We start from the raw sequence: 57,671 nt of genomic DNA, 5'->3' as shown, positions 1-57,671 counted from the left end.
AAACGGTGCGGCTATGTCTCTAGGTCGTACTTCTACGTTCCTAGACATCTTCATCGAACGTGATATCGCGGCTGGTAAGCTAACTGAAGAACAAGCTCAGGAAATGATCGACCACTTCGTAATGAAACTACGTATGGTTCGTTTCCTACGTACTCCTGAGTACGATGATCTATTCTCTGGCGACCCTATCTGGGCAACTGAGTCTATGGGTGGTATGGGTCTTGACGGTCGTACGCTAGTTACTCGTACAAACTTCCGTTTCCTAAACTCACTATACACTATGGGTCCTTCTCCAGAGCCAAACATCACTGTTCTTTGGTCTGAGCAACTACCTGAAGGCTTCAAGAAGTTCTGTGCGAAAGTATCTATCGATACTTCTTCTATTCAGTACGAAAATGACGACCTAATGCGTCCAGACATGAACTCTGACGACTACGCGATCGCATGTTGTGTATCTCCAATGGTTGTTGGTAAGCAAATGCAGTTCTTCGGTGCTCGTGCGAACCTTGCGAAAACAATGCTTTACACCATCAACGGTGGTGTGGATGAGAAGCTAAAAATCCAAGTTGGCCCGCAAATGCCTAAGATCGAAGGCGATGTTCTTAACTACGATGAACTGTGGGAGAAAATGGACCACTTCATGGATTGGCTAGCGAAACAATATGTGACTGCACTAAACGCTATCCACTTCATGCACGATAAGTACAGCTACGAAGCGGCGCTAATGGCTCTACACGACCGTGACGTTAAGCGTACTATGGCTTGTGGTATTGCTGGTCTATCTGTTGCAGCTGACTCACTATCTGCAATTAAATACGCAAAAGTTAAGCCAATTCGTGACGAAGACGGTCTAGCAATCGACTTCGAAATCGAAGGCGATTACCCTAAATTCGGTAACAACGACCCACGCGTTGATGACATTGCATGTGAACTTGTTTCTGTATTTATGGGCAAAATCCGTAAGCTTAAGACTTACCGTGATGCAATCCCTACTCAGTCAATTCTTACTATCACTTCAAACGTGGTTTACGGTAAGAAAACTGGTAACACGCCTGACGGTCGTCGTGCTGGTGCTCCATTTGCTCCAGGTGCAAACCCAATGCACGGTCGTGACGAGAAAGGTGCTGTAGCATCACTAACTTCAGTTGCTAAACTGCCGTTTGCTGACGCACAAGATGGTATCTCTTACACATTCTCTATCGTACCTAACGCACTAGGTAAAGATGAGGGTTCACAACGCGCTAACCTTGCTGGTCTGATGGATGGTTACTTCCACCACGAAGCGGGTATCGAAGGTGGCCAACACCTAAACGTGAACGTTCTTAACCGTGAAACTCTAGAAGACGCAGTTAAGCACCCAGAGAAATACCCTCAGCTAACAATCCGTGTATCTGGTTACGCTGTTCGCTTCAACTCTCTAACTGCAGAGCAACAAGCTGACGTAATCGCACGTACATTCACTGAGTCTCTATAAGACTATAGCGAAATAACGTTCTAGTAATACAACAAAGGCTGATGCTAAGTAGCATCAGCCTTTTTTTATTTCTTGAATGAAAGTTGTGATATCGCGAAAGACTTTTGCCCGCATTCTTACGTATGATGCGAAAAAAGTTAGCAAATAAAGTCTATGAGATTTAGTAAATTAATTATTCTTACCCTTCTTTCTCCAGTTGCAATAGCATCCACTAAGTCTACGGTTTCTTTTACCATCGACAACGATGGTATTTTTGGCGTCGATCAAGACTATACGAATGGTGTTTTCCTTTCTTACGCGACAGACCAACTGACACAAGAAAGCCAATGGAAATGGCTGAGTCTAGCTAACTCAGAGCACGCCAATATCGATAAAATAGAGTTGGTTCTTGGCCACAAAATGTGGACTCCAAGCGACATTGAAGCCGATTATCCACTAATCAATGATCGCCCATATGCCGGTTACCTACACACCGAAATCAACTACCTTTCCCTAACGAGTGACAAAGCTGTACGGTACAATTTCACCATAGGAGCTACGGGTGAAAGTTCGCTATCAGAAAAGGCGCAAGAAATCGTTCACGGCATAACAGGATCGACGGACCCTCAAGGTTGGGATTACCAGATTGAAGATAAAGTGGCGTTCAGCCTTGGTTACCGCGTATTTAACAAATTGATGCGCAGCGAAGAACAAAAAACACAATGGGAGATCACCAACATTAACGACATCAATGCGGGTAACTTCCGTAGTGATGTCTCTCAAGGCGTCATGTTTCGTTGGGGTACAAACCTAGCGAATAGCATCGGAGCCGCCAATATCAGTGTCGAAAGCCCTTTCTCAGCAAGTATGATCGCTCAGAACACGTCGAGTTGGTTCTTGTTCACCGGGTTTGAAGGTCGTTACCGCTTTAATGACATGACTATCGAAGGAGATCGTCCTGGCATTCCTGAACCGTCAGCGCCATACGACGTCACACTGCAAAATTGGCAAGCAAGTGCCGTCGCGGGAGTATCTTGGTACAACCAAAATTACGGTGCAAGCATCACCTTTACAATTAAAACACCGGATTATGAAGAAGCCCAAACCGATGTTTATGGGACAGGCTCGTTCTCCGTGTTCGCCTTTTTCTAAAAACTGGATTATCCCAGCATCGAAGTCAATCTAGATACACGGCAAGTTCTCGGGGTAGGTATTAACCACCTCGTGTTCAAGCGTTTATGCAGATTGGCTCCATCTATTTTCTTTCTTCAAATAACCTTGCCTTTAGTACCGACAAAGCTGTTTTAACCCTGCTTTTTGTAATAAAATAACAGCTAGAATTTACTAGTAATGAGAGCAAAAGATGTCAACAGCTGGTCGTATTCACTCATTTGAGTCATGTGGTACCGTAGACGGACCTGGTATTCGATTTATCGTCTTCTTGCAAGGTTGTTTAATGCGCTGTAAGTATTGCCATAACCGCGATACTTGGGACACGCATGATGGCAAAGAAGTCACGGTTGAAGAAATCATTTCCGAAGCGAAAAGTTACCGCCACTTCATGAATGCATCAGGTGGTGGCGTTACTTGTTCTGGCGGCGAAGCGATGCTTCAACCGGAATTCGTACGTGATTTTTTCCGCGCAGCTAAAACCGAAGGCATTCATACATGTCTAGATACTAACGGTTATGTTCGTAAGCACACTGATGTTATCGATGAAGTACTGGATGCAACAGACTTAGTCATGCTTGACATCAAACACATGAAAGACGAAGTGCACCAAGATCTCATCGGTGTATCCAACCGACGCACATTGGACTTTGCTCGTTACTTGCAAAAAATCGGAAAGAAAACATGGATTCGCTATGTCGTCGTGCCTGGTTACACAGATGACCCAGAAGCAGCACACATGCTTGGTGAATTTATTAAAGACATGGATAACATCGAAAAGGTCGAGTTACTTCCTTACCACAAATTAGGGGCTCATAAGTGGGAAGCGTTAGGCTTAGAATACCCACTCGAAGGCGTAAACCCGCCACCGAAAGAAACCATGGATGAAATTCAATCCATTCTTGCTCAATACAACGATAACGTAAAATACTAAGTGAACCGCAAGACTAACCTCTTTAAAATACCAGCTTATTGCTGGTATTTTTTTGATTATATCTAAGCCTTATCAGTGAGTTTCTCTGCGGTCATTTAGGTATAAAAAGAACGATAGAAATGATTGCGTCATGTTCGCATAGGAAGGAAGTAACATGGATTTGTTTAACTTAGGCTCTCTTGTTGTCTCAATTTGGATAGTAGTAGTCTACTGCCTACCAGATTGGAAAAAAGTCGTTTGGCCCAAACTGGAAAAAGAAAAAGGATTTCAGCACCTCGTTTTTGCAACGCTCTTCTTTTTCAGTATTTTATGGGCCGCTCAAGCAGGTGTAAAAGAAGGATTACAGATTCATTTTCTTGCACTAACAACGCTGACGATGATGTATGGTTGGCGCATGGCATTTATACTCAGCATTCCCGCTATGTTGGTCAACCACCTACTACATGATGTGTCCTTGCTACTCTTACCCACGTCGTTAGTTCTATCTGCCCTAATTCCGATTTTCATTAGTTACTTAGTGTTTCTTCTGAGTTACCACTACTTGCCACGAAACATTTTTGTTTTCATCTTCGTTGCTGGATTTTTCAATGGCGCGATAACAGGAAGTCTGCACCTCATCATTAACTCTTTTTATCACCTATCAGTTGGTCACTACGATTGGGAAACCATTCAACATAACTACTTTGTTTTTGTGCCGTTGCTCGCCTTTCCAGAAGGTCTATTAAATGGTATGGCACTGGCGGTTTTAACCGTATTCAAGCCAGAGTGGCTGAGAGTATTTTCAGACCGAGACTACATATACAATCATTACCATAAATAAGTGTTTTCAAACTGGTCAAAAGTGACAGTTCTTGCCATTTTTTAGTATTAAATATGTGTTGAGATCATGTTTCACTCATGTCTTAAGCGTTAACCTAAGCACATTAAAAATGTATTAGATATCTAGTGAGGTCACCATGGAAATGTCAAACGCTCAACGTTTGATTCTATCAAACCAATACAACCTTATGTCTCAACTTGATCCAAGTAATGCGGCCAAATACAAACGCTTACAAACGATCGTTGAACGTGGTTATGAACTACAAATGCGAGAGTTGAACAAAGATTTCGGCTGCCTCTCAGAAGCAGAATGTCGTGAGATCATCGACGTTATGGAGATGTATCATGCGATGCAAGAATCTTACAACATGCTAGACGATGAAGACCGCAGCAACGTAGATCAGCGCCGCTTGAAGTTCTTGGGATTTGATATCGCTTCAGAAGCGCAACAAGTACATTACGTACGTTTTCTCATCGATTCTGAAGGTTTGTACCCTCAGTTTGACAAGGCAGATCATCACTTTAACAGCCAAATGCCGATGCTAGATAAATACCGCCGTATGCTGCAAACTTGGCGTAACTGCCCTCGTCAGTATCATTTATGTGAAAACGAACTAGCGCAAATCTTCAGCGCATAAAATGGTCGTCTAAGAATGAGGAGAGCGCCCGCTCTCCTTGTTATTTACCCTGTCACAAACTTATCTAAGACTTTGCTCTCTTCCTACCTCTTTCACTTACCTTGCTCAATGTAGAACAACGAATCACTGAGACTCTTCTGTCTTTGCCAAATATTTGATTTCTATTGCACCTATTCACGACATAAATTCGTCCTTAATAAAAGAGTGATTCAAATGTCACTTTTACAATAAATTCATAATTGTTAAGCAAAATTGCAAATCCCCGACTAGGCTTAAGTAGAGAAAGGCTGTGATTGAAAAATTCATATCCACCGCTCACCGTTGTAACGAAAAAACCGTCCATAAAGCAAAGTCTTTGGTGTCGCCAATCTTACATTCTGTACGAACCAAATGTGATAACAGGACGTATATTCAAACAACAACGAGCATAACTGTTGGTGGAAAGCCTGAATCAACGTTCGTCGGTAGACTGACTATTAAAGGGGAAAGCGACATGAGTATTTTCGACCACTATCAATCAAGATATGAAGCTGCAAAAGATGAAGAGATGTCGTTACAGGAGTTTTTAGCCCTGTGTAAAGATGACAAAAGCGCTTATGCTAATGCAGCAGAACGCCTACTGATGGCGATTGGTGAACCAGAGATAATCGATACGGCAAAGGATCCGAGACTAAGCCGAATCTTCTCGAATCGTGTTATCTCTCGTTATGAAACCTTTAAAGACTTTTATGGCATGGAAGATGCCATAGAACAAATTGTGTCTTACCTAAAACATGCGGCGCAAGGCCTAGAAGAGCGTAAGCAGATTCTTTACTTACTCGGCCCTGTAGGTGGCGGTAAGTCTTCGCTTGCAGAAAAGCTTAAGGCTCTGATGGAACAGATGCCTATTTATGTTCTTACTGCTAACGGCGAACGCAGCCCAGTGAATGACCATCCATTCTGCCTATTCAAAGCCACAGAAGATGGCGATATTTTGAAAAAAGAATATGGCATTGAGCACCGTTATCTTCGCTCGATCATGTCTCCTTGGGCCGCTAAACGTCTTCACGAGTTTGGTGGTGATATCACCAAATTTAAAGTAGTGAAAGTACGCCCTTCTATCCTTGACCAAATCGGTATTGCCAAAACTGAACCAGGCGATGAAAACAACCAAGATATCTCATCATTGGTTGGTAAAGTCGATATTCGTAAGCTTGAACACTATTCGCAAGACGATCCAGACGCTTACAGCTACTCCGGTGCGCTGTGTAAAGCAAACCAAGGTTTAATGGAATTCGTTGAGATGTTCAAAGCACCAATCAAAGTGCTTCACCCGCTGTTAACAGCAACGCAAGAAGGCAACTTCAACGGTACAGAAGGCCTTTCTGCGATTCCATTCGACGGTATGATTCTGGCTCACTCAAACGAATCTGAGTGGCAGACCTTCCGTAACAACAAGAACAATGAAGCGTTCTTGGACCGTGTTTATATTGTGAAAGTACCTTACTGTCTACGTGTTTCAGAAGAAGTCAAAATCTACCAAAAACTTCTTGAAAACAGTGAGTTGTCTCAAGCCCCTTGTTCACCAAGCACGCTCGAGACTCTGGCACAATTCAGTATTCTTTCTAGACTTAAAGAGCCTGAGAACTCGTCCATCTTCTCTAAGATGCGCGTATACGACGGTGAAACGCTGAAAGATACGGATCCAAAGGCAAAAAGCTATCAAGAGTATCGTGATTATGCTGGTGTCGATGAAGGCATGAACGGTCTTTCAACACGTTTTGCCTTTAAGATTTTGTCACGCGTATTTAACTTCGACCAAACCGAAGTGGCAGCCAACCCTGTACATCTATTCTATGTGATTGAACAACAGGTTGAGCGCGAACAGTTCCCTGCTGAAACAGCAGAGAAATATCTCGAGTTCTTAAAAGGCTACCTAGTACCTCGATACGTTGAATTTATCGGTAAAGAGATTCAGACCGCTTATCTTGAGTCTTACTCTGAGTACGGCCAAAACATCTTCGACCGATATGTCACCTATGCAGACTTCTGGATTCAAGACCAAGAGTACCGAGATCCAGAAACCGGTCAGCTATTTGATCGCTCTTCACTGAATGCAGAGCTAGAAAAGATCGAAAAAACAGCTGGTATTTCTAACCCGAAAGATTTCCGAAACGAAATCGTTAACTTTGTGCTTCGTGCGAAAGCGAATAACAATGGTCAAAACCCGGTTTGGACCAGCTACGAAAAACTGCGCACAGTAATCGAGAAGAAAATGTTCTCCAATACCGAAGAGCTACTTCCGGTTATCTCATTTAATGCGAAAACCTCTTCTGAAGATCAGAAGAAGCACGACGACTTTGTCGCTCGCATGATGGAAAAAGGCTATACCGAGAAACAGGTTCGCCTACTTTCTGAGTGGTACCTACGAGTACGTAAGTCATCCTAACCCAGTATTGAGTTAGGTCGCTTGTGAAACATGAAGAGGGCTATTTCATGGCGCAATTTATAGACCGAAGGCTCAATGGCAAGAACAAGAGCGCTGTTAATCGACAGCGCTTCTTGAAGCGCCACAAAGAGCAAATAAAAGAGTCGGTAGCAGACGCAGTGAATCGACGCTCGATTACGAATACGGAAACGGGCGAAGACGTCTCTATCCCTCACAAAGACATCAATGAGCCTATATTTCATCAAGGCAAAGGTGGTGTTCGCGAACGAGTTCATCCCGGTAACGATCAATTCATTACTGGTGATAAAATTGAGCGTCCCAAAGGTGGCGGTCAAGGTAGCGGCTCTGGAGAAGGGAACGCCAGTCCAGATGGAGAAGGCCAAGACGAATTTGTATTCCAAATATCAAAAGATGAGTACCTCGATATTTTGTTCGAAGATCTCGAGCTGCCTAATCTAGAAAAAAACCAAATTGCCAAAATCACTGAATGGAAAACACACCGTGCAGGCTTTCAAACTGCCGGTATCCCTTCCAATATCGCCGTAGTACGTTCTCTGCAACAATCTCTTGCGCGCCGTACTGCAATGACTGCTGGTAAGAAACGACTTCTTAAAGAGTTAGAAGACGAACTTGCTCGCATCAAAAATATTGAACCTGCTCAGCAGTTTGAAGAGAACCGCTTGAAGGCTGAAATTGAAGAACTGCGCAAGAAAATCGAAAGCGTGCCGTTCATCGATACCTTCGACTTACGCTTCAAGAACTATGAGAAACGCCCGGTACCATCAAGCCAAGCGGTCATGTTCTGTCTAATGGACGTATCCGGTTCGATGGACCAGGCAACGAAAGACATCGCAAAACGCTTCTATGTTCTTTTGTACTTGTTCTTAACTCGTACCTACGAGAATGTCGAAGTCGTCTTTATCCGCCACCATACCCAAGCGAAGGAAGTGGACGAGCACGAATTTTTCTATTCACAAGAAACCGGGGGTACCATTGTATCTAGCGCGCTCAAGTTAATGGATGAAATAGTAAAAGAGCGATACCCGATTGGTCAGTGGAACATATATGCAGCTCAAGCATCCGACGGTGACAACTGGGCAGATGATTCGCCAAGATGCCGGGATCTGTTAGTGAACAAATTACTTCCAAACTGTCAGTACTACTCTTACATAGAGATCACACGGCGCTCGCACCAAACTCTATGGCATGAGTACGAAAAACTCACTGAAGAGTTTCCTAATTTCGCAATGAAAAACATTCGCTCTGTGGAGGATATTTTCCCAGTCTTTCGTGAACTATTCCAAAAAGAAACGGCGTAAGGAGGCTAGCGATGAATACCGCAACGAGAAACCTCTCAGGAGAGGCGCCTAAGAAGCGTAACAGTAAAGTGTTGCCAGATGGACCAGATTGGACATTTGAGCTGTTAGAGCGATACCACAAAGAAATTAAGCGTGTCGCGGAGCATTATCGCCTAGACACTTACCCTAACCAAATAGAAGTGATTACTTCAGAACAGATGATGGATGCCTACTCAAGTATCGGCATGCCAATCAATTACAACCACTGGTCATTTGGTAAAAAATTCATTCAAACAGAGCAGAACTATAAACATGGTCAAATGGGGTTAGCCTACGAGATTGTGATTAACTCCGACCCTTGTATTGCTTATTTGATGGAAGAAAATACGGTAACAATGCAAGCACTCGTTATAGCGCACGCGTGTTACGGCCATAACTCTTTTTTCAAAGGTAATTACCTATTCCAAACGTGGACTGACGCCAGCTCTATTATCGACTATCTGCTGTTCGCCAAAAAGTATTTAGCCGAGTGTGAAGAACGATATGGCGTAAAAGAAGTGGAAAAACTGCTCGACTCTTGTCACGCGTTAATGAACTTTGGTGTAGACCGCTACAAGCGTCCAGAGAAAATCTCAATTACAGAGGAAAAAGCAAGACAAGAAGAACGCGAAGCATACCTACAATCTCAAGTTAATGAGCTTTGGCGCACGGTACCAACAGCCAAGACGAAAGAGGAAGACATTAAAGAGCGATTCCCAAGCGAGCCTCAGGAAAACTTGCTCTACTTCTTCGAAAAACATGCGCCGTTGCTAGAGCCGTGGCAACGTGAAGTTGTTCGGATCGTCCGTAAGATCAGTCAGTATTTTTATCCGCAAAAACAAACGCAAGTCATGAATGAGGGCTGGGCAACGTTCTGGCACTATACCATACTCAACCATCTTTATGATGAGGGCTTGGTGTCTGAAAAGTTCATTCTAGAGTTCTTACATAGCCACACCAGTGTCGTGGCTCAGCCGCCTTATAACAGTCCTTACTTTAATGGCATTAACCCCTACGCGTTAGGCTTTGCCATGTTCCGAGATATTAAGCGTATCTGCGAAGAACCAACTGATGAGGACAAGGAGTGGTTTCCAGACCTAGCAGGAACCGACTGGTTAGATGCAGTGCATTTCGCGATGCATAATTTCAAAGATGAAAGCTTTATTAGCCAATACCTTTCTCCGAAATTAATGCGTGATTTCAAGCTGTTTGCGATCAACGATGATGATCATAAGAACTTTATTGAAGTCGCTGCTATACACGATGAGATGGGTTATAAACGCATTAGAGAAACCTTAGCCGCTCAGTATAACTTATCTAATCTTGAGCCAAACATTCAGGTGTTCAATGTCGATGTCCGTGGTGATCGATCGCTTACGTTGCAGTACGTTCCTCACAACCGCATCCCACTTGATGATAGTTACGAAGAAGTTCTAAAGCACGTGTATCGATTATGGGGCTTTGATGTCATTCTCCAAGAAGTGAAAGACACCGGTCACCGGGAGGTGTTAGCGACCTGCCCTAAACGGAACCAATACGACACTAACATTTAACTAATACCGCGATACAAGTAAAACAAAAAGGCTCCTAATTCAGGAGCCTTGTTTATTCTTAAATCTATATGAGCATTTGTTACGCTTGCTTCTCAACAATCGCGCGCACGGCTTCTAGGTCTTCGGGCGTATCAACCCCTGCCGCTGGTGCTTCTTTCGCTACCGCCACATGAATTTTTTCACCGTACCAAAGCACTCGCAGTTGCTCAAGACACTCAATCTGCTCTAATGCACTTGGTGCCCAGTTGACATACGTATTAATGAAACCAGCTCGATAAGCATAAATACCAATATGACGCATTAATGGGTTGGCAATAGTTTTGTCTTGTTTAGCAAAGTTATCGCGATCCCAAGGGATGGTTGCTCGACTAAAGTACAACGCATAGCCTTGCTCATCTGCGACAACTTTAACAGCGTTCGGGTTGAACACTTCCTCTTCCGAGTCTATCTCTACAGCTAACGTCGCCATCGGGGCTTCACACCCTGATAAGTTATCAGCAACCTGACGAATGATGGACGGCGGAATCAAAGGCTCATCCCCTTGCACATTAACAATAATGTGGTCTGACGGAATAGCCATCTTTTCAACAACTTCTGCAAGACGCTCCGTACCTGATTCGTGGTGGGGAGAGGTCATACAAACTTTACCACCAAATGACGAAACCGCTTTCGCAACACGCTCGTCATCAGTTGCAACGATGACATCTTCCGCACCCGCTTGTAGCGCTTGTTCATAAACCCACTGAACCATAGCCTTACCACCAATATCCGCTAGCGGTTTACCAGGCAAACGGCTCGATGCATAGCGCGAAGGGATGACAACCGTAAAAGACATTAGCGTACCTCATCCATGCTCATAGTGCGAGCTTCAGGCTCTAGCAGAACTGGAATACCCTCTTTGATCGGGTAAGCAAGGCGATCCAATTTGCAGATCAACTCTTGATTATCTTTATCGTACGTCAGCTTACCTTTGCAAACAGGGCAAGCTACAATCTCAAGTAGACGGTGATCCATAAGCCGCTTTAACCTCTTTTATTCTATTTAAAATTTGCTCTGCATCGTTTGATTCAAACTGGGCAGATACAGGCAGATACCACCAATTATCTTGCGCATAATGGCTGCACTTGACGGCATCTTTCTCGGTCATAATCACATTGGCACCTTGTTGAGCCAATGCTTCTAATTCTTGTTGGTTAAAGTCTTGATGGTCAGCAAAACCTTTTGTGACTTTAACATCTGCGTTCATCGAGTTTAGTGTATGAAAAAATCGTGGTGGATGCCCAATCCCTGCAAATGCCACTAGCTCTTTTAACTCAGAAACTTCAACAAGTTGCTTAGTCTTGAGGTTAATGGCTTTAGATGGCGCTAAAGTCATTGCGATTTCGCCCGTATGTGTTTGACCGCCATTGGTGATGATAAAATCGACTTCAGCAAGACGCTCGACCCCTTCACGAAGTGGGCCAAGCGGAATGAGGCTTTCATTCCCAAACCGGCGGTTCCCATCCACAATCACTAACTCAATATCACGGCCTAACGCATAATGTTGCAACCCATCGTCCGTAATAATGATATCCACACCTGACTCGAGCAGTGCTTTCACTGCATTTACACGCACCGGGTCTACCGCAACAGGTGCTCCTGTGCGGCGATGAATCAACTTAGGTTCATCACCACAATGTTTCGCAGGCGTATCTTCTTTTAGCACTAACGGATAGGCAGGAGCCTTTGCCCCATAACCACGAGAAACAACCCCCGGCTTAAAGCCCATTTGCTGTAGTTGCTCAACAAGCCACACAACAACTGGTGTTTTACCATTGCCACCAGCAGTGATATTGCCAACCACAACAACAGGTATAGGCGCATTATAAGCTTGCTTGCGGCCAGTTTGGTATTGCTTTCGCTTTGACTTGCTTATCGCTCCAAATAATAAACTCAGTGGCCACAAAAGCGGCCACAAGAGATATTTTATTGGATGGTTTTCAAACCAGATTTTTTCAATCACCGCGCTTATTCACCAAACTGAATACGGTGCAATTGTGCATACGCACCATTTTTATCAATAAGCTCAGCGTGGTTGCCACGTTCAATGATGGCACCATCATCAACCACAAGAATTTCATCGGCTTTCTCGATTGTGGATAAGCGGTGCGCTATTACAAGTACCGTTTTGTCTTTTTGCAGCTCATCAAGTGCAGCTTGAATAGCTCGCTCGGATTCGGTATCCAAAGCCGAAGTTGCCTCATCAAGAATCAGCACTGGAGCATCACGCAATAGAGCTCGCGCAATCGCAACACGTTGGCGTTGACCACCAGACAAGCTAGCACCATTTTCACCAATCATTGTATCAAGTCCATCATCCATTTTGCCGATGAACTCCATCGCATGCGCGAGTGTTGCCGCTTTCTCGATATCACTGCGCTCATATTGGCCATCCGTTGCGTACGCAATATTGTTTGCTATCGTGTCATTAAACAAATGAACATTTTGCGATACTAGTGCAAATTGCTGACGTAAATTCTTTAGCTCGTAATCACGAATATCATGCCCATCTAATGTGATAGAGCCACTGTCAACATCATAGAAGCGGTTGAACAAGTTCGCGATGGTACTTTTACCTGAGCCAGAACGGCCAACTAGCGCCACCGTTTTTCCTCTTGGAATATCGAAGCTGACATTTTCCAATGCTGGTTTTTCTGCACCAGTGTAAGTAAAGCTTACGTTTTTAACTGAAACATCGCCATTTGCGCGTTCAACTGTCAACTTACCTTCGTTTTTCTCAGGCTCGAGGTCAATTAACGCGAAGAGCGTTTGGCTCGCGGCCATACCACGTTGGAACTGAGAAGTAACGTTAGTCAGCGCTTTAAGTGGGCGCATCAGACCAAACATTGCAGAGAAGACAACAGTAAATGTACCTGGAGTCAGTTGCTCTTTAATCGAATCAATACTTGCTAAATAAAGAACGGCAACAATTGCAAGTGATGCAATCATTTGGATGATAGGGTTAGCCGCCGCTTGAGCCGTCACCAACTTCATGCTTTGTTGACGCATTTGGTTGCTGACTTTTTCAAATCGTTTACGTTCGATGTCTTGGCCGCCATAGCTCAACACAACTTTATGGCCTTTCAGCATCTGCTCTGCTGATGCAGTTACGTTACCCATCATGGTCTGCATATTTTTGGATATTTTTCTAAAACGTTTAGAAACAACACCAATACCCCATGCCACAACGGGAGCAACAGCAAACAGCACTAGCGACAATTGCCAGCTGTTGTAAAACATCAAGACTAACAGACCAATGATACTTGCGCCTTCACGCACAATGCTCACCAACGCTTGGCTAGTTGCCGCTGATACTTGCTCTGAGTCGTAGGTTATACGCGACAATAAATTGCCCGTCTTTTCCTTATCAAAGTAAGACACTGGCATATGCATAAAGTGATTGAACACCATGCGACGGACTTGCATAACTACGTTGCCAGATACCCAGCTCAAACAGTAGGTGGAGACAAATCCACTTATGCCACGGATGAACATCATGGCAAAAATAATCAATGGAAGCGTGCGTAAAAAATCAGATTCAGCGTTCCCAAAACCTTCATCGAGTAGTGGTTTTAGCAGGGAAATCATATAGGTATCTGATATGGCATTAATAACTAATGCAATGACTGCAACGACAAGACCTGACTTATAAAGGCGAATAAATTGCCATAGACGCTTAAACGTCTGCCAAGTCGTTTCATCAGTATTTATCGACATAGAAGTGCTTTATTTTCTTACATTAAGACTCTCATTCTACTCCCTTACGCAGCATCTGCCTATACCAAGGCTCAAATGTATCGCTACGTTTGGTTTCTGAGCGCCAATTATCACGGTGAATAAAGAAGCTTACCTGACCACCCTCACCAGTATCAAGCCAAGTAATGCCAAGCTTTCGGTATGAAGCAACGACATTTTCCGCTGGCATTCCCCATCGATTGTTTTTTGCTAAAGAAGCAACTGCCACACTCGGGCTCACCGCCTCAATAAATCGAGGATTCGATGAACTTTTACTCCCGTGGTGAGGGACTAGCATCACATCGCTTTGTAACTTTCCAGGTTCTCTAAGCAAAATCCACTCGCTAATGGCCTCAATATCACCAGTAAAAAGCATACTAAAGTTAGAAATAGGGTCAGTAAGTCGTAATACACAGGAGTGCGGATTATACGCACGTTGAACAAGTGCAGGAGGCCAGAGCACTTCCATGTTTAATCCTTGCCATTTCCATTGGTCGCCTCTAGTGCAAGGCTCATATTCGATAAAGAATTGACTACTAAGTTTACGCTGTGGAGAAAAGGCATCTTCAATGAAAAAGCGGCCGCCTGCGTGATCATTATCGGAATGGCTTAGAATCAGTGTATCTATGCTTTCATAACCTCGTTGATGCAAAACCGGAGTGACGACCTGCTCTGCGATACTGCCGCTTTGCCATGCTTTACCAGTGTCATACAGCAACACCTTGTCGTCTTTTTCTACAACCACTGCAAGGCCATGACCTACATCTAATACATCGATACGCCAATGCGGTTCATACTCCGCTGCAAACTTGATACTAATAACGATGCCGAGTAACAAATACCATGCGTACTGAGACATGAACCGTTGAAATATTAAGCAAACCACTATCACCATAACCAGCATTGTCATTTCCATGCTAATGGGTTGCCAAGAACCTACTGCGTACTGTATTGACGTGCTCAATGGCTGTAATGACCAGTCCACCAAATGCCACAGAGGCTTCGCTATCATTTCAAGAAACAAAGATGAGAACAGGGCTAGAAACATCAAAGGTACAACGATAAATCCGAACCAAGGAATAAATACCAAGTTGTAGGCTATTGAGGACAAACTAAAACCGGAGAAGAAATGGCCACTAACAGGTACGATTAAAGCGCTCAACATCAATTGAGTAAGCAATAACGCTTTTAATCGCGCTTTCCAACCTCCCCTTTGATGTCGAATCAAATTAATTGCGAACAATACCGCACAAACGGAGAGGTACGATAACCAAAAGCTCATACTGTAGGATGCAAAAGGTTGGACAAGCAGTTGTAGAGATACTGCAAGCAAAAGAACTCGCCAAGAAGTCCAGTGCACCAGAGTATACTTCAGGAGAACGTAAACAACGCATACCGACACTGCTCGCGTAGTAGGCAGAGAGAAATCCGCTAACCAAGCGTAGGCAACAGCGAAGATCAGCCCATATAAGCTAGGTAACAACTGGTATTGGGGTAATAGATAACGAACGCTACCGCCCACGACTAGCCCAAAAGTAAACGCCATACCAATATGTAAACCAGAAATGGAGACCAAATGCAGTAAACCACTGTCCCTGAGCGCTTGCCAATCTTCCTTAGACAACCAAGAACGATCAGCAAAAACTAACGCACTTATTAACGAGCAATGATGAAGGGAAGACACATCATCAGCGACATCGGCAATAATGGATTGACGCAGAGATACATTAGAACGAACAATCCACTGAGCGTCTTTGTTAACAACCGATCGGGCGATAATATTTTTACCCATCGCGTGCTTTTCAGCATCAAAGCCAGCTTCGTTGCGTAGACCTGTAATCGGCTTTAACGTGATGGATGTCGTAAACTCACTGTTAACATCGAGTGGAAAAGGCGTAATAAGACGGATTTTAGGTTTAAGAAAAGGTAACAGAGTTTGAGAATTTACCGCTTCTATAGCGACAATACCTTCATAACCGTGACTTATTTGCGTAAAAGGGCTGTCAACTTTACCAATTATGGTAATATTCTCCCCTGCTTGAAAAAGGGCTTGTCTCTGAGACTCCAATACATTGCCGTGGACGATGACAACCATAAAGCCCGCAATTGCGCCTATGCTAATTAAGCCACGACGTAATTTGATTATTGAGCCAGTGGTTATTATTCCCAGCAGCAACCAACGCCAATCTGGTATTGTCGGCCACCAAGCCGACGAGATTACGCTCGCTACAAATAACGCCAAGGTCCAACTTTTTTCTGAGAGAGTCATGCTGTCCTATGCCTAGAAAGCTGATAAAACGCTTCATGCCAGATCATGAATTGATCAAACGCCAAAAAGCATTGAAGGTCTTCGGCAATGTGTTGTACAACCCGAACTTGTGGTGCTTAAACCGCCGCTCGGCATCAGGTGCTTTTGCTGTCGGGTTATTTATGGCTTTTGTTCCGCTGCCGAGCCAAATGATCATGGCCGCTGGCTTGGCCATTATGTTGGGTGTCAATCTGCCCCTCTCCGTCGCTTTGGTATGGATCAGCAACCCTATCACTATGCCTGTGCTATTTTACTTTGCGTACAAGCTAGGTGCTCTAGTGATGCGGCTTCCCCCGCAACCTTTTCACTTTGAACTATCGTGGGAATTCATCATGCAGCAAATGAGCACCATTGGACCTCCATTTCTATTGGGCTGCGCAATTTGTGGGGTTGTATCCGCGATTATTGGCTACTTCGGAATTCGAGGGCTTTGGCGCTACTCAGTGGTACGGAGCTGGCAAAAACGCAAAATAAGATAAGACCTTACCGCGTAAAAATCAGCATTTGAGCTATCAGTTGAGGGGCATCTAACAGTTAGAATGAAACGCGATGTTACTCAAGTCGGATAAATACAAAAAAGGACCGAATTCGGTCCTTTTTGTTTTTCGCATATTGTAAAACAATCCGCTATTTAGAACTCAGTACAGCCGCCGGATTCAACCTTGCGGCACGCGAAGCAGGATACCACGTCGCAAGTAAACTAAGCACTATCGCCGTCACTGACACCAATGCCACATCTGGCCAGTGTAGTTGTGATGGTAAGAAGTCGACGAAGTAAATATCACCCGATAAAAACTGATGACCAATTAAGCTCTCTAACCCTTTAATTAACGGGGTCAGATTTAACGCCACTAAGACACCGATAACACTGCCGACGAGACTGCCAAATACACCAGAGAATACACCTTGCCAAACAAAGATCCGTTTGATTAGGCTATCTTTTGCTCCCATTGTTCGCAAAATTGCAATTTCCGCCGCTCGGTCTTTCACTGCCATCATCAACGTAGACACAATATTAAAACATGCCACGCCAATCACCAGTACCATCACCAAGTACATAATGGTGCGCACGAGCTGAATATCGCGATACAAAAAACCAAACTTTTGCTGCCAGCTTTTCAAATACACATAAACATCAACCATGCTACCAACCTCGCGAACAATAGAAGGCGCATTGAGAACATCGTCAGTTTTCAGTGAAATGCCAGTGACCCCTTCCCCTAACCTCGCGTATTGCTGAGCATCCGCTAATGGTACTAACGCTAGAGAGTGGTCGATTTGGCCATTCAACGTTAAGAACCCTGACACCTTCACGCGCACACGCTTAGGAGCCTGCACTTTATTTGCGCCGCCTGTTTGCGGAATCATCAACGTAACGTAATCCCCCACGGCGACATTTAGCTCGTTTGCTACACCTCGGCCTAAGATCACTTGCTGCTGACCGGCATAAAAGTTTTGCCAAGCTTCTTGGTCAATAAAATTCGATAAGCTCGACACCGCTTGCTCGAAAGTAGGCTCTACACCACGAACTTCTATCGCTTTTAGCTTACTGCCTTTTTCTGCCAAGCCCGTAAAACGAACATACGGTGCTGCCGCAACAACATGTTCATGTTTTAGAGCTTGATTCATCGTTTTGGTGTAGTCATGAAGTGGTCCATTAACACCTTCTAACTCGCCGTGTGGGATCACAGACAACACACGCGATTGCAGCTCGCGCTCAAAGCCATTCATTGCAGACAAACCGATAATGATCACAGCAACGCCAACCGCAATACCAATAGTCGAAGAAAGCGATATGAAAGACACCATCTTGTTGCGCTTTTTCGCTCGACTGAAGCGACCACCAATCATCAAAGCTAAAGAGGTAAACAAAACTAGCCCTCCGCAGATGCTGTATCAGTCACAAAACGATCTACGAGCAAACCATCTTGCATGTGCATTTGACGATCCATTTTTGCTGCCAGCTCTTTGTCATGCGTGACAACCAAAAATGCAATGTTTGACTCTTTATTGAGCTCGCGCATCAAATCATAGATAGACAGTGCCGTATTGTGATCTAAGTTCCCCGTAGGTTCATCAGCCAAGACCAGATCAGGTTTATTCACCAATGCACGCGCAATCGCAACACGCTGACGCTCACCGCCCGATAACTCGGAGGGTCTATGTTGCATCCGATGACTCAAACCAACTTTATCTAACAGCGCTTTAGCCGCCTGTTTTGCATCCGCTACTTTAGCACCGCCAATCATCAGTGGCATCGCCACATTTTCAAGCGCAGTAAAGTCAGCCAACAAGTGATGAAACTGGTATACAAAACCAAGGTGCTTGTTGCGTAATGCCGCCTGTTTGTTCGAGCTCAAAGCTGATAGGTTTTGCCCTAGAAAATCAACTTCACCATGAGTTGCGTCATCTAACGCACCTAAAATATGCAATAAGGTACTTTTTCCCGAACCAGAAGAGCCAACAATAGAAACCAACTCCCCTTTGTCGATATCGAAACTTACGCCTTTCAACACTTCCGTATCTAACGAACCCTCTCGGTAGACTTTACGAATATCACGACATTCTAATAGCTTATTCATAGCGAAGTGCCTCAGCAGGTTTAACAGAAGATGCTCGATAAGAAGGATAAAGCGTAGCAGCAAGGCTAAGAGCAATCGCCAATACCACCACTAAAAGAATTTGCAGTGAATCAATCAAGATGGGTAGATGACCACCAAAGCTGAATAGCGCCACACCAGCAGATTCAAGAATCGCATTTAGATTAAGTGACAAGATCACACCCGCAGCGCCACCAACAATCGCGCCAATTACACCACTGCTTGCACCTTGCACCATGAAAATGGTCATCACTTGAGATTGAGTCATGCCTTGAGTTTTCAATATTGCAACTTCTGATTGCTTCTCCATTACCACCATGATTAAAGCGGAGATAATATTGAATGCAGCGACACCCACAATTAGACCTAGCATAAGTCCCATCATGTTCTTTTCCATTTTCACCGCTTGGAAAAGCTCACCACGCTGTTCGCGCCAATCACTCCATTCCCATCCATCAGGCATGGGTTGGTCAGCAAAATCCGTTACCATAAATGGGTCAGAGAAAAAGACACGCCAACCAGAAACCGTGTCTTTAGGGAAACGCATCAGCTTAGATGCATCCGTCATGTTCACAATCATTAATTGACCATCAACGTCCGATCCCGTATTGAAAATGCCTGAGACAGTAAAGTTTCGCTGGCTAGGAATACGGCCAAGTGGGGTAAACTGCGTTGCGTTGGTCACCATCAAGCGCACTTTATCCCCGATTGAGACCTTTAGTGAACGCGCCAAACTGTGACCCAAAAATACATTGTAGTCACCTGCTTGAAGTGACGATAATCGTCCGGCAATCAAATGGTTGCTAATCGGATCGCCTTTCTTAGGTTCAATACCGATGAGGTAACCAGCCGTCAGCTGTGCAGAACTCTGAATAACAGCCTCTCCTCTAACGATAGGCTCCGGCTGAGATTCACTCGACATCGCTTGAACAAATGGAGGGGCAGACTCGGTCATAGGCGTTTTTCCATCGTGTTGCGAAACAACGGCATGAGGTAGCACACCTAAAATGCGTTCTTTTAACTGCGATTCAAACCCGTTCATCACAGAAAGAACCGTCACCAACGCCATTACACCGATCGTAATACCCGCCGTCGACATATAAGAAACAAATCGGCTGAACCTATCTCCAGAGCGTCCCCGAAGATACCTTAAGCCAATAAACAATGAGATAGGATGATACATATAAGACAAACCAACTGGTTGTTTTGATATAAAGCTTTAGCGGATTATCTTACCTTACTCTTCTCATTAAGAAGACAAGAGAATCGCTAAATTTGTCAACGACATGCAATAAGTCTGTATTTAGGGCAAAAAGTTCAAGGACAAATCAGCTAAACTTGATAACTTCATTCAGTTAGCGATAATCAGTGCCCTATTTCTCTTTGTTTGTTGAGTGAACAGGGAGCGCTCACTGGCAAAAGGATCGACTATATGACAGAGCAAGAATACTTTACCGTCCATCATAACCTCACCATCAACGTCGAAACGTTGAGTGCGGACTTTGCTTTGCCAGATGAAGAAACATTTGCCTCCGAAATTCCAGCACCATTTATTGTCGCCAGTGAATTTAGTCACTTAGATATGTTGGCAGACAACGCGCGTCTAGAGCTGAAAAACAAAGAGTTAAAGCATGTGATCAACTTGCTTGATACGCAAAACGCGAAACTTAACCTCTTGTTGAGCTTTATGCTTTCACAACAAGATGACGCCTCCATTCGCTATCAAACGACGCAGTTTGGTGCTAGTCAACTCAGTTTCCGCTCAGATACAGCGTTAACTACTCAACAACTCGTTCGTGTTAAACTGTTCCTCGATCACCCTGCTGCGGCGATTTACTGTTACGCTCAAGTAGAAGAATGTGATGCTTCAGAGCAAGATTTCATTATCACGCTTAGATACAAGATGCTCCGAGAATCTGATCAAGATTTACTGATAAAGGCGGCACTGTATCAACAACAAAAACTTTTACGTCAGCGCTCGATGGAGCGAGATAAAAAATAATTCCTATGACAAAAGCAACGATTCTTTCCGTCACCAACCCTTCAGAGCGTGGCGACAAAAAACAGCTAGGTAATTTGCCGGGCGCAGCTCTACCTCTAGCCATTGCAGAGCTGGCCAAGCAGCATTCGAGTCACTCGCTACTCGTTGTGCCTGACCCGCAAATCGCTTTAAAGCTTCAGGCAGAGATTGAGCAATTCACCGACCAAACGGTAAGCCTGTTCCCCGACTGGGAAACGCTGCCTTACGATAACTTTTCTCCGCATCAAGAAATCATCTCTGAACGTATCGCACGCCTATACCAACTGCCAAGTCAACGTGATGGCATAACCATCGTCCCGGTCAGTACAGTATTGCAACGCCAATCGCCACGTGATTTTCTGTTGCAACACACTTTAATGGTGAAAACTGGTGATCGGCTCTCGCTAGAGAAGTTACGTGTACAACTTGAAAATTCAGGCTACCGCCATGTAGATCAAGTATTTGGGCCAGGTGAATATGCAAGTCGTGGGTCTATTCTGGATCTCTTTCCTATGGGCAGCAATGACCCGTACCGCATCGACTTCTTTGATGATGAAATAGATACCATTCGCACGTTTGATCCAGAGAACCAACGCTCTATCGACGATATTCAGCAAATCCAATTGCTGCCTGCACATGAGTTCCCAACCACTAAAGAAGCGATTGAAGATTTCCGTACACGTTGGCGCACCCAGTTCGACGCACGCCGCGAGCCTGAATCAATCTACATGCAAGTGACCAAAGGCACGTGGCCCGCTGGTATTGAGTATTGGCAGCCGCTGTTTTTTGACCATACCGAGACTTTATTTGAATATTTGCCAGAAGACTCTCAAGTCATCACATATGGTGATATCGAATCTGCGGTCGATACTTTCTTAACCGATGTCGAATATCGATACGACCAGAAAAAAGTTGATCCGCTGCGTCCTCTTTTGACTCCTGAACAGCTTTGGTTGAAAAAAGACGAACTTTTCAGTCAACTAAAACAGCTCCCTATCGCTCAATTGAGCCTAGATAAAGTGGTTAAGCGTGCCGGTCGTCAAAACCTACCAGTACAATCGTTAGCCGAGCTTGGCGTTCAACAACAAAATAAAGAGCCGCTCTCGCGCCTTCGTCAGTTTAGTGAGCAATTCAGCGGCAAAATCGTTTTCTCGGTAGAGTCAGAAGGTCGTCGTGAAGCACTAACGGAGCTGTTGCAAGGCATCAAAGTTCGGCCAGTCGTACATGGCTCACTTTACCAAGCTCTAGACTCGGGTGATCGATTCAGCTTGATCTTAGGCGCAGCAGAGCATGGTTTCATTCACGAAGAGCTGAACTTCGCTCTGATCTGTGAAAGTGATCTACTCGGTGACCGTGTTATCCAGCGACGCCGCAAAGATAAAAAAGCCGTCAACAGTGACACCGTTATTCGCCATCTTGCAGAACTAAAACCCGGTCAACCTGTGGTTCATATTGATCACGGTATTGGCCGCTACATCGGTTTACAAACACTTGAAGCCGGTGGCATGAAAACGGAATACGTCACCCTTGAGTATCAAAACGATGCCAAGCTCTACGTGCCAGTTTCATCACTGAATCTTATCAGCCGTTATTCTGGCGGCGCTGAAGAGAGTGCGCCACTGCATAAATTAGGTGGTGAAGCGTGGGCAAAAGCACGTCGTAAAGCGGCAGAAAAAGTGCGTGATGTCGCGGCAGAATTGCTGGATGTGTATGCAAAACGAGAATTAAAACCGGGCTTCAAATTTGAGCTAGATCGTGGGCAATACGCAACATTTAAAGCAACATTCCCGTTTGAAGAAACAGATGACCAAGCGATGGCCATCAATGCCGTATTGTCAGACATGTGCCAGGCAAAAGCAATGGATCGCTTAGTATGTGGTGACGTGGGCTTTGGTAAAACGGAAGTCGCTATGCGCGCAGCATTTGTCGCAACGGATAACAGTAAACAGGTCGCTGTACTCGTACCAACAACCTTGCTTGCTCAGCAGCATTTCGAAAACTTCCGTGACCGTTTTGCCAACTTACCAATCCGAGTTGAAGTACTGTCTCGTTTTAAATCTGCCAAAGAACAAAAAGTCATTCTGCAAGACGTTGCCGATGGTAAAGTAGACATTGTCGTTGGTACGCATAAGCTGCTTTCGAGCGACATTAAATTCAAAGATTTAGGTTTGTTGATCGTTGATGAGGAACACCGCTTCGGGGTTCGTCAAAAAGAAAAGGTCAAAGCAATGCGTGCAGATGTGGACATTCTTACCCTCACCGCAACACCAATTCCACGCACACTGAATATGGCAATGAGTGGCATGCGAGACCTGTCGATCATCGCGACTCCTCCTGCACGCCGTTTAGCCATTAAAACCTTTGTTCGACAAAAAGAAGAGCCAGTGGTCCGTGAAGCGGTACTGCGTGAAATTATGCGTGGTGGTCAGGTTTACTTCCTGCACAATCAGGTTGAAACCATTGAAAAAACGGCAGAAGACTTACAGAAACTCATCCCAGAGGCACGCATTACCGTGGCTCATGGTCAAATGCGCGAGCGCGAACTTGAGCGAATCATGAATGACTTCTACCATCAGCGCTTTAATGTGTTGGTGTGTACAACCATCATCGAAACCGGTATCGACGTACCAACGGCGAATACCATAATCATGGATCGTGCGGACAATCTTGGCTTGGCGCAGTTGCATCAATTGCGTGGCCGTGTTGGACGTTCGCACCATCAAGCCTATGCTTACTTATTAACGCCACATCCAAAAGCCATGACCAAAGATGCCATCAAGCGTCTTGATGCGATTGCTTCACTGGAAGACTTAGGTGCTGGCTTTACGTTAGCAACCCACGATTTAGAAATCCGTGGTGCTGGTGAGCTGCTTGGTGATGAGCAAAGTGGGCAAATTCAATCCGTTGGTTTTACACTTTATATGGAAATGCTGGAACAAGCAGTGCAAGCATTAAAAGAAGGCAAGGAGCCATCTTTGGATGAGCTGCTTCGTGAGCAAACTGAAGTGGAAATGCGAATCCCAGCGCTCTTACCAGATGATTACATTCCGGATGTAAACACACGACTGTCGATGTACAAACGCATTGCGAGTGTCACAAGCAGTGATGAACTATCAGAGCTAAAAGTGGAACTGATTGATCGCTTTGGTCTGCTTCCAGACGCAACAAAGAACTTACTTGCCGTCTCAGAATTGAAAATTTCGGCTGGTAGTTTAAAAGCGAAAAAGATAGAAGCCCATGATAAAGGTGGATTTATCGAGTTTTACCCTGATGCTGACATAAATCCAGCGTATTTAGTTAAACTGCTGCAATCACAGCCGCAAAAATTTGCAATGGAAGGTCCAACTAAGTTCAAGTTTAGCGTACCATTGGTGGACCGACGTAAACGCATTCAGTTTGTTCAAGACTTACTGAATGATTTTAAACAGAATTTATTACCAACGAGCTAATAGTCGAATGAGAATACTGATCCCGTTATTGCTTCTATGTGTCTCAATGCCCTCTTGGGCACAGCGCCAATTTGATATTGAAGTGATCATTTTCAAGCGAGCAGTCGACGCTGAAAGCACAACAGAATCTTGGCCGAATCAACTGCCAAAAATCGATATGGAAAATGTCGGTAGCCTAGAGAGTGAATCCTACCGCCGCTCTAAAGGCGTGACACTTTTGCCAAGTTCTTCTTTCCGTCTCAACGCGCAAGAAGCGGCACTAAATAATCATGCCGGCTTTAAAGTGCTTAAACACGTAGCCTGGCGTCAAGGTGACCGAGGTAAATCTAGCGCCCCAATTTTCCGCATCGTTGGCGGGCGAGATTTCTCTGATTCTTATCAAGCAGATGGCCGCCCACTCAATGGCAATCAAACATTTTCCAGCGACGGTTACAGTGAAGAGACGGTCAATGGTCCTTTATATGAACTAGATGGTCGATTCCAAATATACGTACAGCATTACCTCTTCGCCGAAACAACACTAGATCTCCGCGAACCAAGTGTTAGAGAGGTGCGTTTTGAACCAACCTCAACTGAGCAATTGGCGGATGACTTAGGTGAAGTAGATGGTAACGTCCAAGTCGGTAACTTGGCAGAAATATCGCCGACAGTAACCGAAGAGAAATTCCTGAAGAGTTATCGAATGGATCAAAAACGTCGTATGCGTAGCAGCGAGACTCATTACCTAGATAACCCGTTGATGGGTATGATCATTCAAGTTCGTCGGGTTCGATAAGCACGAGCGGTTCGACAAAGCGCAGCAAAGCTGCGCTTTGTTTTTATCTGCTATACCTCAGTTATTCCTAACCAACGCAGAGCAAGGAAAATAGCTGCGTTCAAGTATAAATAGACAGCTTTCAATTTACTTACACTCAACATGGAAGTCGTATTAGTTCATGAGTCCAGACTTTGAAATCATTGCGCCCCGCTTAGCGCTCAAGCTCATCCCTGCTGAAGAAGCACATTCACTACAACGATTACTTGCAGAATCCCCTTCGCTGCACCAATGGCTTGACTGGTGTGATAAAAACGTCACATTGAAAACCGCGCAGGACTTTCTGTTGGCAACCCGTCTTAACTGGGTCAAAACTGAGGCTTTTGGTTTCGGTATCTATGAGCGGCAAAGTAACACTTTGGTTGGAATGGCAGCGGTTAATGAGTTATATCATACGTTTAATATGGCGAGTATTGGTTACTGGGTTGCCGACCGCTATCAACGGCAAGGCTATGCCCAAGAAGCCGTTAAAGCCTTAGCAGAATTCTGCTTCGCAAAGCTAAGTTTAACTCGACTAGAGATTGTTTGTGACCCCGACAACGAAGCTAGCCAAGCCTTAATTGAGTCCGTCGGTGCACAAAAAGAAGCCATCGCCAGAAACCGGTTTATTTTTCATGGTAAGCCTAAAGATGGCGTTGTGTACTCACTTTTACCGACAGATCTAACATAAACAAAAAGCCACCGACTTGCGGTGGCTTCTGCATTTTTTAAGATACAGTACATCCACATAGAGTGGATTTAAAACCTTAGTGCAGCTTAAGGTTTGGACGCAGCACGCGATTAATGCGACCGACGAGCATCATCAGACCGGTTTTGAATACACCGTGCAACGCCATTAGGTGCATGCGATACAACGAGATGTAAACGACACGAGCAATACGGCCTTCTACCATCATCGACCCTTTAGTTAGGTTCCCCATCAGACTACCAACGGTTGAAAAGCGACTTAGAGACACTAATGAACCGTGATCTTTATATACGTAATCTTTCAACTCGCGCCCGTTGATCTTCGCGACGATGTTACTAAATGCCTGGCTTGCCATTTGGTGTGCAGCTTGAGCGCGTGGCGGCACGAACGAACCGTCAGACTGGGTGCATTGTGCTAAGTCACCAATAACAAAGATGTCATCATCTCGTGTTGTCTGTAGTGTGTTTTTCACTACAAGCTGATTGATACGGTTCGTTTCTAAGCCAGCGATATCTTTAATAAAGTCTGGAGCTTTGATACCCGCAGCCCAAACCATGATTTGAGCTGGGATCTTCTCACCATCTTTTGTAGTAAGGCCATCTTTTTCAGCTTTAGTCACCATAGTGGCGGTGCGCACGTTTACGCCCAACTTCACCAACTCTTGATGAGCAGCAGAAGAAATACGTGGAGGTAACGCTGGTAAAATACGCTCACCTGCTTCAATCAGATTGACGTTCAACTTGCTAGAATCAAGATCACCGAAGCCATAAGTGCGCAGCTCTTTAACAGCATTATGTAACTCAGCTGATAGTTCAACGCCAGTTGCACCAGCACCAACAATCGCAATATCGACCGTACCGTTACCGTTTTTCGCGTGCAGCTTTAGGAACTCGTTGTTCATTTCTGTACGGAAACGGTGTGCTTGCTCAGGGCTGTCTAGGAAAATACAGTTTTCACGAACGCCAGGCGTGTTGAAGTCGTTTGATGTCGAGCCAATCGCCATCACTAGAATGTCGTATTCTAGCTCACGGCTTGGCATAAGAAGTTCACCGTGCTCGTCTTTAAGCTCACTTAAGATGATCACTTTACGTTCACGGTCGATGTCTTGAAGGCTACCCATTTGGAAGTCGAAGCTGTGGTTTTTTGCATGAGCTCGATAGCTCAGTGCATCTACTCCTTCGTCCAAAGAACCTGTAGCAACCTCATGCAATAATGGCTTCCACAAGTGGCTCGCTTTTCGATCGACTAGCGTAATTTGCGCACGGTTTTTGCGACCTAGAGTTCGACCAAGCTTAGTTGCCAACTCAAGACCACCTGCACCGCCGCCTACAACGATAATGCGTGTCACAATGATTTTCCTCTACAAAAATGAATATATGGGGTTCAGCTCGATGCATGACTCACAAACATTTGTGGCATCCATCCAACCGATGAATTCTTGGTTCTTAGAGGTGTCTCAATTACTTGGATTAAAAAACTGCCACTCACCTTGATTCTTTATCTATCAATGACTTGTCAGGGTTTGGCATGTTTATCTGGTACGCATACGACGCCAGAATTTTTTGGGCAAGTTTATTACTCGCTCTCAATTTTTTTTGATATTTATCAAATTATTTTAGTCCGGTTCATTATATAGAGACCAACTTTGAAGGCAACCAAAATCCGTGTAACGAGTACGGATTGACTACTTTTCGACTACTCTACAACAAGGTGTTCGTGCTACATAGGAGGGAAGTAAGAAAACGGTAAGGAGAACACAATATTCAAAGCGTTAAACCAAGAAAATGTGCCTTTCAAAGAGACAGTGGCTCGGCATACTCAAGAGAAGGAATCGCAGCAAAGCAGCCGATAAAAACGCCGCTTTACTGTCTACACTCAACATTAATAAGTATTTTTAAATGCCTTTATCGCTTGTAAATGATGAGAGATTTTTTTGAACTTATGAGACTGAGTTTCATCCCAAATGATTTGATAGTGTTTTTCTAGCTCAGCTGCCGTTTTCGAATTGTCATGCACTTCATCATCTTTAGAGAGAATCACTAAGCAGTGAGCTTGATTTTTCGCTCGGAACTGATCAACACATTTTGTTGCGATATCTTCGTACTCTTCTGGACGATCGATTCGACCAGCCATCGTTTTTTCTGGGTGCAAGTTCGGGTTGAACATCACTTGCTTGATACCGCATAGAAAACCAATTCGCTCAGACCAGTAACCACCTAAACCAACCCCGCAGATTAACGGGTTTGGGTCATCAGATTGATCGATAACTTTAGACACTTCTTTTAACAAGTGTTGCATGTCGTGCTTTGGGTGAAGGGTGCTGTAATTGATAAAACGAACGTCGTCGTCGATAAATTGCAGTTGAAGAACTTTTTCGTGGTTACCCGGGCTTGTACTGTCAAAGCCGTGTAAGTAAATAATCATGTGTACCTCTCCCTGTGTGTATCTGGTACTTTTATTAAAACTACCACTATTTCCTTACTGTTAAAGGGGAAAATATCACGAGTTCTCAAAACAGTGATCTTCCATACACAATGAGCCTTTCAACTCATACGCACTGTTTAAGTATTGTTCAGTTCCCCACAATTTATAGGCAAGTAGATACCAGAGCATCGCCATCACCAAGGTTCTTGGTTGCCAAGCGTGTACACCTCTCAGCCAAAGAGACACATCTTCGATACCTCGAATTTGGCAATACTGCTTTACCGCTTCTTCCACAGGCGCATTCGCGACCTGAATAGTTAAGGTCAAATCTAGCCTAGGGTCAGCAATCCCGGCATACTCCCAATCAATGACTTTCACCCCACTCTCCCCTCGCACTAGGTTGTAACACCCCAGATCGAAGTGACATAGGGCAAGCGGAACAGGTGCAACGTTCGGTTCCGTGCGCCACTTCATGTACAAAGCCTCAAACTCCGTACCCACATACTGACCATCAAGCTCAAGCCAATAATGATCGATGCGAGAAATATATGAAAATGGAACCAAAGGAATTGCGCTTATCGGATATTGATGAATCTTCGCCGCAATGGATAATAAATCGCTTAGTGCTAAGCCTGACTCCGTCAGTGCCTCTCCTTCTATCCATTCCACCAGCAACCCTTGCTCATGAATAAAAACTGGCTTGGGGCCAATTTCCAATGAAGAGACTGCATTCAGCACTTGATATTCACTGTGACGAGAAATTGAAAAAGCCTTGCAGACATGACTGGTCGGTCGCCAGATGTATGCAAGGCCTTGAGAAGATTCCAACCGCCAACAGCGGTTGGTTAGCCCCCCGGTAACAGTTTGTACTTTTACCGGAGGCTCCGTAAAGAAGCCATCGAGAGCATTAAGACTCGGATCTAACTGTTTTGCTTGTTGCCAAGAAAACCATGCCATTGATGACTTCTCCACCCTGTTCGATTAAAGACCGAATAGGCTCTTAGATTGCGCTTTACGAATTTCAGTTTCATCCGCCCACTCAATCAAACCTGTTTCTAGGTCCATTAGGCGCATGGTCATCTTGTAGTATACATCTTTATCGCTACCTGCATTTTTCACAATGCTAGATAGGTTGCCGTAAAGCATGTATTGAGCACCAACCATTTTACCAAATTGGATCGCTGTGCTTTGGTTAACAAGCTCATCCGTGTTTTGGAAGTTAAGTTGTTCACGCACAGACTCAACACGATCCATATCAACAAAGCGGAACTTACCTGAGTTCAACATCTTAGTAGAGATCGTGTCAGTAATGGATTCAGTGTCAATATGTTCACTGGTTTTGTTCTTAATTCGCTCAACAAAAACGATAGGACGTTGGTCACGAGTAATTGCTGCTACAGAGCCCGACATCATCATGCTATCCACCATTTCAGCCGCGATTTTTTGTAAATCTGTTGAGCCAAAATCGATAGTCGTGGTTTCTGTTGCTTGCGCATCGCCGTAAGAGACTTTGTTAGAACAGCCACCTAAAATGACGGCAAGACCTAAAAGAGCAATAATACTTTTTTTCATGAGAGTTCCTTAGTTTTTCAATACCAGCGCATCGTTAGCGCGGCAGCTTCGGCAGAGCCGTTAAGATTAATCGTCTTGTGCTTCTCTAATTTGCACACGGAATTTTGTGCCATTTGGATTCACAGTAACTTCAGATAACGTGACTTGCTCAAATCCTCGCACAATCATTTTTCGCCACGGACCAGGTTTGGTATTCACTTCTAAACCATTGTTGTCATACCAATAAAATCGGTAAAGAATGTGCTGATCACCTTTGTAATTGCTACTCAACTGCACGACTCCTCGTGGGCGATCATCAACGTAAGTGGTGGTGATGTTGTCAACTAATAAGCGACTACCTAAAACGTTATCATTAAAGAATACTTTTTGCGTTTGGCCATCAATTCGAATACCAGCCGTGTTTTCGGCGCATCCAACTAAACCAATAGCCATTGCTAAACAAACAAGCCATGCTTTCATTACAGTCTCCCTAGCTGTTTATGCCACACGGTTGAGTGTGCTCCCTGACGAGATACCCATACCAATGTAGTCTGCTGTGCAGGCACTTCAAACTGATAGGTTTGATCACCCAAGTTTAAACTTTGTGTTCCCGGTTTCACGATTTTTGAAGCCGTTTTCACTTGCGCTGGCAATGTTTGCCAACTTCTTGTATCTGGCTGTTCGGTCAATGTGTTCCATACATTGAAAAGTATGTTGCCCACATCATCGCCTTTTTTCGCCGCCTCTTTTCGGATTCGATCTTTTGCCCAAACACGAAGAGCTTGACGGATCACTATTGTAGTAAGACGTTCATTAAGATCGTTTTGCGCCATCGCATTAACATCAGTCAGCGTACTGGAAGGCAATACCTGACCATTTAAAACAACATCGCTAAAACGTTGAGCACCTCGGTTCTGATAATAAGGAAGCGCCAACGAATAAATCGCGCCATTATCGCGACTGTCGTAAATCGGTAAATCAATACGCCACCCTTTCATCGCCTCAACAACACCCTGCTCATCAATAACGATGACTCGCCCTTGTGACTGAGTTAATCCAGAAGGTGCTTTGCCATACCGCTTCTCTAGCATGCGCAAGTCTTCACGCATGCCTAACTTCTTAGCAGCGTATAAGGTGCTTTCTACAACTTGCTTGTTGTCTGGCATTACAGCGAGTGCTCGTCGGTAATCAACATAAGCACTGTTTAAGTCTCGCGACGCTTCATATAACAAGCCAGAAAGATAGAACAGATAACCATTTTGTACCGCGCTTAGTTTTTTACCAGCATCAGGGTAGTTCGCTAATACACTGCCTAAATTGGCAGACATGCCTTGCTTGTTAAGGTCTTTCTCTGCTGCTTTTAGCTCTTTTTCACGCGCATTTCTTGCCGCTTCCTGAACTTGATTAGCTCGACGCACTTCAACTAGTGCTCCTTCTAAATCGTTTTTCTGTAAGTAATTTAGTCCTAGATACAGGTGCAAAAAGCCAAGTTCGTAATCGGCGGGATGATAATCTTGGAGATTGTCGTTCACTGCGAGAGAGCCGACGCTCGTTGCCGTGTCTGACACAGATATCGTCGCTCGATCTTGTTGAACACGTACGGCACGATCGCTGCTTTCTAGCGCATTCAAACTTGTTGGGTAATCTTCAGCAAGAAAAGAGATGCGACCTTTTTCAAAATTGCCAAGTATCTCGCCACCCACTTCACTTGATTGAAGTTGTTTTGCTTTGGCATATTCCCCTGCAACAACGGCTTGATAAACTTCTTGATTCTGGTTGCTGTAATGACTAAACAGATTGCCCGCAGATAAATTCGCGCAGCCAGAGGCCATTAAAGCCCAGCTCATCAGCCCTAACAGCTTTACACCTAGTTTCACATTTATCTCCACAAATGTGTCATTCGACAGGAAAAAGAAGTGGGTGAATAGCCACCCACTTTTAAAAGCTTAGCTCAATACCATTGGACCTAGAGGGCGGCCGCCTAGTAGGTGCATGTGAATATGGTAAACCTCTTGGCCACCATGTGGATTACAATTAACGATCAGGCGATAGCCGTCTTCAGCAATACCTTCTTCTTTCGCCAACTTTCTAGCAACAGTGAACAAACGCCCCATCATTGCTTCATCTTCAGCTTCTACATCATTCGTTGTTGGGATCAGTTTATTCGGAATAATGAGAATATGGCTTGGTGTGCGAGGGTTAATGTCGCGAAACGCAGTCACCAAATCATCTTGATAAAGGATATCGGCAGGGATTTCCTTGCGAATAATTTTACTAAAGATCGTTTCTTCCGCCATGAGGACTCCATTTTATAAACGTAATTAGACCCCAATTAGTATGCGCCAACCAAAAGCGGAGCTCAATAAAAACAGTGTTCACTTAACATTATTAATCAAATGCTAATTAACGAAGCTTTTTTTGTCGTGTGCGTCATAAAATGCGCATCACAAACTGAATACAATCCAATGAATTTTGTTACTTTTTTAAGACAATTATTATTTTTATACCCAAGTAAATTCAAAAATACTTGGGTAGCTTGTCTATTTTTGGGAGAGGAAGCTCACTTATGCGAGGTTCAGTTATTAAAAGGATGTATGCCGGCTTTGCACTGATCATCATCCTATTTGCCGTCACAATTGCCATTATGATGGGAGGAATGAGTGATATTCACGGAAAATTTGGCACGGTTTCTAAATCATCCCTACCGTTGGTATCGTTATCTAATCAAACCAGTGTTGAGCTGCTTTCTGCCGACAAATCATTTAAAGACTTCCTGACGACAGAGAATAAACAACGCATGGATGAAATGCGTCAGGAATTTGCTAGATCTCAACAGCGCTTCGAATCCACATTGGCTCAACTGAAAACCGCAAGCCAAATCTACCCTTCTCTTGCCGAACCGTTTTCACAGTTAAAAACGTTAGAGCAGAGCTATTTTACAGAAGCTCTAGAGGCCATGGACAACTACGAAGCAATGTTTGCGGCTCAAGAAGAAGTGCAAAAATCCTCACGCCGCTTCCAAAAACTGAATACCGAACTTTCGGTTGGTCTTAAAGAATATGTGGCAGATCAAACCAGCATTTCTGTCAAAGTCATGGCAAAGAGCTACTTTATCAAGTTAAAAGATGCCGAAGTAATTACCTCTGATGCCCTCGCCAGTTCCAACCCTGAGTTTGTTACGCAAGCCGTAGCTAAAAACCGCAAAGCAGTAACGCACTTGAATTACGCATTCCGCGGGTTGGTGACTCAGCTTCCTGAGCTAGAAAAAGCTTTTGGCGAATCTGTAGAGCAATTTACTCGTGACGTTGGTATGCGTGGCGGTGTGCTAGACCAACATAATAATTACCTCAATGCTCGCGCCGCTTTGTATAACAATATCGCCAACCTAGCAAATAAAGTGGATTCAACCATGGCGATTCTTGAGCAATTCACGACAACCGCAACAGATAAGCTCAATGAATCATTGGCAGATGCTGGTGACATATATTCGGCAGGTGTAACGAAAGCCATCATCATTGGCGTTATTGTCGTTTTACTCGCGACAGCGATTGGCTACCACATCGCACAAAGCGTTCGCGAACCGTTGACTCGTATTCTAAAAGTGTTAGAAAGCCTGACTGAAGGAGATATGACACAGCGTATCGACATTCGCTATAACAACGAATTCAGCCGTGTGAGTGGACACATTAACTCACTCGCCGACAACCTTCACGAGATCTTGGTGAAACTCAACGAAGCGTCAGAAAACCTATCGTCAACCGCGACAACCAACGAACGCACCTCTTCGCAAGCACAAATTAAATTGAGCTCTCAACGCGAACAAACGGCAAACGTCGCTACCGCGATGACAGAAATGTCTCATTCAGTGCAGGAAGTCGCGCAAAGTGCGCAAGGCTCGCTAGAAATGGTGCAACGCGTCGAATCTGCCTCTGAAGAAGGCAGAAATGTTATGAGCAGTAACATCTCAACCATTAATCAACTAGAAACACGTTTGAACGAATCGGTCTCCGCAGTTTCTGAGCTACAAAAAATGAGTGGTCAAATTGGGTCTATCCTTGATGTGATCCGCAACATTGCGGAGCAAACCAACCTACTGGCATTGAACGCGGCAATTGAAGCGGCTCGCGCTGGTGAACAAGGTCGCGGCTTCGCGGTAGTGGCAGATGAAGTACGAGTACTCGCATCAAGAACGACTCAATCAACCACTGAAATTGAATCCATGATCAGTAATCTGCAATCTAGATCGCAATCGGCGAACCAAGTCATACAAAGCTGTATGAGCGATATGGAGATGTCGGTTGAGCAAGCGTCAAAAGCGAACAGCTCAATGGAAGAGATCCAGGCGCTAATCATTGAGATCAGCCAAATGAGTACGCACATTTCACAAGCAGCAGCAGAGCAAAGTGAAACATCAACAGACATTGCTCGCAGTATTGAAGATATCAACAGCATCGCCGATGAAAGTTTCCAAGCCATGTCGAGTATCGCACAAACCAGTGAATCACTGACCCACTTGGCTCATCAGCAAAATGAATTGGTCCACCGCTTTAAGTTATAAATACTTTATAATTAAGAGTATTAATTAGTGCAATCAACTGTATAAGGGCGACTTTTTGTTAAGTCGCCCTTGTTTTTTGTCGGCCATGTCTACATATGATTAATAAGGCCAGCTCATCCCCTTGCACAACTCTTTTCGAGCGGCCTCATAAAAAGGAAAATCTATGGCTGTTCATGTTGGTATTATCGACCAAGACCCAGTGAGATTGGTCACTCCTCTATTAGATAATCGTACGCTAAGCACACATATCGTCTTCATCGGAGACAAGAGCCAGTTAGATATATTTGACCGACTGAGTGCCGTTTTAGATCAACGAGAAATTACTTCTGAATTTTTTGAAATTCCATCCGCTGTTAATACATCTCTGATCAAACAAGCAATTCAAAAACTGGCAAAAGATCTCCATGAACGCGGCGAAGATGTAAAATTGAACGCGAGCTGTGGTCTTCGTCATCGCTTGTTGTCGGTGTACGAAGTTTTCCGTACCTATCGCTGGCCAATTTTTGTGGTTGAGCCTAGTAGCGATAAGCTTTGTTGGTTATACCCTGATGGCAAAGAAGATACCCAAGTAGAAGATCACATTACGATTGCAGATTACCTCACTATCTTTGGTGCACGCGGCGAATTTCACCACGTTGATTTACCACCTCTTCTTGATAAAAAATTGTATGAACTTGGTGAACGATGGGCCTCAAATGCGCTTGAGCTTGGGCCAGGTCTAGCAACACTTAACTACCTTGCAACCACATGCCGCAAAGAACAAAAGCTTGATGTCGAGCTCTCCGAAAAACAGCAGGGCTACCGTGAGCTCAACATGTTGCTTTCAGATTTAGTAGAAGCAGAAATCGCCACCTATGAGAATGGCGTTTTAACGTTTGCAGATGAAGATGCTCGACGCTTTTCAAATGGTGAGTGGTTAGAAACTTTGGTTCACAGCACCGTGAAGCAAATCCAAGACACCATGCCGACGATCCAAGATCGATCGTTAAATGTTCAGGTTTATCGCAAACTTGGTGAAAGTGAAGTACGCAATGAGTTAGATGTCGCAACAGTTGTAAACAACAAGCTGCACATCATCGAGTGCAAAACCAAAGGCATGAGAGATGACGGCGACGATACTTTATATAAGTTAGAGTCGCTTCGCGATCTATTAGGTGGCTTACAAGCGCGCGCAATGTTGGTGAGCTTCCGTCCTCTTCGTCACAATGACATTACTCGTGCTGAAGACTTAGGGCTAGCCCTGATTGGCCCTGATGAGCTTAAAGATTTAAGAACGCACTTAACTGCTTGGTTTAAAGACGCGGGCGGTTCAGACGAGATATAGTGCCATTAAGAAAAGCTAAAATTCACAACGATAAAAAGCAGCATTAATGCTGCTTTTTTTATACCTAAATTTTAGCTGTACGCATTTCTATAAGTAGAAAAAAACCAGAGGTTAGCCTCTGGTTTTTTCTGTTTGTTTAAATGCCAACTATAGAGGCTTAAAGCATTTTACGCGCTGCTTCTACAACCACTTTAATTGAACGCGCTTCCGTTTCTTTCAGAGTTGAATGATCTGGAATCTCTTTTTGTGTACGGTTGATGATAACACCTGCCACACAACCCGCTTTTAAACCAGAGCTCGCACACATTGTTAGCAGTGTTGCAGACTCCATCTCGAAGTTAAGTACGCCCATGTCTTGCCATTCTTGCATAGAGCCTTGGAAACGCTTAACAACACGACCAGAGAACGTATCGTAACGTTCTTGACCAGGGTAGAACGTGTCGCTTGATGCAGTCACACCCATGTGAACTGTAGCGCCAGACTCTTCTACCGCTGCTTTCATTGCGGTTGCTACTTCAAAGTCAGCAACTGCTGGGAATTCCATAGGAGCAAAGTGTAGGCTCGCACCGTCAAGACGAACTGACCCCGTCGTTACGATCATGTCACCCACGTTTACATGCGGTTGAATTGCACCCGTTGTACCAACACGTAGGAAAGTGCGAACACCAAGCTGTGCCAATTCCTCAACTGCGATAGAGGTAGAAGGACCACCAATACCTGTAGAACAAACCACAACAGGTTTACCGTCTAGCTCTGCACGGTATAGCGTGTATTCACGATGGCTTGCTAGAAATACTGGATTTTCCATTTGTTCTGCGATTTTTTGAACACGCGCTGGGTCACCAGGAATGATCGCTAGAGTCGCACCATTAAGATCAGCTTCAGTAACACCTAAATGGAATACAGCTTGAGACATAAGTCGCTCCTTATTGTGGCTTATTTTATGAACAATAAGCTCATTAATCAGTTATTGGGTACAGATGCACTGTAGCGAACCTTTCACCAACATAGAGTGATCACAATCACAATGACAAAATGTAATGAAAATGAAATTTCAAACAAAACTGGTATTGATCACACTTTAAGGGGCGTTAGATCATTTTGTTGCATAGCAATGCGTGATTTCAAGGACAAGAAAAACGTCTGATCGCATCAGGTTAATACGGTTAAAAAAAGCCCGATACACGAATGCCTCGGGCTATTAATGAGTGGGATCAATGGTTAGGTCAGTTATTTAATCTGCTTGGACTCAAAACGAAGTAATCTCAACGCATTCAATGTCACCAGTGCTGTTGCACCACTGTCAGCTAATACTGCAACCCACAACCCAGTAACCCCAAGTAAACTTGTCACTAAGAATACACTTTTCAAACCTAGCGCTAACGCGACATTCTGACGAATGTTACTTAGCGTCGCACGCGACAGTTCTATCATGGCAGGTAGCTCAATCAACCGGTTGTGTGTTAACGCCGCATCAGCAGTCTCGAGCGCAACATCCGTACCGCCTCCCATCGCAATACCAATGCTCGAAGCTTTCATGGCTGGAGCATCATTGATACCGTCTCCCACCATCGCAACGGTATGTTGTTGTGATAGTTTCTCGACGTAATGCACCTTGTCTGCAGGTAACAAACTCGCTTTATAATCCAAGCCTATTCTATTTGCCATTGCTTCTGCACTTCTCGGGTTGTCACCCGTTAGCATCACCGACGTGACCCCAAGTTCCTTCAACATTGCGATGGCTTGCTGGGCATCTGAGCGCAATGTATCTTGCCATGCGATCACGCCAATGACCTCGTCATCGTAACGAACAATGACAACCGTTTTACCTTGTTGTTCCAACGTAACCACTTGCTCTTTGGCTTCTTGAGAAAGTGGAAAGTCTGCCTTTGAAGGCGTGACCACTTGGACCATTTTTCCATCGACGTAACCAGTGACACCAGAGCCTACTTGCGCGGTTTTATCCAACGCTTCAGGAATAGTAAGCCCCTGCTCTTGCACTTTGGTAACTAAAGAAACCGCTAGAGGATGACTTGAACCAACCTCGATTGACGCAGTTAGGCTAAGTAACTTGTCTTCATCCATATCAAAAGCAAAGACGTCGGTCACTTCTGGTTTACCTTGCGTCAGTGTCCCAGTTTTATCAAATGCGACAGACTCAACCTTGCCAAGCAACTCAAGCGCCGCTCCACCTTTGATCAATGCGCCCCGCTTAGCCGCTGCCGCCAAGCCAGAAGTGATCGCCGCAGGCGTTGAAATGACTAATGCACATGGACAAGCAATCAACAGCAGGGCGAGTCCTCGATAGATCCACGTTTCCCACGGTTGGGCAAATAGTAATGGCGGCGTAACGATAACCATCAGAGACACCAACATCATTAGTGGCGTATACCAACGGCTAAATTTATCAAGAAAGCGTTCTAATGGTGCCTTACGGGATTCTGCTTCTTCAATCAAATGAAGAATTCGATCTATCGCATTCTCGCCCTGACGGGAAGTCACCTGTAAACGAACCACTTTATCGACAACCACAGCCCCGGCCATCACTTTGCCACCGGTTTGATGTTCAACGGGAACAGATTCTCCCGTTAACGCACTTTCGTCAAAACTCGCAAGCGCATCTTGCAAAACACCGTCGGCAGGCAAACGACCTCCGGGTGCGACTTCTATGATATCCCCTGGTTTAAGCTGCGCAGCTGGTACTTCTTTGCGTTCACCATCAATAATTAAAATTGAATTTTCTGGGACTAAGTCCATTAACGCCTGGACACCGCTTCGCGCGCGAGATGATGCATATGCTTCTAACTTTTCACCAATAAGGAAAAGCAATAACACCATTGCGGCTTCGGCGGTTTCACCTAAATATAAAGCGCCGAGCGCCGCTACACTCATTAACGTTTCAATCGCAAAAGGCGTACCGCTACGCGCCAACTTAAATGCTTTGAGCGCGATTGGGTATAAACCAAGTAAACACGTCAAAGTGAATAACCAAGCGCTTATTTGAGGGTCGATCTTAGAAATTACTGCCGCAGTAGCCATTGCACCAGCAATCGAGAGAATTTGGATGTTGTCTCTTATGACGCCAAGCCAGCCTTTCTTTGTAGTGCTTGGTTTTGGAGCATCAAGTGAAAAGAGCGGGAAACCCGTTTTTTGGGCTGTCTGCTCTATCGTAGCTATCAGCTCTAGACCATCAAAATCGACGACCAGTTTTTCTGTTGCAAACAAAACCTTGGCTTGGCTGACGCCTTGTAAAGACGTAATGGCTTTCTCAAGCTTTTGCGCACAAGATGGGCAATCCATACCTGACACAAGCCAAGCGTTCCGAACGGAGGAATTACTCTCCCTTGTGGGATCGTCTTCCTCGCCTGTGTCAACGCTGCAGCCTCCTCCACTACAGCAAGAGCTTTCAGAAACATCAACACTGGCCTGAGAGATATTGAGCGAAGATTTTACTGGCGCACAGCATGACTCGCTTGCACCAAGCGGCACCGCAGTTTTGATTTTGCTAGATTGGCAACCTTGATGTTTTGTACACATAATTTTTTCCTTATTGGTATCGGTGATTTACCTATTGCTAAGGATAAACCTTAGAGTAAGCTCCAAGGTCAAGATAAATTTGTACAGTTCGGCGATAGAAAATAAAAAAGACGCCGAAGCGTCTTTCCAAACCAGTTTAAAAGCAATATTCCGTAAAGTTTAAACAGAGAGGTTAAACGGGATGCTTAAAACACTCATTTAATGTCATTCCTATGGCACGCAGCACGTCTCTTCTTGTGATAACACCAACCAACTTACCTTTGCCATCCACCACTGGATACATTTTCGGCTTTCCAACTTTCATCATGTCAGCCAGTTCAATTACTGACATTTCTGGAGAAACAGATAAGACATCATCATGCATACACTCTTGTACCGTATGTGTATCTTGGCAGTGATAACTTGCTTTCACCAACTTATCTAATAAGTCTTGCTCCGATAAAAACCCAACCACTTTTTCATTTTCATCAATGACAGGGCCACCTAGTGTGACACTTTGCATTACTTTGTTTAAAGCTGCCGAAAGTGACATATCTTTCGTGAAAGTCACCGCTTGCAACGTCATGTAATCTTTTACTTTTAATGAATGCATTCTTATCTCCTTAAGGGCATTTTATTGCGGCCTTTAGATAAGTGTCGCCTAATTTCCTGATTTTACTAAATGGAAAGGAGTAATTTTATTTATAGGCACAGCCTATTGAACTAAAACAAAATTAACTCACCGAACAACATTCACTGTATTTCGTTAAACGCAAGATTCAGCCAGGCTGATTTTTCTAGGCAAAATACAACAAAGCCAGTCAATTGACTGGCTTTGTTATTATGTAATTGTTGCGTTAGCTATGTTGGCGGCGCATGTTGTCTAAAATAATGCCAGTCGCCATCGCGACATTCAGTGATTCGGCACCGCCAAACGCCGGAATCGTGATCTTATCTGTCACGAATTTTGCTGCGGCTTCACGCACACCATGAGATTCGCTGCCCATCAACAAAATACCTTCAGCAGCGAAATCCGTTTTATGAACGCTCTCTCCTTCCAAAAACGCGCCATATACTGGCAATTTGGCGTGTTCCAAGTAACTTGGCAAATCCACCAAACTCACTTGTACGCGGCCAAAGCTGCCCATGGTCGCACTGATCGTTTTAGGATTATAAGGATCAGCACAATCTGTACTCGCAATAATGTGCTTGATGCCATACCAGTCTGCAACACGAATAATCGTACCTAGATTACCAGGGTCGGATACACCATCTAGCGCAATCATCAAGCCTTTCGCTTGAGGCTCTTTTACACTCGGAATTTCAACCACAGCAATGGCCGCATTATTGCTCACAAGCGTGCTCGCTTTGGTCAATTCATCAAGCGATGCTTCAACACAATCAAAACGATTTAGCGTACCAGCATTTTGTTCGAGAAATGCCGCTGTTGCAAAAACCTGCTTCACCTTCAATGAACTACTTGCTAGCTCTAGTACGTTCTTTTCACCCTGAACTAGGAATAAGCCATGCGCTTTACGCTGTTTCTTTTGACCTAAAGCACGAAGCAGTTTTAATTGGTTTTTTGAAATCATTAAAGTATCCCAGGTGAAAATGGTTATTCGGCGAGTGTACCCTAAACAATCTTCACGAAAGTTCGGTATCGAGCGGATGAGATTATAAATTATACCTAAATAACCTCAAGAAGCTTGATCATCAGAAGACGTTGAACACCAAGCGTAGCCAAAATAAAAGAAGGCTCAAAAACGAAAAAAGCCCTGCGATAACGCAGGGCTTTCAAAGGGTGGGACCCCAGCCACATCCCGGCACACAAGTCACACGCTGCGGCTGCTTCCTTCCGGACCTGACCGAGTTCACGAGCTATTGTTGCGAGAGGACCAGAGCCCCATAATTCTTTTCGAGAGGTCTTGCCTCAGTCGATGGGGCGATTATTCAGTATCAGCTCTCATAATGCAAGAGCAAAAACCTTGAATTTCATCATTTCATTACCGTTTGGACAAAACTCGATCAATTCATTCCTTTATGATGAAACCGTACAGTCACGATAAGAGGAGTCGTGCCGTGAGGACTGCTTACTCATGTACATGTCTTCATCAGCCAAATGCATCGCTTGCTCTAAGCTCATGTGCCGTTCCCTTTTTGCAGAGAAACCAATAGAGATACTTATAGACTCCAAATCACTACATAATTTGCCTTTCACATCGATTCTACTGAGCTCTCTCATTGCTCTAGTTAACTCAGCTTGCGTAGGATAACCCAGTAATATGAACTCATCCCCTCCAATTCGATAACATCTTCCCGACCAGACATAATGAATTTTTAGTGCCAGTAGTTGTAAAACTTCGTCCCCAGCGCGATGCCCATAAGTGTCATTGATTCGTTTGAAATGATTAATGTCTAAGTAAAGTATGGATAGATCTTTGTTTACTCCTTTTCGATACTTTACTTGCAACGCACGACGATTCCTTAACCCTGTTAAGTTGTCAGTGTTAGATTGACGGTAAAGATAAAGCGAAACACAAATAGCAAACAATAACACAAAGATAAACACAGCTTGTGTTTGCGTCGCTAATCGAATCTCATATTCAAGTGCGGTACGCCAATCTGGGCGTACATCGTACTGAGCAATGATCTTATCAACTTCTAACATCGCTATCGCTCGACTGAAGAAAGGCGCAAGCATGGCTCCTTTTTCATTCGCGACCAATCCAACAGAGAGTTGTGACTCATAAAACTCACCAATAGCGGTATCCTGCTCTATCGGAACCAATTCACTGAGACGTAAAAAATGATTGAGCATCGCCGTATCCATCGGAATGTAATCGACTTCTTCATTTAATAGCCCCTGAATGAGCTCTTGTTGAGTACGATAACGTTTGAGTTCTTTTAGCGGTAACAGTTGCGTCATCATTTGATCGAAAAAGTCATCCTTAACTACGCCAATCTGCTCAGATATCAACTGTGAAACATGAGAGTATGTGCTCGGTTTGTAACCTAAACGCTTGACCATCACCGATGCTGGCGCGTAATGGGACTTTGGAAAGTAGCTAAATGCGCGCCGCTCACGGCTGACCGTTAACGGCGCCAAAATTTCGAAATTACCTTGGATAAACTCATGGTACATAGAACCCCAGCTTTCACCAGGCTCACTAATGATCAAGCAGTTTAAAGCCAAGATCTCACAACTTCTCAGGACTACATCAGCCGTCATCCCTTCGACACTACCATCTGCGTTGTATACAACATATGGAAAGATAGATTCGAGCTTAATCCGTATTGGTTCATTAAAATCAAGGGGTAATAAACGAATAGAATCACGCAACGCTGCTCGCCTTAATTCAAATTGATACTGGGAAATTTCTTCGCGAAGCTGCTTTTGCACCGCTTCCCCGTGAATAAACGTAGCGAACGTGTCCAACTCCTCAAGATGATGATCTTTTTTACTGATGATGGATACGGGCTTTATCGAAATCTGATCATTGAGCATCTTGGCGTCAAACCCCTCCATCAGCATCGGCTTGAGCTGGTTAATGGCATCGACAACGCCGTCCACAGCACCTGAACGTAGCAGTGTTACTGCTTGTTCGTGACCTTGATAAGAGATCTGTTCTAGACCAGGGTAGTGTTGTTTAAGTAATTGGGCGTAAACTGTATCTTTGGGGACGCCAACACGCGAAATATCACTCAACGTCGAATCTTTTAAGCCAAAGAGGTAGGTATATTCGATATTTGTTGGGCGGGAATAACTAAAACGTTGAGCACGTTCTTGTGTGTAAGTGATATTCGCAGCAAAGTCCGCTTCCCCATTCGCTACTGAATTTAGAATGGCATCAAAGCTGGAGTAGTTTACGTATTGAACGGTAAAGCCAAACTCCTTTGAAGCAGCATTGAAAAGAACACGAGTGACGACATCATCCGCTTCAGTCGCGACTTTATAATGAGCAATTAAAGGGGCTTCGGCTTTTACATTCAAACTCAAGAGGCAACATGCAAAAAGCAACAGTGTTCGAGCAAAAGTTGTCATGACAAACTTATCTTAAATCAACCACTTATATTGTGGTTATTATTATTGGAAGTGTAGTAAATATGAAATGAAGAACATATACTAATCTCCATTTTGTTCCACAACCAATTCGATACTCTGCCGCACATGTCACTTTTTACCTGACTAAAAACTCATAATTCAGCCTGTTCATCGCTACTACGTAAAATATAGTCAGTCATCCAAGCCGTCCCTAACAAACAGATCCAAACCACGAAAACAGGGTTTGGCACATCCGTGGTCGGGCTGACGACTAAAGCGGCAAAACCCACAGTCGGCAATGTCCAACATAATAATTTGCTCCAACGAATAGTATGTTGAAGCTTCGCAAGTGCTTCCATTGACGCTAACATTCCCGTCAAACTTAACGCCATAAGAACGGCGTACGGTAGGCCTGCAATCCACAATGGGAGCAACAAAAACAACGGCCACCAGCTGTGTTTATTGGATGGCGTCCAATGCGCAGCCGACCACCACATCGCCATAACCGCAATGGTTTGAACCACTGTAACCCAAGCAGACCCATCCAGCTTACCGCCTTGCTGTGTGACCATAAGACCAACTTGCAGTGTAAGTACAATAAGACCAGCGGTGAGCAACACGCCTAAAGAGCTTCTACGAGAAAACACCACCATTAAAAGTGGGAAAAGGATCAAAACACCAACCGACAAAGCAATTGGCTGCATTGAGAGTGTCGCACCAAAAGCCATCATCGCGCCCAGTAATACTAGGCCAGCGAACCCACCTTGTGGCAGAACCCACAGCGCGGGGATCATAAGTGCAAGAACGGGAATGTCACCCTCGCTCAAACTCATCGCCCGAACGCAGACAACAGCGAGTAAGGTCGTAACGAAAAATTGAAGTGTCGATAAAATCATAGCGCCTCCTGGCTTCCCCACCTACTTGGTAACTCAACGGCAAAAACTGGGATTGAAAGTCGTTGAGAGGGTCTAGATTCAAGCTTAGCTTGCGTTTGCTTCATGCTGTTTAAGGCTCATCAACCAACGACACTAAAGAACAGAAAATGTAATTCTTCAAAGTGAGTCGCTGGCAACACAAGGGTTAAGAACCGTTAGCAATATACAAGTCCAATGGTTTACCATTCCTTAGTAATCCAAAATAGACACTTTTGAGTATGGACCAATTTTTAGCGCAAATCTTTGCTGTAATTCACCAAATTCCAAAAGGAAAAGTCTCCACCTATGGGGAAATTGCCAAAATGGCCGGTTATCCGGGCTATGCGAGACATGTTGGTAAAGCACTGGGCAACTTACCAGAAGGCAGTAAACTCCCCTGGTTTAGAGTGGTAAATAGCCAAGGAAAAATATCTTTAAAAGGCAGAGACTTAGAGCGACAAAAAAAGAAATTAGAAGCAGAAGGGATTGAAGTATCGGAAGTTGGCAAAACTTCACTTAAAAAATACAAATGGCAGCCTTAAGCTGCCATTTTTTGTTCTCAGTGCGTCGTATTAACGTGTTCCAACTAGACGAATATCTAATTGGTGAGTTTGTGCTTCATCTGTAATAACACCGTTATGTGTGTCGCTGATAAAACGCAGCTTTCCATCTACCTCAATGCGAGCACGAACGCTGTAACGATGGTTTGGTTTGATTTCATTGCTGTCGTAACTCAACGCAAAAGAAAGAGGAACTTGCTTACCTTCTGTTTCGAATGTCTGTTTCGCCAACACTTTTGCTGGCGCATCCGCCAAGGACACATCTTCTAACGCAATAGTAACCACTGCGTTTGGTGGCAAGGCAATCCGCTCGCGATAAGCCACTGTACCTGTAATCGTCTTCATTGACGCCTCTGTAGATTCCATTTCTGTATTTTGAGAAGTTTGGCAACCCACTAACGCAGCCCCAAAGAGTAGAGAAGTAACAAGTAGTAGTGTTTTTTTCATATATTCCTCGAAAAGAGCATTAAACCGAAGCAATTATAGGTGTGGAATATAAAACTGTCTGCTTCCTGTCATTTTATTTGACAATAGTTTGACTGAGTTAGAATTTATCAAACAATTGATTTTGTTTCATAATTGGAACAATACTATTTCTAAGTTACTCAATAGTTCTTAACTATGCCACTTCACAAGAGTGAGGCTGTTGAGGTAACTTGGAATGAAAGACAACGGTGAGGAGACACAATGAGTAAACCACTACGAGAATTGCTCAGCCTACTACAACTCGAAAAATTAGAAGAAGGCTTGTTTCGTGGCCAAAGTGAAAACCTAGGTTTGCCTCAAGTTTATGGCGGTCAAGTAATTGGGCAAGCACTTTCTGCTGCGCGCTACACCGTTGAAGAAACACGCACGGTACACTCCTTCCATAGCTATTTTTTGTACCCTGGCGATCCAGAAAAACCTATTATTTATGACGTAGAAAATCTGAGAGATGGCCGTAGCTTTAGCACTAGACGCGTAAAAGCAATTCAAAATGGACGCCCTATTTTTTACCTAACCGCATCCTACCATGGCGATCAACCTGGGTTTGATCATCAAAAAGAAATGCCAGATATCCCTGGTCCAGAAAACTTTGCCTCAGAGAGTGAGCTCGCAAGCCATATTGCAGAATTTCTACCCAAACGCTTACGCAAAACATTTTGCGGGGAAAAGCCAATCGAAACTCGCCCCGTTACGGTTATCAACCCTTTGAAGCCCAAAAAAGCAGAACCCAAACAGTACCTTTGGATTCGTGCTAATGGTGAAATGCCAGAGAATCAGCTAATTCACCAGTACCTTCTGGCCTACGCATCCGATTGGGGATTCCTTGTGACAGCAATGCATCCACATGAAGTCTCATTAATGACGCCTAACTTTCAAGTGGCCACCATTGACCACTCTATCTGGTTCCATCGTCCGTTTAAGATGGATGAATGGCTTCTATATGCGATAGAGAGCCCAACGGCGAGCAATACTCGTGGGTTGGTCCGTGGCGAAATATACAACCAGCAAGGTCACTTAGTGGCGACCGCCGTGCAAGAAGGGGTGATGCGCTACACGAAATAGCTCGTGTTCGCCAGACGAAAAAAGGAGTGCTGTTCCGCACTCCTTTTTTAATGGGTATCAAACGATGATTAATTTGGTTGATACTTCATGTTAATAACCGACCATTCGTAAAGTGATTTCGGGTAACCATATTCGCCTTTCCCGTAAATGACATTTGGGTCGGCATAGAATCCACCTTTATTCGTTGCTAAAAATTCACGAACCCCACGACGGTAAGTAATCACAGGTGCTACTAACTCATACTCTACCTTTTCCATCTTCGAGTCATCAATTATTAAGAACCGAGTCATACGAATCGTGCTGCCGTTGGTGCAGTACCCTGGGTCATCATAGTCAATTGCTTCAAAAGGCTTGAGATCATCTTCGAACAGCTCTGATGCACATCCATCAAATCGAGCTAAGTGTACCCACGCTCCTTTTATTAGAGTTTGGTCATCGTTACCCACCGGCTTGAATGCAAGTAGTGCAATCTTACCTTTGCCGTATAATTTCAATTCTTCGTCCGTTGGCTCACGCACTGAACGAACGTTCATCAAACCAAACTCACTTTCTTCTAAGTTAGAAAACTCACGTGCATTTAGCGTGCTAAACAATACTGTTTGTTCAGTTTCAAGCAATGTATATTGATCCGCAACACCTTCATCTGCAAAGCTTAGATACAGCTGGACTTTCTTACTTTCCAACGCTTTGTAATCTCGAGATTCTCCTTCCGAAACGTCGAGAGAAATCCAACGTCTTTTTACTGGTGGGAGGTCAAGTAACGTCAGCTCTTCCTTATCAACATCTAATGAAGCGACTCCTTTAATTGTTGAGCTAGATATTTGATAGCTGCGGTTTCCTATTGGTGTACCAAAGTCTAGCTTAACCTTTTTAAATGGTTCAAATTCCACCTTCATTGTAGAAGCACTTAAACCAGGGTGATTCGCTTTGTTAATAGTGCCATTTACGACGATTGTTTTAGCTTTGTAGTTGCGCCCAGTAAGGGTAACCTCTAATTGGTACGTGCCTGCATGCAGGATTTTCAAACGCCCTGTATCAGGAGAAACTAGCTCGACCACAGGGTCTTTTTGGTTAATAAGACGGTAACTTGCCTTCGCAGTCCCACCACTCATCACTGGTGAGATAACACTACCAGCGGAGAATTCTACCGTTGGGTAAGTAACCGATACAGGGTTTGTGCCTTGTTTAATCGTGACCGAGAAACTACTTTCACCCGGATCCACTTTGTCGTCCCCCGCATCCGAAACAATAATTTTTGTGCTACCCGCGTTAAGAATTTGCATGGCACCCGTTTGGCTGTTTAAGGAAACCACATCTGTTGCTGCGTTGTCTGCAAATCGGTACGTAACTTCCCCAACCGTACCAGAGATTTTCGGCGCAACAAATGTTTGGCCAACCTTCCAAATCTCTTCCACATCGGATTGAACTTCAATTCGGCTCGGCGCACTCAAAATTGTCACGTAGACTTTTTGATCAGGACCAACAGTATAATTCGCGCTCTCTTTTCTGCGCACAGTTAGCGTCGCTTTACCCGCTTTATACACATGGAGACGTCCTTCACTAAAACCACCGACAACATCTGGTGCGGTGTTATCTACAATCTCAATTTGCTCGTCAGCACTCAAACCAAAATCACGGTGAAGATCAAAACTGTATTTGTTGCTGTATACAACGTCATAATCGTGTGTTGCCATCGGTTGGCCTTCAGCCTTTGCAACTTTGATGACGACATTAAATTGAATAGGTTGGTAGAACTCCCCACCATCGTCTTCAAACTTAAGGTCGTACTCACCCGCAGTCACTACCTCCAACTTGCCGTCAGTCATTCGTAAGCCATTAGGTAAGCTGCTAACTAGATTTACGTTACCTTTTTGCCCTTTAAACGCCAGAGGGATTGAAAGATTTGGTTGATAGGTAAGCGGCATTTCAATGTCTTTTATAACGGGATGAGGCGCGCGATTAACTTCAAGATCAAAGCGAGTTTTGCTTGCAGGATAATTACGCATGTCATGCTCGTAAATTTCCACTTCAGCAGCACCAACACCTTTGATCAGTAATGCTTCACCATTTTCAGTTTTAGCGACAACGTCTTCACCACGAATGATTCTCAGCTCATAGTCACCGTAGGCGTTCGTCACCTTAGGGAAAATTCGTCCACCTTCCTCATAAGTTGTGACGATATCCGCTGCGCTGATTTCTTGACGCTTGCCTTGTTTTATATCCACAAAAAATTGCGCTGTTTGCTGTTTATCCAGAAACGCGTCGCTGTAAGTTGCAGTCGCTTCAACCGTTAATCGACCAACATTATGAACAAGAAGCAAACCCGTTTCAGGATCTAGCAACTCGGCCACCTTGCTGTCTGGTACGCTATTTATAATTTTGTAAGAAATACGTTGCGTTTGAGCTTTATCTAGACGCACTGGTTCTAACGTCAAACCTTCTCGATACTCGTCTTCAAGCAAAGCGAACTGTAATTGCCCCGGAGCTACTGCATGCAGTTTAACCGTAGCGCGAACTTGTTTCGGCAAGTAAAAGTCGTTACCTGAATCAGTAATCAGCACCGATGCCTGACCAACTGAACCTAATGAATATACCGAACCGTTCTCATCAACACGAATCAAGTTATGACCACTTTCTACCTCATAACTCAGTTCGCCTTTTTGGCCACGGACGATCAACGCTTTTCCTTCTGACTCAATCGCATTGAAATTCAGATCACTCACTGAAAGTTCAGTATTGATGCCTCGCTCTACAGTGACAGAAAATCTTGCTTCAGAAGATTCATAAGCAGAGCTACTATCTGTAGCAAGAATAGTCGCCGTTCCTGGGCGCAGAATTTGTAGTATTCCTGAATCATTAATTTTCACGACATTTGGCGGATTAGAGTCAATGACTTGGTAAGATACCGACCCATGTACATTGCTCAGTTTTGCTTCAGTAACCGTTCCCACTCCTTCAAACTTCAATACCGTGTCTTCCACTTTTAATTGCGGACGGTTCTGCTTTGTTATCGTAGTTGGTGTCTTCGTATTGTTCGGCTTAGAGTCTCCCCCACCGCCACAGCCAGCGAGTAAAGCTGCGAGAAAAAGCAAATAGTAATTTCTGTTCATTTTTAGTAATACTTTGTTACATACAAGATGGGGCGATAATAATACGATGTTTTATTAATCACTATCCCCATTTTTGAGTACTTTATTACTTAAGTAATTGCTACTGTATTAATCCTAAAAATAAATACTCAAAAATAGCGACCAAATTACATGAAAACACAAAAAGCAAACGTTTAAATCAAGCTCTTCCATTAATTTAGTAAAAATTAATATTCAATAAAATAAAACATGAAAAATAAAGAGGAAAAATTGCGTTATTTTTTCTTTCATTATGATGTATAGGATTAATGGACTGCAAAAACAAATGGTTAATGAAAAATAGAAGAGAGAATAAATATCGTTTATATTTATAAAATATCTGGTAGGAAATAGTTTTAAAAGCATAATCAAACTACCTTTTAACATTTAAAATACTAAAAGGTAGAATTAACATTAGATAGAATTCTTATAGGGCGAGTTATTTTAGGATTGGTAACTCTGTTGTGTATTTAATGGACTCCATAGCAAATGTTGAAGTCACATTAGATAGCCCTTTTACGCTATTAACTAACCGCTTATAGAATTCGTCAAAACACTTCATATCTTTGACTAGTACTTTCATCATGTAGTCATACTCGCCAGCCATACGATAAAACTCCATTACCTCAGGAAAGTCACTCACAGTTGTAACAAAATGGTGATACCAACCTTCGGAATGATCAATCGTTTTTAACTGAACAAATGCAATGAAAGATAGCTCGAGCTTTTCTGCACTTAACAACGCCACGCGTTTTTCGATGTAGCCCTCTTCTTCCAACCTTTTCAAGCGCTTCCAGCATGGTGTTGTAGTAAGATTGACTCGCTCAGCCACGTCATTTAATGACAAGGTGCTGTCGGTTTGTAGTAAAGCAAGCAGCTGCTTATCTATTCGATCTAAACTCATTTCTATAAAACCCATAAAATGTAGAAAATTTTTCTACAAAAATCTTTATTAAGAGTAACAATAGCAAAGTTTTTCTCGAAAATTATAGATAAATTATCCCTATCTAATACTTATCTATCGATTTCCCAAGGAGAGACGCCATGTGTACTGACCACAATTGGATCAACAATGCAGTGCGTAAAATTGAAGCAGACTTCCAACGTTCTGCTGATACTCATTTATTTAAACTTGAACTGCCTTCTCTTGATGGTATCGATATCTACCTAAAAGATGAGAGCACGCATCCAACAGGCTCTCTGAAACACCGATTGGCACGCTCGTTGTTTCTTTATGCGATTTGTAATGGATGGATTGGTCCTGAAACCACTGTAATCGAGGCGTCCTCAGGCAGCACTGCCGTTTCGGAAGCGTATTTTGCGCGTTTACTTGGCTTACCGTTCATTGCCGTCATGCCGAAAACCACTGCACGTAAAAAGATCGAACAAATTGAATTTTACGGTGGTAAAGCGCACCTTGTTGAACGATCAGATCAGATTTATGACGAGTCTCGACGCTTGGCTCAAGAACTAAATGGTCACTACATGGACCAGTTTACTTATGCTGAACGCGCTACTGACTGGCGCGGTAACAACAACATCGCGAACTCTATCTTTAGCCAAATGGAGTTAGAAGATCACCCGATTCCTAGCTGGGTAGTGATGAGTCCTGGAACAGGCGGCACATCAGCAACCATTGGCCGTTTTATTCGTTACCAAAAATACGACACTAAGCTTTGCGTGGTAGACCCTGAAAACTCAGTGTTTTACGATGCTTTCCAGTCAGGAAATCACTCATTGAAAGGCGATACTGGCAGCAAAATTGAAGGTATCGGGCGACCACGTGTCGAACCAAGTTTTATTGCTGGTGTCATTGATGAAATGCGCAAAATTCCAGACGCAGCCAGTGTGGCAACCGCCCATTGGGTATCTCAGCTGATTGGGCGTAAAGTCGGCGCATCAACAGGCACCAATCTTTACGGTGTGCTGCAATTGGCTTGTGAGATGAAACAACGCGGTGAGAAGGGTTCTATCGTGACGCTTCTATGTGATTCTGGAGAGCGTTACCTAGATACGTATTATGACTTAACATGGGTAAAAGAGAACATCGGCGATATTCAACCTTACTTAGCTCAACTCGAAGTCATTCAAGCAAAAGGTTGCGTTGAGCCAGCTTGTTGCGGCTCAACTAACGCTTAACGTGCAAACTGGACTTTAAAAAACAGCCCAACTTCATGTGGGCTGTTTTTATCGCTGGGTTTTACTTTTTCTGGCGCGCTTCAAACGCAGCCAATTGTTCTGGCGTTGCCGCTGGTTGATGATTTTGTTTCCATTCATCGTAAGTCATGCCGTAAACACGTTCGCGAGCGTCATCAATATCTAAATCCAAACCGAGATTTTCAGCCTCAGATTTATACCATTTACTAAAGCAGTTGCGACAGAAGCCCGCAAGGATCATCAGGTCGATGTTTTGTACGTCTTTGTTAGCATCTAAATGCGCCAATAAACGGCGAAATGTAGCCGCGTCTAACTTATCTTGTTCTTCTTGAGTCAAGTTTTTGTATTTGAATTCAGCCACTTTCCTTTCCTTCTCTCTTATTTAGCTAGCTTTCGTCACCATATCTAGTTAGTCGGTAGTCATGAGTAAGAAGTATGCTTTAGCGCAACAATTCCCATTCTAAAATCACTACCTTTGATAAAAGCTGATATGATAATTACCATCCATCCTATTGATTAAATTAACATTTAAACAAATCATTACAACGGTCTTTTACCAAGGTTATCGTCTAGTTATGAAAAACGCCATTCTATTATTGTCTGCCTTGACCATTAGCGTGCCAACTTTAGCTGCTCAAGAACAAGCTCATCAATCTTATTTTTATCTGGGTACTGGTAACGTTGGTTTTGATACACCGTATTTCGGCTCGGATAGAGACAATGAGTGGTCAACACCACATATCACAGTTGGCTGGGGTTACCATATAAACCAATACCTCGCGTTTGAAGGGGTTCTGCGCTATTCACAAAATGAACTTAAGAACGATGCTCTAAAAACTAACTTAGATCTTCACTATTACCAAGCAGGTATGTCTGCTGTTGTAACAAGTGATAACTTAGGCGATACGCCGCTGTCACTGTTTGGTCGCGTAACTGCGCTTGGCACTCAAGCTGAAATGTATGTTCCAAACGAACAAAAAGTCACAGATGATTCAGGCGCGCTATTCAACATCGGTGCTGGTGTCCATTGGGATATGAGCAAAGATATCTGGTTACGCGCAGAGTACATTTATAATGTCGCGGATATGGGTTTTGAAGATTTTTACGACAGCTACGAAGGTGTACAAATCAGCCTAGGGAAACGCTTCTAATCGAACGCTTCCGAGCTAACTTTAAACCGATAAAGAGAAGCCGAGGTTATTACCTCGGCTTTTATGTTTTAACGTTTGATTTAAGGGTGCGCTATACGGCCCTTCGTATCATGGCTAATTGCTTTGTTTAACTCTGCTTCTACATGACCTGGTGCTTGTGTTTTCGCCGAAATCAATCGGTACATTGCCGGGATAACAAACAAGGTCACCAATGTCGCAAACCCCATCCCGAAAAAGATAACCGTACCCACGGCAATACGGCTCTCATAACCCGCCCCTGTCGATACTATCAACGGAATTGCGCCAGCAAGTGTGGTAAACGCAGTCATCAAGATTGGACGTAGACGTCGCGCAGCTGCATCAATGATCGCTTTTTCAAACCCAACGCCACGATCACGTAGCTGATTGGCAAATTCTACGATCAAAATACCGTTTTTCGTCACCATACCAATCAACATGATCATGCCGATCTGGCTATAAATATTCATACCTTGGCCCATAATAACCAAACCAAGGAAGCCACCAAATACACCCATCGGCACCGTAAACATGACCACTAACGGGTTTACGAAGCTTTCAAACTGAGCCGCCAACACGAGATACGCCACTAGTAGTGCCAATGCAAACACAACAGCAACACTCGCTTGGTTCTCTTTAAAGTCTTTCGACTCCCCCGAATAACTCACCGAAATGTCACCCGGTAAGTTGTCGATGGCTTCCTGGTCTAGGTAATTCAGCGCATCTCCTAATGTATAACCTTCCGACAGGTTGGCAGTAATAGTGATGGACTTCTGTTTGTTGTAGTGAGAAAGACGAATAGAGGCCGCCACTTCTTCAATTTTTGTGACCGCATCTAACGTCACTAGCTGACCGCTATTCGTGCGCAGATAAATCTGACTTAAATCTGCAGCATTATTAAAGCTATTTTCATCACCGCGAAGATACACATCGTACTCTTCGCCACGCTCAACATAAGTCGTTTCGCTTTTACCACCGAGCATGATTTCTAGGGTGTCAGAAATGTCTTTAACACTGACTCCTAGCTCTGCGGCACGCTGTCGGTCAACTGTAACCAATAACTCAGGCGTTTTTTCCGAGTAATCTATCTCTGCTCCTTCCATCATTGGTGATTCTTCTGCTTTGTTCTTTAGCATTTCAGCCCAAACAACGAGCTCATCGTAATCAGAGCCGCCTAATACGAACTGAACTGGCTCACTCGAACCACCTTGGAAACCTGGCATAAATGGGAACACTCGAACATCTGGGATACCTGCCAATTCTTTCCGTACTTTGTTAAGGGCTTGCTGAGCCGTGATATCACGTTCGTTCCAATCTTCTAGAATCATGATCACAAAGCCTGTCTGGTCTCCTGCCTGGCCACCAAACGCTGGCGTTTGGATGCTGAATGACTTCAGATAACCTTGCCCTAGTAATGGCATCAATCGGTCTTCGACAATATCCATATTGGCTGACATACGATTGTATGACGTAGCATCTGCACCGCGCACAAACGCAAATATCACACCGCGATCTTCTTGTGGGGTCAACTGGGCCGGTACCTGATTCATCAAGAAATAGCTACCGCCCAAACAAGCTAGAATCACCAGCGGAGCAGCCCAACGTACTTTCAATGCGCCTTTCAATAATGCGCGATAGCCACTCTCAAGCTTGCTAAACAAGCGATCAACCGCTTCATTGAATCGATTTGGTTTTACATTCGCCTTCAAAATCTGACTACCTAATACAGGAGTCAGCGTCAGGGCAATCAAAGAGGAGAATATGACAGACATAGCCAGCAATACAGAAAACTCTGTAAATAGTAGACCTACCATGCCATCCATAAAGGAGATCGGTAAGAACACCATCACCAGCACTAATGTTGTTGCTATAACAGCAAAACCAACCTCTCTGGTGCCTTTATATGCGGCGAGTAATGGCGATTCACCGCGTTCAATATGGTGGAAGATATTCTCCACAACCACAATTGCGTCATCCACCACCAAACCAATCGATAATATCAACGCCATCAAGGTGATCAAGTTGATAGAAAACCCAAAGTAGTACGCGGCAATGAACGAAGAAATCAGAGAAACAGGAACCGTAACCGCAGGAATTAAGGTTGCACGAGCTTGGCCGATGAAAATGTACAATACCAAAATCACCAAGCCGCCCGTGATAAATAGCGTGCTGTACACCTCTTCGATTGAACGCTCGATAAACACTGTCGCGTCGTAATCTATCGCAAGACGTGTACCTTCTGGTAAGAACTTCTGGATGTTATCGACTTCAGACCTAACCAGCTTCGCAACCTCTAACGGGTTTGCGTCTGACTGCGGTACCACACCAAGACTGATGTTTACTACACCATCGCTTTTGAAGGTTGAGTTTTCGTTTTCTGCACCAATGAAGACATCTGCTACATCTTTTAAATAGATAGGTGTATTGTCGCTTGCGCGTTTAATGACAAGATATTGAAAATCTTCAGGCGTGTTATAAGTACGAGCCGTACGCACGGACATTACCGTTGAGTCGTTGCGAACTTCACCACCTGGGCTTTCTAGGTTCTCACTTCGCAAAGCTGATGTAATGTCCGAAGCTGTAACTGAACGTCCAGCCATTAGTTCTGGCTTAAGCTTCACGTACATGACCTTGTACAAACCACCGGAGAGATCAATGGAGCTAACCCCAGAGATCAGGCTAAAGCGGTCCATCAATACACGTTCGGCATAATCGGTTAATTGAGTACGGTCCATCTCTGCAGAACTGAGATTGATGTAGAGCGACGCCTCTCCCGAGCCATTGTTCTTATAAACAATAGGGTCATCCGCTTCATCAGGTAGCGAGCGCTGAGCACGAGCCACTGCATCACGCACGTCGCTCACACCTGTGTTGAGATCGTAACCTAACTCAAACGTGATCGTGATACGCGACATGCTGTTACGAGTAGTGGAGCTAATTTCATCAACTCCACTGATCCCAGAAAGCTGGTCTTCCAAAACGGAGGTAATTTGGCTTTCAATAATAGTCGCCGATGCACCCTCATAACGCGTACTGATAGAAACGACTGGGCTTTCTATATCAGGCATTTCACGAACGGCTAATTTGGTGAATGACACAAAGCCAAACACACACAACAGCATGCTCAGAACCAACGCCGCGACAGGGCGTTTAACTGAAACGTCGGACAGTAACATTAGTTTTCTTCCTCATCCGATTCACTGTCATTGCGTGTCACATCCGTGGTGTTCGCTTTTAGTGGCGCGACAATTTCTTTCACTTCGACACCATCACGCATGTTAACAATGCCTTGAACCACAATCTTGTCACCAATCTCAACACCAGATTCGATCACCACCTCGTTGCCAACACGAGCACCTAGCGACACTTCTTGACGAGTAGCTTTGTTATTTTCATCAATTACATATACAAAACGTTTAGTTCCGGAGTATTCAAGTGCTTGAACAGGAATGATTGGCGCCTTAATAGCAGGAAATGCTAGTGAAGCGTTCATCAACATGCCCGGCTTCAATTGATTTTCTGGGTTATCAAACTCAATACGCACGCGAAGATTCAGTGTTTCGGCACTGATCCGCGTATCAATACCTGTGACTTGACCAGTAAAGGTCTGGCTACCCCATGCACTGGTTTTAGCGATGACTTCCATACCAATAGAAAGCATCGATAAATAGCGCTCCGGTACTTGTAAATCCAGTTCCATGACGGAAAGATCATCCAACGTCAAAAGTTCAGTACCCGCACTGACCATTTTGCCGCGGCTAAAATCGATAAAACCAACAGTGCCAGAAAATGGAGCAGTAATATGGAGATCAGCTAAATTGGCTTGAGCAGCATCTAGCCTCGCTTGTGCTATTTCAACACTGGCTTTTTGTGCATCGATTTCAGTTTGAGTAATCGCATTCCGCTTAACCAAACGTTGGAACTCTTTTAACTTACGCTGTTCATCTTTTAGATACGCCTTTGCCTCAATCAAAGCGGCTTGAGCCTTATCGTCATCTAACTTAATTAATAGCTGGTCTTGCTGGACATTTTGATTCGCTTTAACAGCGATTTGATTCACTTTGCCGGCGACTTCCGATGCGACAACCACAGACTCCGCTGCCTTTAATTTGCCGATAAGAGTTAAGGATTGATTGATCTCATGCGTTTCTACTTGTTCAGTCACAACAGTAACCGCTGAGCCTCCTCGCATCGCAGCGCAAACCGATGGAGAACTCAGTAATATAGAAAGCGTTAAAACAGATAACGATAACGTGGCTTTCATGCTCATGATATTGACTTCTAAACGAATAAACTTATGTCATTAAACTGCTTACAGTTTATCAGTAGATACGGTGTTTAACGTCAAGTAGTGTAAATTCAAGTAAAAAGCGCGCCTCTCTTCTGTTCAAAGGACAAACAAAACGCTGACTTTCTACCATCTTTGCCCAAAAAGACAGCATTCAACGTAAAAACGTAAGAAAAACGCTTTACAGCCTGAGCGAGTTTGCTATGATTCGCTCCGCACTTGGGAGATGAGTTGGGAAAACATCTTACTAAGTATAAAAATCCTCTGGAGGGGTTCCCGAGTGGCCAAAGGGAGCAGACTGTAAATCTGCCGGCACTGCCTTCGATGGTTCGAATCCGTCCCCCTCCACCATATTCTTTCTTATGTTTTTCCTTTAAACGTGAGAACAACTTGAAAGCTAGGTTGGGAAACTAACTTTTAAGTATAAAACACCCTGGAGGGGTTCCCGAGTGGCCAAAGGGAGCAGACTGTAAATCTGCCGGCACTGCCTTCGATGGTTCGAATCCG

General features: G+C 44.1%; 46 protein-coding genes, 1 tRNA gene and 1 other RNA gene (1 of these 48 running past the window's edge). 20 read left to right on the top strand and 28 right to left on the bottom strand.

What is annotated here, in order from left to right:
• The 8 genes from pflB to R7P36_RS21140 form a co-directional block, all read left to right on the top strand.
• On the top strand, window positions 1–1,474 hold the 3' portion of the coding sequence (gene pflB / locus R7P36_RS21175) for a formate C-acetyltransferase (protein ID WP_005378442.1). 803 nt of this gene lie to the left of the window's left edge; only the last 1,474 of its 2,277 coding nucleotides appear in the window; the start codon falls outside the window, past its left edge; it ends in the stop codon at window positions 1,472–1,474.
• A gap of 153 nt (window positions 1,475–1,627) precedes the next feature.
• On the top strand, window positions 1,628–2,605 hold the full coding sequence (locus tag R7P36_RS21170) for a lipid A deacylase LpxR family protein (protein WP_005387855.1): 978 nt from the start codon (window positions 1,628–1,630) through the stop codon (window positions 2,603–2,605).
• A gap of 211 nt (window positions 2,606–2,816) precedes the next feature.
• A complete protein-coding gene (pflA, locus tag R7P36_RS21165; RefSeq protein WP_005387854.1) occupies window positions 2,817–3,557 on the top strand; it encodes a pyruvate formate lyase 1-activating protein in 741 nt (246 codons plus the stop codon).
• A gap of 154 nt (window positions 3,558–3,711) precedes the next feature.
• Window positions 3,712–4,377, top strand: a complete 666-nt coding sequence (locus R7P36_RS21160; protein WP_104978939.1) for an energy-coupling factor ABC transporter permease — start codon at window positions 3,712–3,714, stop codon at window positions 4,375–4,377.
• 136 nt (window positions 4,378–4,513) lie between these two features.
• Window positions 4,514–5,014 (top strand): YfbU family protein, encoded by a 501-nt coding sequence (locus R7P36_RS21155; protein WP_005378446.1) that lies wholly within the window; start codon window positions 4,514–4,516, stop codon window positions 5,012–5,014.
• Window positions 5,015–5,507: 493 nt separating this feature from the next.
• Window positions 5,508–7,442, top strand: a complete 1,935-nt coding sequence (locus R7P36_RS21150; protein WP_005378447.1) for a PrkA family serine protein kinase — start codon at window positions 5,508–5,510, stop codon at window positions 7,440–7,442.
• Between the two features lie 47 nt (window positions 7,443–7,489).
• The gene (locus R7P36_RS21145; RefSeq protein ID WP_005378448.1) at window positions 7,490–8,761 is read left to right on the top strand and encodes a YeaH/YhbH family protein; all 1,272 of its coding nucleotides are present in this window, start codon (window positions 7,490–7,492) and stop codon (window positions 8,759–8,761) included.
• A gap of 11 nt (window positions 8,762–8,772) precedes the next feature.
• Window positions 8,773–10,332 carry a SpoVR family protein gene (locus R7P36_RS21140; protein ID WP_005378449.1) on the top strand — a complete coding sequence of 520 codons (1,560 nt, stop codon included), beginning with the start codon at window positions 8,773–8,775 and terminating at the stop codon, window positions 10,330–10,332.
• Window positions 10,333–10,411: 79 nt separating this feature from the next.
• Here the strand turns inward: R7P36_RS21140 and kdsB are convergent, their stop codons facing one another.
• The 5 genes from kdsB to R7P36_RS21115 are packed head-to-tail and all read right to left on the bottom strand — an operon-like array spanning window position 10,412 to window position 16,375.
• On the bottom strand, window positions 10,412–11,167 hold the full coding sequence (kdsB, locus tag R7P36_RS21135; protein WP_213899468.1) for a 3-deoxy-manno-octulosonate cytidylyltransferase: 756 nt from the start codon (window positions 11,165–11,167) through the stop codon (window positions 10,412–10,414).
• Window positions 11,167–11,346 (bottom strand): Trm112 family protein, encoded by a 180-nt coding sequence (locus R7P36_RS21130; RefSeq protein WP_213899469.1) that lies wholly within the window; start codon window positions 11,344–11,346, stop codon window positions 11,167–11,169. Before R7P36_RS21130 ends, kdsB begins: the two co-directional genes overlap by 1 nt.
• Window positions 11,327–12,334, bottom strand: a complete 1,008-nt coding sequence (lpxK, locus tag R7P36_RS21125; protein ID WP_213899470.1) for a tetraacyldisaccharide 4'-kinase — start codon at window positions 12,332–12,334, stop codon at window positions 11,327–11,329. The genes R7P36_RS21130 and lpxK overlap by 20 nt, the downstream gene beginning before the upstream one ends.
• Before the next feature lie 5 nt (window positions 12,335–12,339).
• Window positions 12,340–14,088, bottom strand: a complete 1,749-nt coding sequence (msbA, locus tag R7P36_RS21120; protein ID WP_213891600.1) for a lipid A ABC transporter ATP-binding protein/permease MsbA — start codon at window positions 14,086–14,088, stop codon at window positions 12,340–12,342.
• A gap of 31 nt (window positions 14,089–14,119) precedes the next feature.
• Entirely contained in the window at window positions 14,120–16,375 is a 2,256-nt protein-coding gene (locus tag R7P36_RS21115) for a DNA internalization-related competence protein ComEC/Rec2 (RefSeq protein WP_213899471.1), read from the bottom strand.
• An 8-nt stretch (window positions 16,376–16,383) separates the two neighbouring features.
• Here R7P36_RS21115 and R7P36_RS21110 point away from each other — a divergent pair, with 8 nt between their 5' ends.
• The gene (locus R7P36_RS21110) at window positions 16,384–16,893 is read left to right on the top strand and encodes a DUF2062 domain-containing protein (protein ID WP_005387834.1); all 510 of its coding nucleotides are present in this window, start codon (window positions 16,384–16,386) and stop codon (window positions 16,891–16,893) included.
• A 148-nt stretch (window positions 16,894–17,041) separates the two neighbouring features.
• On the opposite strand, the gene lolE is transcribed toward R7P36_RS21110, so the two are convergent.
• The 3 genes from lolE to lolC are packed head-to-tail and all read right to left on the bottom strand — an operon-like array spanning window position 17,042 to window position 20,197.
• Entirely contained in the window at window positions 17,042–18,286 is a 1,245-nt protein-coding gene (gene lolE, locus R7P36_RS21105) for a lipoprotein-releasing ABC transporter permease subunit LolE (protein ID WP_025766930.1), read from the bottom strand.
• Window positions 18,287–18,288: 2 nt separating this feature from the next.
• Complete coding sequence (gene lolD, locus R7P36_RS21100; protein WP_005378457.1) at window positions 18,289–18,996, bottom strand: lipoprotein-releasing ABC transporter ATP-binding protein LolD; 708 nt, start codon at window positions 18,994–18,996, stop codon at window positions 18,289–18,291.
• A complete protein-coding gene (lolC, locus tag R7P36_RS21095) occupies window positions 18,989–20,197 on the bottom strand; it encodes a lipoprotein-releasing ABC transporter permease subunit LolC (protein WP_031778997.1) in 1,209 nt (402 codons plus the stop codon). Before lolC ends, lolD begins: the two co-directional genes overlap by 8 nt.
• Window positions 20,198–20,446: 249 nt before the next feature.
• Here lolC and R7P36_RS21090 point away from each other — a divergent pair, with 249 nt between their 5' ends.
• From R7P36_RS21090 to R7P36_RS21075, 4 genes are all read left to right on the top strand, one after another.
• Complete coding sequence (locus R7P36_RS21090; RefSeq protein ID WP_017634743.1) at window positions 20,447–21,016, top strand: hypothetical protein; 570 nt, start codon at window positions 20,447–20,449, stop codon at window positions 21,014–21,016.
• Between the two features lie 5 nt (window positions 21,017–21,021).
• On the top strand, window positions 21,022–24,483 hold the full coding sequence (gene mfd, locus R7P36_RS21085) for a transcription-repair coupling factor (protein WP_033905041.1): 3,462 nt from the start codon (window positions 21,022–21,024) through the stop codon (window positions 24,481–24,483).
• Window positions 24,484–24,490: 7 nt separating this feature from the next.
• A complete protein-coding gene (locus R7P36_RS21080; protein WP_080773703.1) occupies window positions 24,491–25,258 on the top strand; it encodes a peptidoglycan binding protein CsiV in 768 nt (255 codons plus the stop codon).
• Window positions 25,259–25,418: 160 nt separating this feature from the next.
• Window positions 25,419–25,967 (top strand): GNAT family N-acetyltransferase, encoded by a 549-nt coding sequence (locus R7P36_RS21075; RefSeq protein ID WP_025766936.1) that lies wholly within the window; start codon window positions 25,419–25,421, stop codon window positions 25,965–25,967.
• A gap of 76 nt (window positions 25,968–26,043) precedes the next feature.
• On the opposite strand, the gene R7P36_RS21070 is transcribed toward R7P36_RS21075, so the two are convergent.
• The 7 genes from R7P36_RS21070 to hinT all read right to left on the bottom strand — a co-directional run bounded on the left by R7P36_RS21070 (window position 26,044) and on the right by hinT (window position 32,257).
• Window positions 26,044–27,333 carry an NAD(P)/FAD-dependent oxidoreductase gene (locus tag R7P36_RS21070; protein ID WP_005378463.1) on the bottom strand — a complete coding sequence of 430 codons (1,290 nt, stop codon included), beginning with the start codon at window positions 27,331–27,333 and terminating at the stop codon, window positions 26,044–26,046.
• A gap of 533 nt (window positions 27,334–27,866) precedes the next feature.
• Window positions 27,867–28,409 carry an alpha/beta hydrolase YcfP gene (gene ycfP / locus R7P36_RS21065; RefSeq protein WP_005378464.1) on the bottom strand — a complete coding sequence of 181 codons (543 nt, stop codon included), beginning with the start codon at window positions 28,407–28,409 and terminating at the stop codon, window positions 27,867–27,869.
• Between the two features lie 75 nt (window positions 28,410–28,484).
• Entirely contained in the window at window positions 28,485–29,366 is an 882-nt protein-coding gene (gene thiK, locus R7P36_RS21060; RefSeq protein ID WP_017634746.1) for a thiamine kinase, read from the bottom strand.
• Between the two features lie 24 nt (window positions 29,367–29,390).
• Window positions 29,391–29,981, bottom strand: coding sequence for a penicillin-binding protein activator LpoB (lpoB, locus tag R7P36_RS21055; RefSeq protein WP_005378467.1), 591 nt, complete (start codon window positions 29,979–29,981; stop codon window positions 29,391–29,393).
• Window positions 29,982–30,047: 66 nt separating this feature from the next.
• Window positions 30,048–30,440, bottom strand: a complete 393-nt coding sequence (locus R7P36_RS21050; protein ID WP_005378469.1) for a YcfL family protein — start codon at window positions 30,438–30,440, stop codon at window positions 30,048–30,050.
• The gene (locus R7P36_RS21045; protein ID WP_005378471.1) at window positions 30,440–31,837 is read right to left on the bottom strand and encodes a COG3014 family protein; all 1,398 of its coding nucleotides are present in this window, start codon (window positions 31,835–31,837) and stop codon (window positions 30,440–30,442) included. Before R7P36_RS21045 ends, R7P36_RS21050 begins: the two co-directional genes overlap by 1 nt.
• A 69-nt stretch (window positions 31,838–31,906) precedes the next feature.
• Entirely contained in the window at window positions 31,907–32,257 is a 351-nt protein-coding gene (hinT, locus tag R7P36_RS21040) for a purine nucleoside phosphoramidase (RefSeq protein ID WP_005378473.1), read from the bottom strand.
• A gap of 269 nt (window positions 32,258–32,526) precedes the next feature.
• Here hinT and R7P36_RS21035 point away from each other — a divergent pair, with 269 nt between their 5' ends.
• Window positions 32,527–34,518: a methyl-accepting chemotaxis protein gene (locus tag R7P36_RS21035; RefSeq protein WP_213899472.1), complete on the top strand. Its 1,992-nt coding sequence runs from the start codon at window positions 32,527–32,529 to the stop codon at window positions 34,516–34,518.
• Window positions 34,519–34,681: 163 nt separating this feature from the next.
• Window positions 34,682–35,842: a DUF1887 family protein gene (locus R7P36_RS21030; RefSeq protein WP_005378476.1), complete on the top strand. Its 1,161-nt coding sequence runs from the start codon at window positions 34,682–34,684 to the stop codon at window positions 35,840–35,842.
• A 157-nt stretch (window positions 35,843–35,999) separates the two neighbouring features.
• Here R7P36_RS21030 and udp read toward each other — a convergent pair whose 3' ends face one another.
• The 7 genes from udp to R7P36_RS20995 form a co-directional block, all read right to left on the bottom strand.
• Window positions 36,000–36,758: a uridine phosphorylase gene (udp, locus tag R7P36_RS21025; RefSeq protein WP_005378479.1), complete on the bottom strand. Its 759-nt coding sequence runs from the start codon at window positions 36,756–36,758 to the stop codon at window positions 36,000–36,002.
• A gap of 314 nt (window positions 36,759–37,072) precedes the next feature.
• On the bottom strand, window positions 37,073–39,379 hold the full coding sequence (locus R7P36_RS21020; protein ID WP_318122294.1) for a zinc/cadmium/mercury/lead-transporting ATPase: 2,307 nt from the start codon (window positions 39,377–39,379) through the stop codon (window positions 37,073–37,075).
• A 172-nt stretch (window positions 39,380–39,551) separates the two neighbouring features.
• On the bottom strand, window positions 39,552–39,971 hold the full coding sequence (locus tag R7P36_RS21015; protein WP_005378483.1) for a CBS domain-containing protein: 420 nt from the start codon (window positions 39,969–39,971) through the stop codon (window positions 39,552–39,554).
• A gap of 244 nt (window positions 39,972–40,215) precedes the next feature.
• Window positions 40,216–40,950, bottom strand: coding sequence for an RNA methyltransferase (locus tag R7P36_RS21010; RefSeq protein ID WP_005378485.1), 735 nt, complete (start codon window positions 40,948–40,950; stop codon window positions 40,216–40,218).
• A gap of 212 nt (window positions 40,951–41,162) precedes the next feature.
• Window positions 41,163–41,259: signal recognition particle sRNA small type (gene ffs, locus R7P36_RS21005), an RNA gene on the bottom strand.
• A gap of 137 nt (window positions 41,260–41,396) precedes the next feature.
• Window positions 41,397–43,400, bottom strand: coding sequence for a GGDEF domain-containing protein (locus tag R7P36_RS21000; RefSeq protein ID WP_053349422.1), 2,004 nt, complete (start codon window positions 43,398–43,400; stop codon window positions 41,397–41,399).
• Between the two features lie 152 nt (window positions 43,401–43,552).
• Window positions 43,553–44,296 carry a hypothetical protein gene (locus R7P36_RS20995; protein ID WP_005389942.1) on the bottom strand — a complete coding sequence of 248 codons (744 nt, stop codon included), beginning with the start codon at window positions 44,294–44,296 and terminating at the stop codon, window positions 43,553–43,555.
• Window positions 44,297–44,553: 257 nt separating this feature from the next.
• On the opposite strand from R7P36_RS20995, the gene R7P36_RS20990 reads away from it, so the two are divergent.
• A complete protein-coding gene (locus R7P36_RS20990; RefSeq protein ID WP_005378570.1) occupies window positions 44,554–44,856 on the top strand; it encodes a DNA base-flipping protein in 303 nt (100 codons plus the stop codon).
• A 30-nt stretch (window positions 44,857–44,886) separates the two neighbouring features.
• Here R7P36_RS20990 and R7P36_RS20985 read toward each other — a convergent pair whose 3' ends face one another.
• Window positions 44,887–45,321: a YbaY family lipoprotein gene (locus tag R7P36_RS20985; RefSeq protein WP_213899473.1), complete on the bottom strand. Its 435-nt coding sequence runs from the start codon at window positions 45,319–45,321 to the stop codon at window positions 44,887–44,889.
• Between the two features lie 240 nt (window positions 45,322–45,561).
• On the opposite strand from R7P36_RS20985, the gene tesB reads away from it, so the two are divergent.
• Window positions 45,562–46,422: an acyl-CoA thioesterase II gene (tesB, locus tag R7P36_RS20980; RefSeq protein ID WP_005378575.1), complete on the top strand. Its 861-nt coding sequence runs from the start codon at window positions 45,562–45,564 to the stop codon at window positions 46,420–46,422.
• Between the two features lie 68 nt (window positions 46,423–46,490).
• Here tesB and R7P36_RS20975 read toward each other — a convergent pair whose 3' ends face one another.
• Complete coding sequence (locus R7P36_RS20975) at window positions 46,491–49,532, bottom strand: cadherin repeat domain-containing protein (protein WP_213899474.1); 3,042 nt, start codon at window positions 49,530–49,532, stop codon at window positions 46,491–46,493.
• A gap of 457 nt (window positions 49,533–49,989) precedes the next feature.
• Window positions 49,990–50,454: an Lrp/AsnC family transcriptional regulator gene (locus tag R7P36_RS20970; RefSeq protein WP_025998626.1), complete on the bottom strand. Its 465-nt coding sequence runs from the start codon at window positions 50,452–50,454 to the stop codon at window positions 49,990–49,992.
• A gap of 140 nt (window positions 50,455–50,594) precedes the next feature.
• Here R7P36_RS20970 and R7P36_RS20965 point away from each other — a divergent pair, with 140 nt between their 5' ends.
• Window positions 50,595–51,689, top strand: a complete 1,095-nt coding sequence (locus R7P36_RS20965) for a PLP-dependent cysteine synthase family protein (protein ID WP_005389952.1) — start codon at window positions 50,595–50,597, stop codon at window positions 51,687–51,689.
• A gap of 61 nt (window positions 51,690–51,750) precedes the next feature.
• Here R7P36_RS20965 and R7P36_RS20960 read toward each other — a convergent pair whose 3' ends face one another.
• Entirely contained in the window at window positions 51,751–52,068 is a 318-nt protein-coding gene (locus R7P36_RS20960; protein WP_005378586.1) for a DUF1244 domain-containing protein, read from the bottom strand.
• Between the two features lie 214 nt (window positions 52,069–52,282).
• Here R7P36_RS20960 and R7P36_RS20955 point away from each other — a divergent pair, with 214 nt between their 5' ends.
• Window positions 52,283–52,858, top strand: coding sequence for a porin family protein (locus tag R7P36_RS20955; protein ID WP_170890538.1), 576 nt, complete (start codon window positions 52,283–52,285; stop codon window positions 52,856–52,858).
• An 80-nt stretch (window positions 52,859–52,938) separates the two neighbouring features.
• Here the strand turns inward: R7P36_RS20955 and vmeF are convergent, their stop codons facing one another.
• On the bottom strand, window positions 52,939–56,052 hold the full coding sequence (vmeF, locus tag R7P36_RS20950; protein ID WP_149191937.1) for a multidrug efflux RND transporter permease subunit VmeF: 3,114 nt from the start codon (window positions 56,050–56,052) through the stop codon (window positions 52,939–52,941).
• Window positions 56,052–57,146, bottom strand: coding sequence for an efflux RND transporter periplasmic adaptor subunit (locus tag R7P36_RS20945; protein WP_005378593.1), 1,095 nt, complete (start codon window positions 57,144–57,146; stop codon window positions 56,052–56,054). The genes vmeF and R7P36_RS20945 overlap by 1 nt, the downstream gene beginning before the upstream one ends.
• 284 nt (window positions 57,147–57,430) lie before the next feature.
• Here R7P36_RS20945 and R7P36_RS20940 point away from each other — a divergent pair.
• Window positions 57,431–57,515: transfer RNA gene (locus R7P36_RS20940), tRNA-Tyr, on the top strand.
• Window positions 57,516–57,671 lie beyond the last annotated feature (156 nt).

The organism is Vibrio sp. 397 (genome assembly GCF_033339395.1).
In the GTDB taxonomy this organism is placed as follows: domain Bacteria; phylum Pseudomonadota; class Gammaproteobacteria; order Enterobacterales; family Vibrionaceae; genus Vibrio; species Vibrio alginolyticus.
Note: the sequence above shows the minus strand (reverse complement) of the source record. Positions and strands in the feature narration are given on the sequence as shown.

Coding starts and splice junctions, on each gene's coding strand:
- lpoB (WP_005378467.1), bottom strand. CDS start 29,981: ATGAAAAAAAGTATTATTGCTCTTTTAGGTCTTGCCGTCATTTTAGGT.
- R7P36_RS20945 (WP_005378593.1), bottom strand. CDS start 57,146: ATGAGCATGAAAGCCACGTTATCGTTATCTGTTTTAACGCTTTCTATA.
- R7P36_RS20985 (WP_213899473.1), bottom strand. CDS start 45,321: ATGAAAAAAACACTACTACTTGTTACTTCTCTACTCTTTGGGGCTGCG.
- udp (WP_005378479.1), bottom strand. CDS start 36,758: ATGTCTCAAGCTGTATTCCATTTAGGTGTTACTGAAGCTGATCTTAAT.
- R7P36_RS20970 (WP_025998626.1), bottom strand. CDS start 50,454: ATGAGTTTAGATCGAATAGATAAGCAGCTGCTTGCTTTACTACAAACC.
- R7P36_RS21155 (WP_005378446.1), top strand. CDS start 4,514: ATGGAAATGTCAAACGCTCAACGTTTGATTCTATCAAACCAATACAAC.
- R7P36_RS21090 (WP_017634743.1), top strand. CDS start 20,447: ATGACAGAGCAAGAATACTTTACCGTCCATCATAACCTCACCATCAAC.
- thiK (WP_017634746.1), bottom strand. CDS start 29,366: ATGGCATGGTTTTCTTGGCAACAAGCAAAACAGTTAGATCCGAGTCTT.
- msbA (WP_213891600.1), bottom strand. CDS start 14,088: ATGTCGATAAATACTGATGAAACGACTTGGCAGACGTTTAAGCGTCTA.
- R7P36_RS21115 (WP_213899471.1), bottom strand. CDS start 16,375: ATGACTCTCTCAGAAAAAAGTTGGACCTTGGCGTTATTTGTAGCGAGC.
- ycfP (WP_005378464.1), bottom strand. CDS start 28,409: ATGATTATTTACTTACACGGCTTTGACAGTACAAGCCCGGGTAACCAC.
- tesB (WP_005378575.1), top strand. CDS start 45,562: ATGAGTAAACCACTACGAGAATTGCTCAGCCTACTACAACTCGAAAAA.
- R7P36_RS21150 (WP_005378447.1), top strand. CDS start 5,508: ATGAGTATTTTCGACCACTATCAATCAAGATATGAAGCTGCAAAAGAT.
- R7P36_RS21130 (WP_213899469.1), bottom strand. CDS start 11,346: ATGGATCACCGTCTACTTGAGATTGTAGCTTGCCCTGTTTGCAAAGGT.
- R7P36_RS21075 (WP_025766936.1), top strand. CDS start 25,419: ATGAGTCCAGACTTTGAAATCATTGCGCCCCGCTTAGCGCTCAAGCTC.
- mfd (WP_033905041.1), top strand. CDS start 21,022: ATGACAAAAGCAACGATTCTTTCCGTCACCAACCCTTCAGAGCGTGGC.
- R7P36_RS21030 (WP_005378476.1), top strand. CDS start 34,682: ATGGCTGTTCATGTTGGTATTATCGACCAAGACCCAGTGAGATTGGTC.
- R7P36_RS20955 (WP_170890538.1), top strand. CDS start 52,283: ATGAAAAACGCCATTCTATTATTGTCTGCCTTGACCATTAGCGTGCCA.
- R7P36_RS20990 (WP_005378570.1), top strand. CDS start 44,554: ATGGACCAATTTTTAGCGCAAATCTTTGCTGTAATTCACCAAATTCCA.
- R7P36_RS21170 (WP_005387855.1), top strand. CDS start 1,628: ATGAGATTTAGTAAATTAATTATTCTTACCCTTCTTTCTCCAGTTGCA.
- R7P36_RS21000 (WP_053349422.1), bottom strand. CDS start 43,400: ATGACAACTTTTGCTCGAACACTGTTGCTTTTTGCATGTTGCCTCTTG.
- R7P36_RS21080 (WP_080773703.1), top strand. CDS start 24,491: ATGAGAATACTGATCCCGTTATTGCTTCTATGTGTCTCAATGCCCTCT.
- pflA (WP_005387854.1), top strand. CDS start 2,817: ATGTCAACAGCTGGTCGTATTCACTCATTTGAGTCATGTGGTACCGTA.
- R7P36_RS21160 (WP_104978939.1), top strand. CDS start 3,712: ATGGATTTGTTTAACTTAGGCTCTCTTGTTGTCTCAATTTGGATAGTA.
- R7P36_RS20995 (WP_005389942.1), bottom strand. CDS start 44,296: ATGATTTTATCGACACTTCAATTTTTCGTTACGACCTTACTCGCTGTT.
- lolC (WP_031778997.1), bottom strand. CDS start 20,197: ATGTATCATCCTATCTCATTGTTTATTGGCTTAAGGTATCTTCGGGGA.
- R7P36_RS21020 (WP_318122294.1), bottom strand. CDS start 39,379: ATGTGTACAAAACATCAAGGTTGCCAATCTAGCAAAATCAAAACTGCG.
- R7P36_RS21145 (WP_005378448.1), top strand. CDS start 7,490: ATGGCGCAATTTATAGACCGAAGGCTCAATGGCAAGAACAAGAGCGCT.
- hinT (WP_005378473.1), bottom strand. CDS start 32,257: ATGGCGGAAGAAACGATCTTTAGTAAAATTATTCGCAAGGAAATCCCT.
- R7P36_RS21010 (WP_005378485.1), bottom strand. CDS start 40,950: ATGATTTCAAAAAACCAATTAAAACTGCTTCGTGCTTTAGGTCAAAAG.
- R7P36_RS20975 (WP_213899474.1), bottom strand. CDS start 49,532: ATGAACAGAAATTACTATTTGCTTTTTCTCGCAGCTTTACTCGCTGGC.
- lolD (WP_005378457.1), bottom strand. CDS start 18,996: ATGAATAAGCTATTAGAATGTCGTGATATTCGTAAAGTCTACCGAGAG.
- R7P36_RS21015 (WP_005378483.1), bottom strand. CDS start 39,971: ATGCATTCATTAAAAGTAAAAGATTACATGACGTTGCAAGCGGTGACT.
- vmeF (WP_149191937.1), bottom strand. CDS start 56,052: ATGTTACTGTCCGACGTTTCAGTTAAACGCCCTGTCGCGGCGTTGGTT.
- kdsB (WP_213899468.1), bottom strand. CDS start 11,167: ATGTCTTTTACGGTTGTCATCCCTTCGCGCTATGCATCGAGCCGTTTG.
- R7P36_RS21140 (WP_005378449.1), top strand. CDS start 8,773: ATGAATACCGCAACGAGAAACCTCTCAGGAGAGGCGCCTAAGAAGCGT.
- R7P36_RS21035 (WP_213899472.1), top strand. CDS start 32,527: ATGCGAGGTTCAGTTATTAAAAGGATGTATGCCGGCTTTGCACTGATC.
- R7P36_RS21050 (WP_005378469.1), bottom strand. CDS start 30,440: ATGAAAGCATGGCTTGTTTGTTTAGCAATGGCTATTGGTTTAGTTGGA.
- R7P36_RS21110 (WP_005387834.1), top strand. CDS start 16,384: ATGCCTAGAAAGCTGATAAAACGCTTCATGCCAGATCATGAATTGATC.
- R7P36_RS20965 (WP_005389952.1), top strand. CDS start 50,595: ATGTGTACTGACCACAATTGGATCAACAATGCAGTGCGTAAAATTGAA.